At 66.2% G+C, this 41,807-nt stretch carries 56 protein-coding genes and 2 pseudogenes; 43 read left to right on the plus strand and 15 right to left on the minus strand.

Going from position 1 to position 41,807, the window contains the following annotated elements; all coding sequences use genetic code 11:
- A partial coding sequence (locus tag MTBLM5_RS09345) for a YcjX family protein (RefSeq protein ID WP_173975846.1) occupies positions 1-1,361 on the minus strand: 1,361 nt, incomplete at its 3' end.
- Positions 1,362-1,444: 83 nt separating this feature from the next.
- Positions 1,445-2,137 carry a LexA family transcriptional regulator gene (locus tag MTBLM5_RS09350; protein WP_173975848.1) on the minus strand — a complete coding sequence of 231 codons (693 nt, stop codon included), beginning with the start codon at positions 2,135-2,137 and terminating at the stop codon, positions 1,445-1,447.
- Between the two features lie 89 nt (positions 2,138-2,226).
- Here MTBLM5_RS09350 and MTBLM5_RS09355 point away from each other — a divergent pair, with 89 nt between their 5' ends.
- The 18 genes and pseudogenes from MTBLM5_RS09355 to MTBLM5_RS09450 all read left to right on the plus strand — a co-directional run bounded on the left by MTBLM5_RS09355 (position 2,227) and on the right by MTBLM5_RS09450 (position 15,106).
- Positions 2,227-2,457: a hypothetical protein gene (locus tag MTBLM5_RS09355; protein ID WP_173975850.1), complete on the plus strand. Its 231-nt coding sequence runs from the start codon at positions 2,227-2,229 to the stop codon at positions 2,455-2,457.
- Positions 2,447-2,677, plus strand: a complete 231-nt coding sequence (locus tag MTBLM5_RS09360; protein ID WP_173975852.1) for an AlpA family transcriptional regulator — start codon at positions 2,447-2,449, stop codon at positions 2,675-2,677. The genes MTBLM5_RS09355 and MTBLM5_RS09360 overlap by 11 nt, the downstream gene beginning before the upstream one ends.
- Complete coding sequence (locus MTBLM5_RS09365; protein ID WP_173975854.1) at positions 2,674-2,988, plus strand: hypothetical protein; 315 nt, start codon at positions 2,674-2,676, stop codon at positions 2,986-2,988. Before MTBLM5_RS09360 ends, MTBLM5_RS09365 begins: the two co-directional genes overlap by 4 nt.
- A gap of 14 nt (positions 2,989-3,002) precedes the next feature.
- The gene (locus tag MTBLM5_RS09370; RefSeq protein WP_173975856.1) at positions 3,003-3,827 is read left to right on the plus strand and encodes an ATP-binding protein; all 825 of its coding nucleotides are present in this window, start codon (positions 3,003-3,005) and stop codon (positions 3,825-3,827) included.
- A 13-nt stretch (positions 3,828-3,840) separates the two neighbouring features.
- Complete coding sequence (locus tag MTBLM5_RS09375; protein ID WP_173975858.1) at positions 3,841-4,575, plus strand: hypothetical protein; 735 nt, start codon at positions 3,841-3,843, stop codon at positions 4,573-4,575.
- Positions 4,575-4,802 (plus strand): hypothetical protein, encoded by a 228-nt coding sequence (locus tag MTBLM5_RS09380; RefSeq protein ID WP_173975860.1) that lies wholly within the window; start codon positions 4,575-4,577, stop codon positions 4,800-4,802. The genes MTBLM5_RS09375 and MTBLM5_RS09380 overlap by 1 nt, the downstream gene beginning before the upstream one ends.
- 140 nt (positions 4,803-4,942) lie before the next feature.
- Positions 4,943-5,170 carry a DUF6511 domain-containing protein gene (locus tag MTBLM5_RS18900; protein ID WP_254430973.1) on the plus strand — a complete coding sequence of 76 codons (228 nt, stop codon included), beginning with the start codon at positions 4,943-4,945 and terminating at the stop codon, positions 5,168-5,170.
- A gap of 8 nt (positions 5,171-5,178) precedes the next feature.
- Positions 5,179-5,943, plus strand: a complete 765-nt coding sequence (locus tag MTBLM5_RS09390) for a hypothetical protein (protein ID WP_173975863.1) — start codon at positions 5,179-5,181, stop codon at positions 5,941-5,943.
- The gene (locus tag MTBLM5_RS09395; protein WP_173975865.1) at positions 5,940-7,253 is read left to right on the plus strand and encodes an ATP-dependent RecD-like DNA helicase; all 1,314 of its coding nucleotides are present in this window, start codon (positions 5,940-5,942) and stop codon (positions 7,251-7,253) included. Before MTBLM5_RS09390 ends, MTBLM5_RS09395 begins: the two co-directional genes overlap by 4 nt.
- Positions 7,162-10,293 carry a toprim domain-containing protein gene (locus tag MTBLM5_RS09400; protein ID WP_254430974.1) on the plus strand — a complete coding sequence of 1,044 codons (3,132 nt, stop codon included), beginning with the start codon at positions 7,162-7,164 and terminating at the stop codon, positions 10,291-10,293. Before MTBLM5_RS09395 ends, MTBLM5_RS09400 begins: the two co-directional genes overlap by 92 nt.
- Positions 10,290-10,601 (plus strand): hypothetical protein, encoded by a 312-nt coding sequence (locus tag MTBLM5_RS09405; protein WP_173975866.1) that lies wholly within the window; start codon positions 10,290-10,292, stop codon positions 10,599-10,601. Before MTBLM5_RS09400 ends, MTBLM5_RS09405 begins: the two co-directional genes overlap by 4 nt.
- A 231-nt stretch (positions 10,602-10,832) precedes the next feature.
- Positions 10,833-11,251: pseudogene (locus tag MTBLM5_RS09410) on the plus strand (hypothetical protein).
- Positions 11,248-11,445 (plus strand): hypothetical protein, encoded by a 198-nt coding sequence (locus MTBLM5_RS09415; RefSeq protein ID WP_173975867.1) that lies wholly within the window; start codon positions 11,248-11,250, stop codon positions 11,443-11,445. The pseudogene MTBLM5_RS09410 and the gene MTBLM5_RS09415 overlap by 4 nt, the downstream one beginning before the upstream one ends.
- Positions 11,438-11,932: a DUF6362 family protein gene (locus tag MTBLM5_RS09420; RefSeq protein WP_173975868.1), complete on the plus strand. Its 495-nt coding sequence runs from the start codon at positions 11,438-11,440 to the stop codon at positions 11,930-11,932. The genes MTBLM5_RS09415 and MTBLM5_RS09420 overlap by 8 nt, the downstream gene beginning before the upstream one ends.
- 323 nt (positions 11,933-12,255) lie before the next feature.
- Positions 12,256-14,373, plus strand: coding sequence for a site-specific DNA-methyltransferase (locus MTBLM5_RS18905; protein WP_254430975.1), 2,118 nt, complete (start codon positions 12,256-12,258; stop codon positions 14,371-14,373).
- On the plus strand, positions 14,370-14,579 hold the full coding sequence (locus tag MTBLM5_RS09440; RefSeq protein ID WP_173975869.1) for a hypothetical protein: 210 nt from the start codon (positions 14,370-14,372) through the stop codon (positions 14,577-14,579). Before MTBLM5_RS18905 ends, MTBLM5_RS09440 begins: the two co-directional genes overlap by 4 nt.
- A gap of 66 nt (positions 14,580-14,645) precedes the next feature.
- Positions 14,646-14,915, plus strand: a complete 270-nt coding sequence (locus tag MTBLM5_RS09445; RefSeq protein WP_173975870.1) for an HU family DNA-binding protein — start codon at positions 14,646-14,648, stop codon at positions 14,913-14,915.
- Positions 14,915-15,106 (plus strand): hypothetical protein, encoded by a 192-nt coding sequence (locus MTBLM5_RS09450; RefSeq protein WP_173975871.1) that lies wholly within the window; start codon positions 14,915-14,917, stop codon positions 15,104-15,106. The genes MTBLM5_RS09445 and MTBLM5_RS09450 overlap by 1 nt, the downstream gene beginning before the upstream one ends.
- Here the strand turns inward: MTBLM5_RS09450 and MTBLM5_RS09455 are convergent.
- Positions 15,082-15,669 carry a DUF3489 domain-containing protein gene (locus tag MTBLM5_RS09455; RefSeq protein WP_173975872.1) on the minus strand — a complete coding sequence of 196 codons (588 nt, stop codon included), beginning with the start codon at positions 15,667-15,669 and terminating at the stop codon, positions 15,082-15,084. The two genes, MTBLM5_RS09450 and MTBLM5_RS09455, sit on opposite strands and share 25 nt — an antisense overlap.
- Before the next feature lie 100 nt (positions 15,670-15,769).
- A complete protein-coding gene (locus tag MTBLM5_RS09460) occupies positions 15,770-15,991 on the minus strand; it encodes a hypothetical protein (RefSeq protein ID WP_173975873.1) in 222 nt (73 codons plus the stop codon).
- A 101-nt stretch (positions 15,992-16,092) separates the two neighbouring features.
- Between MTBLM5_RS09460 and MTBLM5_RS09465 the strand changes: the two genes are divergently transcribed.
- From MTBLM5_RS09465 to MTBLM5_RS09475, 3 genes are all read left to right on the plus strand, one after another.
- Entirely contained in the window at positions 16,093-16,641 is a 549-nt protein-coding gene (locus MTBLM5_RS09465; RefSeq protein ID WP_173975874.1) for an elements of external origin, read from the plus strand.
- Positions 16,622-18,583 carry a phage terminase large subunit family protein gene (locus MTBLM5_RS09470; protein WP_371814007.1) on the plus strand — a complete coding sequence of 654 codons (1,962 nt, stop codon included), beginning with the start codon at positions 16,622-16,624 and terminating at the stop codon, positions 18,581-18,583. The genes MTBLM5_RS09465 and MTBLM5_RS09470 overlap by 20 nt, the downstream gene beginning before the upstream one ends.
- A 154-nt stretch (positions 18,584-18,737) precedes the next feature.
- Positions 18,738-19,097 (plus strand): DMT family protein, encoded by a 360-nt coding sequence (locus tag MTBLM5_RS09475; RefSeq protein ID WP_173975875.1) that lies wholly within the window; start codon positions 18,738-18,740, stop codon positions 19,095-19,097.
- Positions 19,098-19,152: 55 nt separating this feature from the next.
- Here MTBLM5_RS09475 and MTBLM5_RS09480 read toward each other — a convergent pair whose 3' ends face one another.
- A complete protein-coding gene (locus MTBLM5_RS09480) occupies positions 19,153-19,770 on the minus strand; it encodes a plasmid pRiA4b ORF-3 family protein (protein WP_173975876.1) in 618 nt (205 codons plus the stop codon).
- 118 nt (positions 19,771-19,888) lie between these two features.
- Here MTBLM5_RS09480 and MTBLM5_RS09485 point away from each other — a divergent pair, with 118 nt between their 5' ends.
- Positions 19,889-20,098 carry a phage head-tail joining protein gene (locus MTBLM5_RS09485; RefSeq protein ID WP_173975877.1) on the plus strand — a complete coding sequence of 70 codons (210 nt, stop codon included), beginning with the start codon at positions 19,889-19,891 and terminating at the stop codon, positions 20,096-20,098.
- A 3-nt stretch (positions 20,099-20,101) separates the two neighbouring features.
- Positions 20,102-21,541, plus strand: a complete 1,440-nt coding sequence (locus MTBLM5_RS09490; protein ID WP_173975878.1) for a phage portal protein — start codon at positions 20,102-20,104, stop codon at positions 21,539-21,541.
- Here MTBLM5_RS09490 and MTBLM5_RS09495 read toward each other — a convergent pair.
- Complete coding sequence (locus tag MTBLM5_RS09495) at positions 21,522-21,926, minus strand: type II toxin-antitoxin system VapC family toxin (RefSeq protein WP_173975879.1); 405 nt, start codon at positions 21,924-21,926, stop codon at positions 21,522-21,524. The genes MTBLM5_RS09490 and MTBLM5_RS09495 overlap by 20 nt on opposite strands.
- Positions 21,926-22,186, minus strand: a complete 261-nt coding sequence (locus MTBLM5_RS09500) for a type II toxin-antitoxin system Phd/YefM family antitoxin (protein WP_173975880.1) — start codon at positions 22,184-22,186, stop codon at positions 21,926-21,928. The genes MTBLM5_RS09495 and MTBLM5_RS09500 overlap by 1 nt, the downstream gene beginning before the upstream one ends.
- Positions 22,187-22,261: 75 nt before the next feature.
- On the opposite strand from MTBLM5_RS09500, the gene MTBLM5_RS09505 reads away from it, so the two are divergent.
- Genes MTBLM5_RS09505 through MTBLM5_RS09535 form a run of 7 tightly spaced genes read left to right on the plus strand, consistent with a single transcriptional unit; the run spans position 22,262 to position 27,243 of the window.
- On the plus strand, positions 22,262-23,470 hold the full coding sequence (locus MTBLM5_RS09505; protein ID WP_173975881.1) for a S49 family peptidase: 1,209 nt from the start codon (positions 22,262-22,264) through the stop codon (positions 23,468-23,470).
- 12 nt (positions 23,471-23,482) lie between these two features.
- On the plus strand, positions 23,483-23,872 hold the full coding sequence (locus tag MTBLM5_RS09510) for a head decoration protein (protein WP_173975882.1): 390 nt from the start codon (positions 23,483-23,485) through the stop codon (positions 23,870-23,872).
- A 14-nt stretch (positions 23,873-23,886) separates the two neighbouring features.
- Positions 23,887-24,909 (plus strand): major capsid protein, encoded by a 1,023-nt coding sequence (locus tag MTBLM5_RS09515; protein ID WP_173975883.1) that lies wholly within the window; start codon positions 23,887-23,889, stop codon positions 24,907-24,909.
- On the plus strand, positions 24,909-25,205 hold the full coding sequence (locus MTBLM5_RS09520; protein WP_173975884.1) for a hypothetical protein: 297 nt from the start codon (positions 24,909-24,911) through the stop codon (positions 25,203-25,205). Before MTBLM5_RS09515 ends, MTBLM5_RS09520 begins: the two co-directional genes overlap by 1 nt.
- On the plus strand, positions 25,202-25,834 hold the full coding sequence (locus MTBLM5_RS09525; RefSeq protein WP_173975885.1) for a DUF6441 family protein: 633 nt from the start codon (positions 25,202-25,204) through the stop codon (positions 25,832-25,834). The genes MTBLM5_RS09520 and MTBLM5_RS09525 overlap by 4 nt, the downstream gene beginning before the upstream one ends.
- Positions 25,827-26,261 (plus strand): acyl-CoA transferase, encoded by a 435-nt coding sequence (locus MTBLM5_RS09530; RefSeq protein WP_217425006.1) that lies wholly within the window; start codon positions 25,827-25,829, stop codon positions 26,259-26,261. The genes MTBLM5_RS09525 and MTBLM5_RS09530 overlap by 8 nt, the downstream gene beginning before the upstream one ends.
- Positions 26,262-26,283: 22 nt before the next feature.
- The gene (locus MTBLM5_RS09535; RefSeq protein ID WP_173975887.1) at positions 26,284-27,243 is read left to right on the plus strand and encodes a phage tail tube protein; all 960 of its coding nucleotides are present in this window, start codon (positions 26,284-26,286) and stop codon (positions 27,241-27,243) included.
- Here the strand turns inward: MTBLM5_RS09535 and MTBLM5_RS09540 are convergent.
- Complete coding sequence (locus tag MTBLM5_RS09540; protein ID WP_173975888.1) at positions 27,237-27,512, minus strand: BrnA antitoxin family protein; 276 nt, start codon at positions 27,510-27,512, stop codon at positions 27,237-27,239. The two genes, MTBLM5_RS09535 and MTBLM5_RS09540, sit on opposite strands and share 7 nt — an antisense overlap.
- Positions 27,472-27,741, minus strand: coding sequence for a BrnT family toxin (locus MTBLM5_RS09545; protein ID WP_173975889.1), 270 nt, complete (start codon positions 27,739-27,741; stop codon positions 27,472-27,474). The genes MTBLM5_RS09540 and MTBLM5_RS09545 overlap by 41 nt, the downstream gene beginning before the upstream one ends.
- A 69-nt stretch (positions 27,742-27,810) precedes the next feature.
- Between MTBLM5_RS09545 and MTBLM5_RS09550 the strand changes: the two genes are divergently transcribed.
- The 3 genes from MTBLM5_RS09550 to MTBLM5_RS09560 all read left to right on the plus strand — a co-directional run bounded on the left by MTBLM5_RS09550 (position 27,811) and on the right by MTBLM5_RS09560 (position 31,186).
- Positions 27,811-28,335 carry a hypothetical protein gene (locus MTBLM5_RS09550; protein ID WP_173975890.1) on the plus strand — a complete coding sequence of 175 codons (525 nt, stop codon included), beginning with the start codon at positions 27,811-27,813 and terminating at the stop codon, positions 28,333-28,335.
- Positions 28,336-28,379: 44 nt separating this feature from the next.
- Positions 28,380-28,526, plus strand: a complete 147-nt coding sequence (locus MTBLM5_RS09555; protein ID WP_173975891.1) for a hypothetical protein — start codon at positions 28,380-28,382, stop codon at positions 28,524-28,526.
- Positions 28,527-28,624: 98 nt separating this feature from the next.
- Positions 28,625-31,186 (plus strand): phage tail tape measure C-terminal domain-containing protein, encoded by a 2,562-nt coding sequence (locus MTBLM5_RS09560; protein WP_173975892.1) that lies wholly within the window; start codon positions 28,625-28,627, stop codon positions 31,184-31,186.
- 4 nt (positions 31,187-31,190) lie between these two features.
- Here MTBLM5_RS09560 and MTBLM5_RS09565 read toward each other — a convergent pair whose 3' ends face one another.
- Both MTBLM5_RS09565 and MTBLM5_RS09570 read right to left on the minus strand, forming a co-directional pair.
- A complete protein-coding gene (locus tag MTBLM5_RS09565; RefSeq protein ID WP_173975893.1) occupies positions 31,191-31,487 on the minus strand; it encodes a type II toxin-antitoxin system RelE/ParE family toxin in 297 nt (98 codons plus the stop codon).
- On the minus strand, positions 31,480-31,713 hold the full coding sequence (locus MTBLM5_RS09570; protein ID WP_173975894.1) for a type II toxin-antitoxin system ParD family antitoxin: 234 nt from the start codon (positions 31,711-31,713) through the stop codon (positions 31,480-31,482). Before MTBLM5_RS09570 ends, MTBLM5_RS09565 begins: the two co-directional genes overlap by 8 nt.
- Positions 31,714-31,779: 66 nt before the next feature.
- Here MTBLM5_RS09570 and MTBLM5_RS09575 point away from each other — a divergent pair, with 66 nt between their 5' ends.
- The 10 genes from MTBLM5_RS09575 (at position 31,780) to MTBLM5_RS09620 (ending at position 38,892) form a co-directional block, all read left to right on the plus strand.
- On the plus strand, positions 31,780-32,277 hold the full coding sequence (locus MTBLM5_RS09575; RefSeq protein ID WP_173975895.1) for a hypothetical protein: 498 nt from the start codon (positions 31,780-31,782) through the stop codon (positions 32,275-32,277).
- Positions 32,278-32,282: 5 nt separating this feature from the next.
- On the plus strand, positions 32,283-32,699 hold the full coding sequence (locus MTBLM5_RS09580; protein ID WP_173975896.1) for a hypothetical protein: 417 nt from the start codon (positions 32,283-32,285) through the stop codon (positions 32,697-32,699).
- 11 nt (positions 32,700-32,710) lie between these two features.
- Positions 32,711-33,607, plus strand: coding sequence for a hypothetical protein (locus MTBLM5_RS09585; RefSeq protein WP_173975897.1), 897 nt, complete (start codon positions 32,711-32,713; stop codon positions 33,605-33,607).
- Between the two features lie 11 nt (positions 33,608-33,618).
- Positions 33,619-34,059, plus strand: coding sequence for a hypothetical protein (locus MTBLM5_RS09590; RefSeq protein WP_173975898.1), 441 nt, complete (start codon positions 33,619-33,621; stop codon positions 34,057-34,059).
- Positions 34,052-34,387, plus strand: a complete 336-nt coding sequence (locus tag MTBLM5_RS09595) for a hypothetical protein (RefSeq protein ID WP_173975899.1) — start codon at positions 34,052-34,054, stop codon at positions 34,385-34,387. Before MTBLM5_RS09590 ends, MTBLM5_RS09595 begins: the two co-directional genes overlap by 8 nt.
- On the plus strand, positions 34,380-34,904 hold the full coding sequence (locus tag MTBLM5_RS09600) for a DUF1833 family protein (RefSeq protein ID WP_173975900.1): 525 nt from the start codon (positions 34,380-34,382) through the stop codon (positions 34,902-34,904). The genes MTBLM5_RS09595 and MTBLM5_RS09600 overlap by 8 nt, the downstream gene beginning before the upstream one ends.
- A 68-nt stretch (positions 34,905-34,972) precedes the next feature.
- Positions 34,973-35,368 (plus strand): NlpC/P60 family protein, encoded by a 396-nt coding sequence (locus MTBLM5_RS09605; protein ID WP_173975901.1) that lies wholly within the window; start codon positions 34,973-34,975, stop codon positions 35,366-35,368.
- Positions 35,365-37,665, plus strand: coding sequence for a host specificity factor TipJ family phage tail protein (locus tag MTBLM5_RS09610; RefSeq protein WP_173975902.1), 2,301 nt, complete (start codon positions 35,365-35,367; stop codon positions 37,663-37,665). The genes MTBLM5_RS09605 and MTBLM5_RS09610 overlap by 4 nt, the downstream gene beginning before the upstream one ends.
- An 8-nt stretch (positions 37,666-37,673) precedes the next feature.
- The gene (locus tag MTBLM5_RS09615) at positions 37,674-38,303 is read left to right on the plus strand and encodes a glycoside hydrolase family 19 protein (protein WP_173975903.1); all 630 of its coding nucleotides are present in this window, start codon (positions 37,674-37,676) and stop codon (positions 38,301-38,303) included.
- A complete protein-coding gene (locus MTBLM5_RS09620; RefSeq protein WP_173975904.1) occupies positions 38,290-38,892 on the plus strand; it encodes a hypothetical protein in 603 nt (200 codons plus the stop codon). Before MTBLM5_RS09615 ends, MTBLM5_RS09620 begins: the two co-directional genes overlap by 14 nt.
- A 209-nt stretch (positions 38,893-39,101) precedes the next feature.
- On the opposite strand, the gene MTBLM5_RS09625 is transcribed toward MTBLM5_RS09620, so the two are convergent.
- The 4 genes and pseudogenes from MTBLM5_RS09625 to MTBLM5_RS09640 all read right to left on the minus strand — a co-directional run.
- Positions 39,102-39,689, minus strand: a complete 588-nt coding sequence (locus MTBLM5_RS09625; RefSeq protein ID WP_254430976.1) for a plasmid partitioning protein RepB C-terminal domain-containing protein — start codon at positions 39,687-39,689, stop codon at positions 39,102-39,104.
- Positions 39,690-39,723: 34 nt separating this feature from the next.
- Positions 39,724-40,191: a ParB/RepB/Spo0J family partition protein gene (locus MTBLM5_RS09630; protein ID WP_254430977.1), complete on the minus strand. Its 468-nt coding sequence runs from the start codon at positions 40,189-40,191 to the stop codon at positions 39,724-39,726.
- Positions 40,188-41,078: a ParB/RepB/Spo0J family partition protein gene (locus tag MTBLM5_RS09635; protein WP_173975905.1), complete on the minus strand. Its 891-nt coding sequence runs from the start codon at positions 41,076-41,078 to the stop codon at positions 40,188-40,190. The genes MTBLM5_RS09630 and MTBLM5_RS09635 overlap by 4 nt, the downstream gene beginning before the upstream one ends.
- Positions 41,078-41,807: pseudogene (locus tag MTBLM5_RS09640) on the minus strand (recombinase family protein); the annotation flags it as partial. The pseudogene MTBLM5_RS09640 and the gene MTBLM5_RS09635, both read right to left, overlap by 1 nt.

A 41,807-nucleotide genomic window follows, 5' to 3' on the forward strand; every position in this document is an offset into this window, starting at 1 on the left:
CAGTTGGGTATGCCTCCGAACGCACCTCCGTCGAGCTGTGGGGGGCAAAAGACTGGGTAGCGGATGGCAGTACGGGACCAATAATCCGGACGCGGACGGTCGGTTGGAATGACGCCTGGGTAGATTTTCAAACCCTTGTCGCTGTCGATGGGTTTTCCAACCACGACATCGATCTCTCCAACATCAACCAGCACCTTGTCATCCTTGGTGCACAGAACGGAAGCCAGCGCCATCGTTTGTACGTGAGAGCCGTCAGCAAGATCGTGTGAGCTCCGGTTGCCGATGATATTCTCCAGCAGGCGTTCAAGAGCATGGCGCTGACTTTTCGGCACATGATCCGCCTTGGTAACCGCGAAAAGCACTCGATCGAATTTACGCTGCTGCATCCATGGCAACTTCCACCACCGTGACCTGCCAAATCCAAGTGCATCAAGGGCCGTGCTGAGGGCTTCGCAGGCATCGTCGAAAACAACTTGTCCACCGTTAAGTGCCGTTAGCAAATCGACAAGAACAATCTGTTGATTGCATCGATCGAAGGTTTCACGAAGGAAGCCGGTTACGATCTTGTCGCAGTACGCCTGGTAGCGCTGTGCGAGGGTGTCCCATAGTGTGCCTTTCCCTGCGTTGCCCCCCTCAGGTGGGGGCTCCATTGGAAAGAACCACAGGAGAGGCTTGTCGCCTCCCCCGTCGGGCATGATGAACCGCCCCGGTTGCAGAAACGACAAGCCGAGTTCATCGCGCATCTTGAACAATACGTCTTTGTAAAGTTCATGGCCTCGCCGGGAGAGCGGGTCGATGTCGGTTCGACTGTTACCGTTGACGGTGGACAGGAAGCCCAGGAAATGCGTGGCGACGCTTGAGATTTCTCCTGTTCGCAACCGGGATAGCGTTTGTCGCGACCATTCCTCAAAACTCAGGTGGAGCAGTTGGACGTCATTTAGCCATTCCCCTGGGTAATCGATGATGCCTAGCGTCAGGATGCCATCCTTGCCCAACGGGTTCGTAATGCTTCTCTCGCGCTTGTAGCGAATTTTCAGCTCGGTTCGTGAGATCGAGTCTGTGGCTTTCGGCCAGCGCGGCGGATCTGCCTGCAAATCCCGGAAGTATTTTTCAGTTTGAAATGGGGGCAAATCAGCGATGCCCGCCGGTTCCTCTTTGACACCGACGATCACGGGGCTGAAGCCGGGAAGTACATCAGGGTTCCGACTTCTCGCCAGCATGTTACGGATCAAAGATGCGACAAAGACAGTTTTCCCAGCTCGCCGCAGCCCGGTGACCGCGATATCAGCACGGCGGCCCATGGCATGGTCTGCGCTATCCATGATTCTCGTGATAGCGTTTTTGCCATAGTTCTTAATCATCTAATTACCCCTGTAGCAATGCCTGCTCAGCATAAACTTCAATCAAAGAGTCAGCAGAGAAACAGCTTGGCGAGCTGTTTCCATTAAAACCGCTTTGCCGCCCAAATAACGCGCCCGATGATGTTGACCTCGTCGGCGGTGCGCTCGTAGGTCTGGTACTCCGGGTTGATTGACCGGATGACAACAGTGGGTGGATCTGAGTGAGGAATATGCTCGATCCGCTTGGTCACCAGCCCCATGCCATCCCAGATGACAAAGATCCCCGGCGGCACCGGCACCTTCTGACTGGTGTCGATGATGATGCGATCCCCACTGGACAGTAACGGTTCCATGGAATCGCCGGTGATGGTGATCATGCGAAGGTCGCTGGGCTGAGCCCGGAATTCATGGCGGACCACCGCATCGGGAAATAGCCAGGTCGCCTTGGTTTCTTCCAAGCCGTCATGGACAGCCCCGTATCCCGCTGAAGCACGAACATCGATCTCGGACACTGGCAGGAACCCATCCGGGAGAGCAGGCCCGGCATCATCACGTTGGCTCGGCGACCGGGGCTTGCGGGCTGGAACCTGCGAGTGGCGCAGTTCGTCCTCATCGACGGCCAATTGCTCCGCCAACGCCTGGCGGACGTCTTCAGCCAGAATTTTCGGCGTTCCCCGAAATACAAACTGGTGCAGATAGGCGGCATTGCGCCCGATCGCGAGCGAGAGATTTTTCAGATCGGTCTTCTGCTCTTGCACCAGTTGGAGCAGGCGGAGGCGAACAGGGTCGAGGTCCATGCGGGTATCCCATTGATTCGGCTGTGTAGGAAATTAACAATCTTTTCCGTTTGACGCAAGAGGCGCATGCGGATTTTATATTTCCTATCATGAGCACATTAAGCGAACAGTTCCGCGCCACCGTCGAGGCCTTCCTCGCCAATAGCGGCTTCAAGCCCACCGAGTTTGGGCGTCAAGCCGTTGGCGATCCTTCGTTTGTGCTCGGCTTGCGACGCGGCCGCTCACCGACATTGGCGACCGCCGACAAGGTGATGACCTTCATTCGGATGATCGAAACGACCGTCCCGCGAACGGCAAGGAATAGGAAGAATGACGACTGATCGTCCTATCTCTCACATCAATCAGGTCCAGCTATCACGCCGGTGGGGCGTGAGCCCTCGCACGTTGGAGAAGTGGCGCTGGCGCGGCAAAGGCCCTCGCTTTCTGAAGCTGGGGGGCAAGGTCGCCTATCGGATCGCCGATGTGATCGCCTACGAGACCGAACGGCTCCGCAGCTCCACTCCCGCCATGATGCTTGAGAACAAGGACTGCCGGCGATGAATGGCTTCTTCCCACCGGCGCCGACGCCAGGATCTCGCCCCATCGACGAGAACGCTCTCTGCGACTGGTTGGCCGACGCTCAGCCGGGCGCCACGCTCGAATACTACCGTGGCCATCTCGGCCATGACCGGATGCCCAGCACCAAGGTGCTGCCCGAGCAGTTGCGCCGCCAGGTCACCGAAGTCGCTTCCCGCGTGCGCAAGGCGGCCGAGGACGGCGGGGTCCTCCTGATCCAGCTCCGTCACGGCGACAACGACTACAGCTACTTAGCGAAGAAGCCGATTGGGCCTCGCAAAGCAAAATCCTACTGACATCGGAGCATCCCATGACTCTTCGCATCGTCACCGCCGACCAGCGCCTCACCGAGGCCCAGGGCAAGACCACCATCGCCCTGTTCGGCCCGAGCGGCAGCGGCAAGACCAGCCAGTTGCTGACTTTGCCGCCCGAGGAAACCCTGTGCCTCGACCTGGAAGCCGGGCTGAAGTCCGTCCAGGCATGGCATGGCGACAGCATCGGCATCCGCACCTTCCCCGACGCGCTGGACATCGCCTGTCTGATCGGCGGCGTCGATCCCTCGGTGCCGGCCGACGGCTTCTTTTCCGAAGGGCACCATCAGCACCTGCTGGCCCGCTATCCCGACCTCGCCCGCAGCATCGCGACCAAGCGGATCATCTTCGTCGACAGCATTACCGATCTGACGCGCCAAGCCATGGCTTGGGCCAAGACCCGCCCCGAGGCCATCAGCGAGAAGACCGGCAAACCGGATACCAGAGGGGCCTACGGCCTGCTCGCCCGCGAGGTGATCGCGCTGCTGAAGCATCTGCAACATGCGCCGGGCCGCACCGTGATCTTCGTCGGGATACTGGAAAAGGTGACCGACGACTTCAACCGCGTCGCTTGGCAGCCGCAGATGGAAGGCGGCAAGGCTGCGCGCGAACTGCCCGGCATCGTCGATCAGGTGCTGACGCTGTCGCTGTTCGACCGCGACGGTGACGGCTGGCGCCATGCCCCCGACACCGGTGCGGAACGCCGCTTCGTCTGCCGCGCCGGCAATCCCTTCAGCCTGCCCGCCAAGGACCACTCGGGCCGGCTCGACATGACCGAGCCGCCCGACCTCGGCGCGCTGCTCGCCAAGATCAACCGCATCTGATCGGAGACCAACCATGTACGATCTGAACGACGCCGAACCGCTGCGCAGCGGCGAGATCATCCCCGACGGCACCTTCGCCAAGGTGGCCATGACCATCCGCCCCGGTGGTGTCGATGGCCCGTTCGACATCGACAAGGGGCTGTTGAAACACTCCGGCTCGGCCGAGAGCGACGTGCTGTCGCTGGACTGCGAATTCACGGTGGTGGACGGCCTGCACGCGCGGCGCAAGTTCTGGCACAGCTTCACGGTGTCGGGCGGCAAGGTCGATGAGAAGGGCGCCTCGGTCGGCTGGAACATCTCCAAGCGCATGTTCCGCGGCATGATCGACAGCGCTCTCGGCCTCGACCCCACCGACATGAGCGATGCCGCCAAGGCCAAACGGCAGTTGCGCGGATTGGCCGACCTCGGCGGCATCACCTTCATCGCCAAGATCATGGTCGAGGCCAGCGATCGCTACGCCGACAAGAACCGCCTGGAGCGGCCGGTGCTGCCCAACGAGAAGGAATGGCCGCTGGTAATGGAAGGCAAGGATGTGCCGCCCAGCCCCAGTCCCCGCAAGAAGGACAGCAAGCCCGCCCAGGCCCAGGCTGCCGGCCAGCCGGCCTGGCAGCAATCGGCGAATGCCCCGGCCCCGGCGGCGGCTGCCGCGCCCGCCACCACCGCTGCCCCGGCATCGCGCCAATTGGCGGCACCGGCCAGCGCTCCCGCCGCCGCTCAAACCACCGGCCCGGCTTGGCTGAACGGCTGATGACCGACGCTGAGTGGCAGGCCCATGTGACGCGCGAAGCGGCGAAGGCGATTGGCGAATGGCTCGAAGGAAGAGGAAGGCTGCACCAGCCCATAAGGTGCCTGACCCTGCCCGACCTGGAGTCCATGGCAACCAACGCCATCAGCCGCTTCGTGGTCCTGGCCTCGGAACGGATCCAGGCGGAGCCGGGCGAGCACCCGGACCTGACCCTGCTCTTGCTGGGGTGAGCCTCTGCGCGGTGTGCGGTCGGGAGGGACGCGGTTTCGGCTATGTCCACCGGCTGCGGCACGACCTTCACCCCCATTACCGCTTCTGCTCGATGCGCTGCCTGAATGCCGGCGCCGAGATCGCGAGAAGGACGAACGGCATGATCGACAAGACCGCCCGCGAATCCCAGGCCATCAAGGACGCCCGGCCCCTCTTCGCCGAGGCGCTGACCGCGTTGGGGCTGATGGAGCCCTTCTTTCACCGAACCGCCGAGGATATCGACCGGCTCATCGAGGCCGCCGTCACCGGCTATGTCGAGTCCATGCAGCGCCAGGCCGGGGTCAAGGAGCGCACCGGCACCGCCTTCGACGACCCGATTCCGTTTTGAGGCCAATCATGATCGACCTCAACCACGGATCGGGCGCGGTGTATGGCGGGACCGGCATCGGCAGCGTCGCCGAACGGGTCAACCTGCTGCTCGACGATGCCCTCCTGGCCGAGCGCCGCACTCAGACACCCCGCATCTATCTGGGTGCCAGCCGCATCGGCGAACCCTGTGCCCGCAGGCTGGCCTTCGAGATCAACGCCACCCCACCCGACGAAGGCCGGGGCTTCGACGGCAAGGTGCTGCGCATTTTCGACGCCGGCCATGTGTTCGAGACGCTGTCGATCCGCTGGCTGCGCGCCGCCGGCTTCGATCTACGGACCGAACGCCGTGACGGCGGCCAGTTCGGCTTCTCCGTGGCCGGGGGCCGCATCCGCGGCCACATCGATGGCGTCATCGTCGCCGGGCCGGATGTCGGCCTCCCCTGGCCGGCGCTATGGGAGCACAAGGCGCTCAACGCCCGCTCCTGGGAGCATCTGGTCAAGAAGGGACTGAAGGAGTCGAAGCCGCTATATTGGGCGCAGGTGCAGATCTACATGGCCTATCTGGATGTGCCGGTGACGCTGTTCTCTGCCCTCAACAAAAACACCCAGGAACTGTTCCACGAGGCCGTCCGGTTCGATCCCACCGACGCCCAGGCCCTGTCCGACCGCGCCGTTGCCATCCTGCGCGCCGTCGATGCCGGCGAATTACCACCCCGCATCGCCGCCAATTCCGATCACTGGCTGTGCCGCTTCTGCGACTACGCCCAACGCTGCTGGGAGCAGACACCATGAGCTTCACCCCCTCCGCCCTTCAGGCCCAGGCAATCGAGGACGTCAAGGACTGGTTCGCCAACCGCACCGCGGACCAGCAAGTGTTCCGGGTGTTCGGCTATGCCGGTGCCGGCAAGACCACCATCGTCCGCCACGCCATCGCCGAACTCGGTCTCGACACAATGGAACGCGACACCGACGGCTCGGTCTCCGCCACCGGTGGCGTGCTTTATGCTGCCTTCACCGGCAAGGCGGCGCTGGTGATGAGCCGCAAGGGCACGCCGGCCTCCACAATCCATTCGCTGATCTACCGCGTCTCCGAGGCGACGCCGGCCGAGATCGAGAAGATCAAGAGCGACATCGCCGACATTAGGGCGCAGTTGCCGTCGCTGCCGCCGGCCTCCCGGATGATGGAGGAAACCCGCCTGCGCAGCCTGGAACTGCGCCTCACCGAAATCCACAAGCCCCGCTTCGTGCTGAATGAGCAGTCCATCGTCAAGGACGCCAAGCTGCTGGTGCTGGACGAGGTCTCCATGGTCGGCGAGGAAATGGCCACCGACCTGTTGGCCTTTGGCAAGCCCATCCTGGTGCTGGGCGATCCCGGCCAGTTGCCGCCGGTGAAGGGCGAAGGTGCCTTCACCCAGCAAACGCCGGACGTGATGTTGACCGAGATCCACCGTCAGGCCGGCGAAAGCGCCATCATCCGGCTGGCCACCCTGGCCCGCCAGGGTCTGCCCATCCCCTATGGCGAACACGACGATTTCGCCTGGAAGATGCGCCGCGATCAGATCGGGCCGGAGCAGATGCTGCGCGGCGGCCAAGTCATCTGTGGCCGCAATTCCACCCGGCTGCAATTGAATCTCGCCATGAAACGGGCAGCCGGTTTCCCCGGCACCTATCCCAACGGCCGAGGTGAGAAAATCATCTGCCTCAAGAACCGCAACGATCTCGGCCTAGTCAACGGCATGTTCGTCGATCTCGCCGACATCCAGGACGAGGACGACATCTCGTTCACCGCCACCGTGGTCACCGAGGACGGCCAGCGGATCGGGGCTGGCGGCGACAAGGCCGAGCGCTTCCGCATCTACAAGGGGCATTTCGACGAGCACGTCACCCCCGACCCCGAGCGTGATCGCCGCGACCATTGGGCCAAGAAGAAGACCATCGAGGCGGTCTGGGGCTGGGCCATCACCTGCCACAAAAGCCAGGGCAGCCAGTGGGAGAACATCGTGGTGTTCGATGATGGTCTGGGGCGCACCGCCGAGGACCGCGCCCGCTGGCTCTATACCGCCATCACCCGGGCGGAGAAAGGGCTGGTGCTGCTTTATTGATTTCAACGACACCGCGCCGCTCCGCCCCGACCGCATCGATCTCGACGCGGTGGTGGCCCGCCTGCGGGACGACGCCCTTGCCTGGGTACCCCGGCTGTTTCCATCCGGGCGGCGCGAGGACGACGTCTGGAGACTGGCCAATATCCGCGGCGATGCCCCGCGCAAGCAAGGCTCCTGCGTCATCACCATGAAGGGTGATCGGGCTGGCGACTGGTTCGATTTCGATGGCAACCAGGGCGGTGGTGTGTTGAGCACCATCGAGCACGCATCCGGCCTCGCCGGGCGGGAATTGTTCGAATATGCCGCCGACCTTGCCGGCAGTTCCCCAATGACAGCGGCGCCCCGGCCCGCTCCGGCGAAGCCCCGCGACGATAGCCGCGAGATCGAATTCATCCTGTCGCGCGCCGAACCGGCTCGGGGCACTCTGGTCGACACCTATCTCGCTGCGCGCGGGCTCGGCCCGGTTGGTTCCGCCGACCTGCTGTTCCATCCCGATCTCACCCATTGGGACACCAAGAGCGGCTGGCCGGCGATGGTGGCGATGATCCGCGATGGTGTTGGCACGCCCCTCGGCCTGCACCGCACCTGGTTGGCCGCCGACGGCACGGTCAAAGCGTCGATCCCCAAGAACCGCAAGATGCTGGGCAAGGTAGCCGGCGGCGCCGTCCGGCTGGCCGAGCCCGCCGACGGTCTGCTCGGTCTGGCGGAAGGTATCGAGACCACGCTGGCGGTGATGCGCGCCTGTCCCGCCCTGCCGGCCTGGGCAACACTGTCGGCGGGCAATTTGGAGGCCGTGGCGCTGCCGCCCGAGGTCCGCCGCGTGGTGATCCTGGCCGACCACGACGTCTCCGGCACCGGCCTGCGCGCCGCCGAAACCGCCGCCGCCCGCTTTCATCGCGAGGGCCGTCGGGTGTGGATTGCCCTGCCACCGACCGAGGGCGAAGACTTCAACGACTTGCTGGTGCGCGAAGGGGAGGCAGCCGTGCGATCCGCCGTCGAGGCGGCGGTCGAATGGACGCCGTTGCCCGATCTATTGGCTGCCAACAACCCGGCTCAACACCGCCGCCGGGATCCCCGTCTGCCGCTCGGCTTCGTCGCCCCCACCAGCCTGCTGCCGCGCATGCGCGCCGACAACGGCGATCTGGCCGACGCCACCAACCGCTGCTGGGATATCGTCGAAGACGCCAACAATCCGCCGTGGCTATTCCGGGTCGGCGGCCATCCCGGCTGGGTCGAATGCGATGACCAAGGCCAGCCCCAGCCCATCGCCCTGACCGAGAACCGTCTGCGCCACGTCCTCGCGCTGGTGGCCGACTGGAGCAAGCTGGATGCCCGCAACCAGTTGGCACCCGCCCATCCGCCCATCGCCGTGGTCAAGAACCTGTTGGCCACCCCCAATCCGGGCTTGCCGGTGCTGGCCGGCGTGGTCACCGCGCCGGTCTTCGGCCGCGACGGCACATTGGTGACGGTGCCCGGCTACCATCCTTCCACCCGGTTGCTATTCGAACCGCCCGAGGACTTCGTCCCGCCGGTGGTGCCGTCCCAGCCGACCGCCGCCCATGTTGCCGACGCCCGCACCATGCTGCTCGACGACCTGCTGGGGGATTTCCCGTTCACCTGCGAGGCCGAACGGGCCCATGCGCTCGCCCTGTTGCTGCTGCCGTTCATGCGGGAGTTGATCGACGGGCCGACGCCGCTGCACATGATCGAGAAGCCGACGCCCGGCACCGGTGCCAGCCTGATGGTCGAGGTGATCGCCGAAGTCGCGCTGGGCGCCACGCCCTCCTTCATGGCCGAGGGCCGCGACGACGACGAATGGCGCAAGCGCCTCACCGCCAAGCTGCGGTCGATGCCGGCCATGGTGGTGATCGACAACCTCAACCTGAAGCTCGATTCGGGCGCCCTGTCGGCGGCACTGACCATGCCCGCTTGGGAAGACCGGGTGCTGGGCGTCTCGGAGATGACCCGCTTTCCCATCCGCTGCGTCTGGGTCGCCACCGGCAACAACCCGCAATTCTCCCACGAGATGGCCCGGCGCATCGTTCGCATCCGCCTCGACGCCCATGTCGATCAACCCTGGCGACGCAAGTCCGGCGACTTCCGCCATGCGGATCTGCGCGGCTGGACCAAGGCCAATCGTTCCCACCTCATCGCGGCGTGTCTGACGCTCGGCCAGGCATGGATCGCGGCCGGCCGCCCCCGCCAGGGCGAACGCAGCCTGGGCAGCTTCGACAATTGGGCGGCGATCATGGGCGGCCTCCTGGATGTGGCCGGCGTTCCCGGTTTCCTGGCCAACCTGGACGAGACCTACGAGACCGCCGATGCCGAGGGGGCCACCTGGCGGGCCTTCATCGGCGCCTGGTGGGATCGCCACGGCACGGCGGATGTGGCCACCGCCGACCTGCATCAAGTGGCGCTCACCAGTGAGCCGCCGCTGCCACTGGGCGACGGCGGGGACCGCTCCCAGCGCACCCGCCTGGGCAAGGCCCTCGGACGGATGCGGGATCGCATCTTCGCCGTCGGCAGCATGAAGCTGCGGGTGCGCGCCGGCCGCGTTTCGCACCAAGCCCAGCGGTGGCATCTCGCCATCGAACAGGCGGCGCCCGACCAGGGGGAACGTGGGGAACGTTTTCCAGGCCCGGATTTCGGGGAAGGTGGGGAACGTCATCCAGGGGGAGATTTCGAGACCGGGGAACGTGGGGAAGGTTGCGACCACCCCGAAATCAACGAGGGTGGGGAACGTTGTGACGGCGAGAGCCAACGTTCCCCCCAACGTTCCCCCGATTTTCGTGAGGAAAATCAATGCTCCGGGGAAGGTGGGGAACGTGGGGAACGTTTTTCCATACCCCGCGTACATGCGGGCGCACGCGCACACGCGCACATGAGTGGGGATGCGGAAAAACGTTCCCCATGTTCCCCATGTCCACTACCTGACGGAAATCATTACGATTTTGCCGGGGAACGTGGTGGGGAACGTGCCCCTGGACCGGGGAGAAACGTTCCCCCCGCGCCGGAACGCTGGTGGGAGGAGGTCATATGACCGCCGCCGCCCGCCAACTCCTCCAGGAGGTCGCCGATCACGGCGGTATGGTCCGTCTCGAAGACGGCAACCTGCGTCTCGCCGCACCCCAGCCGCTGCCCGAATCCTTGCGCACCCGGTTGTGGCAGCACAAGGCCGAGATCGTCCGTCTGCTCGGAACGCCGGTCGCCCCGCAGCCTGCCCACCCGCCGCCGCCCAGTTTCGACGCCATCTTCGACGAATTCGGCCTCGACCCGCTGCTGGACCAGGACCGGGCGCAAGCGGTGCGGATCTGGTTGGGACTGCCGGCCCGCGGCCCTCCACACTGACCCTCTCCCTCACAGGCGGGCGACGGTGGCCTGTCCCGCCAAGAACACGAACCACCGTCGCCCTGACCACGACCATCCCCCTTCACGGAGGCCACCATGGCTGTCTCGACTCTGCCCCCTCCGGGCGACATTGCAAGTCCGCCGACGGCATTGCTGCCGCTGACCATTGACGGCACCGAACGCGGTGCAAGCATCCTCGCTCTCGATCTCGGCACCACCACCGGCTGGGCCATGTGGCTTGCCGACGGCGTCATCGTCTCCGGCACCATGGCGTTCCGTCCCGGCCGATACGAAGGCGGTGGCATGCGCTATCTGCGTTTCCGCTCCTGGCTCGACCACCTGCATGACGGCGCCAAGGACATCGGCACGGTGTACTTCGAGGAGGTCCGCCGCCACGCAGGCACCGACGCAGCCCACCTCTATGGCGGCTTCCTCGCCCATCTCGCCGCGTGGTGTGAACTTAGCCACATCCCCTACCGGGGCGTCCCCGTCGGCACCATCAGCGCCACGCCACGGGGAAGGGCAATGCCGGCAAGGACGCGGTGATCGCCGCCATGCGGGCGCGCGGGTTCAATCCTGAGGACGACAATGAGGCCGATGCCCTGGCCATCCTGTCCTGGGCCATCGACACCCACGGGGGTGTGCGATGAGGTGGCATCCCCCCGGCTACGGCGGCAGCCGCCGTGATCCCGAGCAGGTCAAGCGCGATGGCTGGCGGGAACGCGGCGTTCTGGTCATCGCCGAGGACGACCAGCGCCTGACCTGGCCCGAACGCGAACTGATCCGCCAGTTGGGCGCCAAGCTGTACGGCAACCGTCCCGCCAAGGAGGCGTCCCATGGCTGACATCAAGCTGACGCCGACCGAAGTCGAAGACCGCATGGCCGAGGCCGCCGACGTGCTGCGGCGGTTGCCCAACGTCACGGTCCAGGGCTACGCCAGCACCTGGCCGCCGTTCGTGCGGGAATACTGGGAATCCTACGGCGTGGCCGAGGTGACGCTGCGGCGCCCGCCCCCCTCGGCGGCGGCCATCGACCGCATGGATCAGGCGCTCGAATGGCTGCGCTGGCTCGACGCCACCGATGCCCGTATCGTCTGGTTTCGCGCCAACGGCAACCGGTGGAAGGCCATCTGCGGCAAGGTCGGCTTGGCCCGTGCCACTGTCCACCGGCACTGGATGTACGCGCTCTGCGTCATCGCCTGGCGGCTGGGCGGACGCACCGTGCCGACCAAGCGCTCCCGCGACCACCTCGTCGATCAGGTCTTGGGCCAGCGGCGGAAAAGTGAAAGTGAGACATTTTCCGGCAGGACCGAAAGGGGCCGGACAGGGTAGTCTTCCCGTCATGCTCGCGAGAGGCGCGGGCGGCGGGGATTATCAAATGATCCGCCGCCCGGAGCGGGCGAAACAATAGAACCCGTACCGTGGAGAATTGGTTCCTCCCTGGCACCTTTCCCTATGCGGGAGGGCTCAGCGCCGGATATCGGTAGCGACAGCCGAAAAATCTAGGTTTCCACTTCGGTTTCCAGTTTCCACATGAGAGGCGCGGCGCCCAGGCGTTCCGCGCCTTTCGCGTCTTTGCCAAGTGGAAACCTGGGTGGAAACCGGCCCCTGGAAGCCCGCCCGGGTTTCCACCCCGTTTCCAGGTTTCCACCACCATGCCCCATCCGCTTCCCGACACGGTCGAGCATTGGCCGCTCGACCGGCTGCGCCCCTATGACCGCAACGCGCGGACCCATTCGGACGGCCAGGTCGCCCAGATTGCCGCCAGCGTCATCGAGTTTGGCTTCACCAATCCCATCCTCGCCGATGGCCAGGGCAACATCATTGCCGGCCACGGCCGGCTGGCTGCCGCCAAATCCCTCGGCCTGGACACGGTGCCGGTGGTGATCCTCGACCATCTGACCGAGGCCCAGCGGCGGGCCTATATCCTGGCCGACAATAAGCTGGCGCTCAATGCAGGCTGGGACGAGGAGACCCTGGCGGCCGAATTGCACGCGCTGAACGGCGACGGCTACGATCTCGGCGTCATCGGCTTCTCCGACGAGGAGTTGGACGCCCTGATGGCTCCCCTTGATGACGAAGGCGACGGCCAGGGAGAAGGTGACGAAGACGAAATCCCGGAACCGCCCGCCGATCCGGTGACGCGGCCCGGCGACCTGTGGATCTTGGGCAAGCATCGCCTGCTATGCGGCGACAGCACCAGCGCCACCGACGTGGAGCGCCTGCTGGGCGGGGCAAAACCGCATCTGATGGCCACAGATCCACCTTACGGGGTGCAATACGATCCCACCTGGCGGAACGAAGCCGGGGTGTCGTCATCGGCCCGCACCGGCAAGGTCGCCAACGACGACCGTGCCGACTGGCGCGAGGCCTGGGCGCTGTTTCCCGGCGAGGTCGCCTATGTCTGGCACGCGGCGATCTTCGCCAAGATCGTGGCCGACAGCCTGGAGGCGAATGACTTCAAGATCCGCGCCCAGATCATCTGGTCGAAAAATCGCTTCGTTTTGGGCCGAGGCGATTACCACTGGCAGCATGAGCCCTGCCAGCCCGCCGGTACGATGGTCCAGAAGGTCATTGAGCGCGGCTCCGGCTCCCAGCCGGCCCGGATCGCGGAGGTGCCGATCGAGACTCTGCGCGCCGGTGACTACGTGGTGTCTTACAATTCATACGAGAGCGTTGTTCGTCGCCGTGGTCGGCAGATCACTCGGTTTGGCGATCGCCAGTTTGAAGGGTTCATGCACACGATCTCGGCTGGTGGGCGGGTGACGCGGGCCACCCCTGAGCACCGTTTCACGGCGCGCCTAAACCCAGATGCTTCCGACAAACAGGTGGTCTACCTCATGCGCCGTGGCGATTGGTGGCGGGTCGGCCGGGTGGCGCTGTTCAACTCCCGTGGCTTTGGGCTCGCCACACGCTTGGCGGACAACAAGGCCGAGGAAGCATGGATCGTCTCCGTGCATGACAGTGCCGTCGAAGCACAATGCATGGAACAGATTCTGTCGTGCCGATACGGTATCCCGACAACGCATTGGGAGGTTGATAGCTGGGCACCCGAGCGTACAAGGTCCCCGGAGATGATTGCCAGCATCTACGCGAGCCTGAATCTCAGTGCTCTTACCGCGCGTGCGACGCTTCTGCTGCGCGATCATCGCCTTGAGCGGGATCATCCGTTCATTGCCGCTGATGACCAGTTGATGTTCTCCCGGAAGGCAACGCGACTGGTGCGGGCCTGTAACTTGCACGCAAAGATCATGCAGATTCCGAGGCCAACCACGGGCGATGACTTCGAATGGCTTGCTGTTACCGGTAATGATGCCACACCATTCAGTGGTCTGGTCTACTCAATGGACGTGGACAAAGACCTGCATTACGTCGCGGATGGCCTTATCACTCATAATTGCTGGTACGCCGTGCGCAAGACCGGCACCGGCCATTGGCAGGGAGCGCGGGATCAGGCCACGGTGTGGGCCATCGGCAACAATGGTGACGAGGACGAAGCCACGGTTCACGGCACTCAGAAGCCGGTGGAATGCATGCGCCGCCCCATCCTCAACAACAGCGCAGAGGGTGACGGGGTGTACGAGCCGTTCGCCGGCAGCGGCACCACGGTGATCGCCGCCGAAACCACAGGGCGCATCTGCTTTGCCATGGAGCTGAACCCGGCCTATGCCGACGTGATTGTCGGTCGCTGGCAGAAGCTGACTGCGCAGAAAGCCGTTCTGGATGGCGATGGCCGGAACTTTGACGATCTGTCCGCAGAGCGGAAGCCGTGAGACAGTCCCGCCGCATGTCGTTGACCGAGGCCGCCGCCAACGTGGTGATCGGCTACGCCATCGCGGTCGCTACCCAGGTGGCGGTGTTCCCGCTGTTCGGTATCCGCATCGCCATCTCGGACGATTTGGCCATCGGCGGGATCTTCGCCCTGGTGTCCCTGCTGCGCGGTTTCGTCCTGCGGCGGGTCTTCGAGCGGTTGCGGTGAGGACTTGGATTCGGGGGCGCTCGAATCTACTGTTCGAAATCGCGTCCAAGAAAGGTCTCGTTAGCCATGTCCAAGTCCGTCCTGTCGAAGTCCGTCCGCGAGGCCACCGGTTGCACCGCCGCCCAGGCCGATGCCGCCGTCGAAGCCATGCTGTCCACCATCATCGACGGTGTGAAGACCGACGGCAGCTTCCGCCTGATCGGCTTCGGCACTTTCGCCAAGGCCGAGCGCCCCGCGCGTCAGGGCCGCAATCCGAAGACCGGCGAGGCCATCGACATTGCCGCCTCCGCGAGCATCAAGTTCAGCACGGCGGCGGCGCTGAAGAAGAGCCTGTAATGCCTGTCGACGCTGACATCGTATCGCGCAGGGCGACCGGCCTGCTCCAGCGACATGGCAGCAAGGCAGTGGTGATGGCAGCAGAGGAAGCCGAAAGCGCGTCGAGGGCCGGGGATCTGCCGGCCCTCGATCTGGCTCTGATGGTGCTGACCGAGGTCGAGCGCCATCAGGCGGCAACGTCCAACTTGTAGACCCGGCCGCGCCCCTCGACCTTCTCGCTGGTGACGGCGAGACCCAGCTTCTTCTTCAAGGCCCCGGCGATGGCGCCCCGCACCGTATGGTGCGCCCACCCGAATTCGGAGCTGATCTCCTCGATGCTGGCCCCCTCGGGACGCTTCAGCAGGGCGATCAGCGCCTCCTGCTTGGTGCCCTCGCGGGTCTTGCGGGCGGGTTTGGCGTCGGGCGCGCCGAGGGCCTCCGTGGGAGGGGTTTGAGGGGCGTCGGCCGTGTCCGTCGCCGGTTCCTCTTCCGGCGCCGTGTCGATGCCCGTGGGCGCGGTGTCGGACTCGATGCCCAGCGCCACATAGGCGGCGGCGGTGGCGCGGAGCGTCAGCGGGGTCCCGTCCTCGTCCTCGCGCCAGATTGGGGCGCCCGGTTCGGCGGGGATTTCCTCGGCCAGTTCCTTCTTGATCAGGCTGTTCAGGACCATGTTGACGGCGCCGCCCTTCAGGGACGCGGTGACGGGCAGCAGGCAACCGCCCTCGCGGGCGCAGGCGACGGACAGGATGACGGCTTGGGTATCGGACAGCGACATGGTGATTCCCTCCGGGGTGCAGTGCGGGCCAGTCCCGCGCCTGTACCACCCCGAGCCCCGCCAGCGTGAAGCCGGTCGGGGCGGTGCGGAGCCTGATCGGCTACTCGGCGAATTCGCCCTCGTGGAAGGCGCTGTCGGTGATCCGCTTCAGCATCTCGGCGTAATGCCCGAGGGTGCCGACATGGCCCCAGTTGATCTCATCCGGGGACCAGTTGAAGTGGTCGGCGATCAAGGTTTGCAGCCGGGCCAGCATGGCGTCGAATTCGACCTTCTTGGCAATGAAGGCGTCGATGGCCTGGGTGTTGTCGCCGCGCTTGCTCATGGTGTCCTCCGTTGTTCGTGGGACCATCAATCACTCTGCGGGCGACACACATCAACCGGATAAGTGTCTTCTTTCATTGCTTTATCGAGCGACCTCCAGCCATGGGATTATCCGTCCGCGAATACGCCCGCAGGCGCGGCGTCAGCCATACCGCCGTGCGCAAGGCTGTGCAGACGGGGCGCATTCCCCAGGAACCGGACGGCACCATCGACCCGGCCAAGGCCGACGCCGCCTGGGATGCCCGGACCGATCCGGCCAGGAAAATGCCGTCGGCCCCGGTGCCGACGGCAGCAATCGCCCCGCCGCTGGCCGCCCCTGGTCCGAAGCCGACAGCATCGCCACCGCCACCCGCACCCTCCGGCGCCACCTTCGCCCAGGCGCGGACCATGCACGAGGTGGCCAAGGCGCAGAAAGCCCGTCTCCAGGTGGATCGCCTCAAGGAGGAGGTGGTCGACCGGGCGCGGGCCTCGGCGCTGGTGTTCAAGCTAGCCCGCCAGGAACGCGATGCCTGGATCACCTGGCCAGCCCGGGTCGCGGCGCAGATGGCGCTGGAGGCCGGGATCGACGCCCACACCATGCAGACCCTGCTGGAAACCTATGTGAGGGATCACCTTGGGGAACTCGCCGCCCTTGAGCCGAATTTCCGATGACACCCTGGGCTTCCGGGGATCGGACATCCTGCTCCAGGCATGGCGTGACGGATTGCGGCCCGATCCTCTGCTGACCGTGTCGGAATGGGCCGACCGCCACCGGGTGCTGTCCAGCCGCGCCTCCGCCGAGCCGGGCCGTTACCGCACATCGCGCACGCCGTATTTGCGCGAAATCATGGACTGCCTGTCGCCGTCACATCCCTGCCGGCGGGTGGTGTTCATGAAGGGCGCCCAGGTCGGGGCGACCGAGGCTGGCAACAACTTTCTCGGCTTCATCATCCACCATGCCCCCGGCCCGGTGCTGGCGGTGCAGCCCACCGTCGAGATGGCCAAGCGCAACTCGCGCCAGCGCATCGACACCCTGATCGACGAAAGCCCCATCCTGCGGGAACGGGTCAAGCCGGCCCGCTCGCGCGACGCCGGCAACACCATGCTGTCGAAGGACTTCCCCGGTGGCACCCTGGTGATGACCGGGGCCAACAGCGCCGTCGGCCTGCGATCCATGCCGGCGCGCTACCTGTTCCTGGACGAGGTGGACGCCTATCCCGCGTCGGCCGACGAGGAGGGCGACCCGGTGGCGCTGGCCTGCGCCCGCATGGCCACCTTCGCCCACCGCGCCAAGGCGTTCCTGGTCTCAACGCCCACGATTCGCGGGTTGTCGCGGATCGAGCGGGAATTTGAGGCATCGGACCAGCGCCGTTTTTTCGTGCCGTGCCCCCATTGCGGCGAAATGCAATGGCTGAAGTTCGAGCGGCTGAAATGGGACAAGGGCCAGCCGGCCTCCGTCCATTACCTGTGCGAGTCCTGCGACCAGCCGATCACCGAATCGGCCAAGGCATCCATGCTGGCGGCAGGCGTTTGGCGGGCCACGGCGGTAGCCGAGGATCCCGGCACCGTCGGCTTTCACATCTCGGCGCTGTACTCGCCGCCGGGCTGGCAGTCGTGGGAGAGCATCGCGCGGCTGTGGGAAGCGGCTCAAGGCTCCGACGACGCGCTCCGGGTGTTCCGCAACACCGTGCTGGGCGAAACCTGGGTCGAGAGCGGCGAGGCTCCCGATTGGCAGCGCCTCTACGACCGCCGCGAAACCTGGACCAACGGCACCGTGCCCGCTGGCGGGCTGTTCCTCACCGCCGGGGCCGACGTCCAGAAGGACCGCGTCGAGATCGACGTCTGGGCCTGGGGCCGAAACCTCGAAAGCTGGCTGGTCGACCATGTCGTCATCGACGGCGGGCCGGAACATGCCGAAACCTGGGCGGCGCTGGAGCGGGTGCTGGGCCAGACCTGGACCCATGCCAGCGGCGCGGCCCTGAAGATCGCCCGTCTGGCCATCGACAGCGGTTACGAATCCTCGGCGGTCTATACCTGGGGCCGCCGGATGGGCGTCGGCCAGGTCTCGCCGATCAAGGGCGTCGAGGGCTTCAACCGTTCCAGCCCGGTGTCCGGCCCGACCCTGGTCGATGCCACCGAGGGCGGCAAGAAGGTGCGCCGTGGTGCCCGCCTCTGGACGGTGGCGGTGTCCACTTTCAAGACCGAAACCTACCGGTTCCTCCGCCTCGAGCGTCCCACCGACGAGGAACTGGCCGAGGGCGTCCGTTTCCCGGCCGGAACGGTGCATCTGCCATCGTGGGCGGACTCGGAGTGGTGCAAGCAGTTTGTCGCTGAGCAGCTGGTGACGGTCAAGAACCGCCGCGGCTTCTCCAAGCTGGAATGGCAGAAGCTGCGCGAGCGCAACGAGGCGCTGGATTGCCGGGTCTATGCCCGCGCCGCCGCCTGGATTGCCGGTTCCGACCGCTGGCCCGAAGCCAAGTGGCGGGATCTGGAGGCTCAGATCGAAGCCGCGGCAAACCCTGACGCCATGGCTCCTGAAGAGGCTGAAGCTGGTCAGATCCGGCGGGCCAATAGGCGCCCGCGGCGGGTGTTCCAATCCAGCTACATGGGCTGATCTCGGATTTCACGGATGCCAGCTTGGCTTCATGATATGGCGCGCCGAGCCAGGATCTCGCTTGGGAGGATCTTGTTGCGACGGAAGCTATCGTCGCGCTATACCGCCTTTCGGCAGGCCTGAAGTCTCGTTCCCAATTGAGGAATGTCGATTAATGTTTGGATCCGCCTCTGGCAGTATCGTCCCCATCGTACTCTTGCTAATCTCCAACGTCTTCATGACGTTTGCCTGGTACGGCCACTTAAAATTTACCAGCAAGCCTCTGTGGATGGTGGTGCTTGTAAGCTGGGGTATCGCCCTAATTGAATACTGCTTTGCTGTGCCGGCCAACCGCATCGGCCATGGCACCTATTCCGCGGCCGAATTGAAGACCATACAAGAGGTCATCACCCTCATGGTCTTCGCCCTTTTTTCTGTGCTCTACCTTGGCGAGCGGCTCACCATTAACCACGGCATAGGTTTTCTGCTCATCTGTCTGGGTGCCTTTTTCGTCTTCAAGGCGCCGATCCCATAATGTGCCCCACAGCAGGGGCCTCTCCTAAGGCTACCTCTTAAGTGGATTCTCTACCTTAATTGATCGCCTTCTTGCGGCGACCATTGCGATGGCTGGCCAATGGTCCGCGCCGACGGTCGGCAAACCAGGACAGAACCCGCCGCACATGGGCGTCGTTGATGTCCTGGGGATCAAACGGCTTCCCGTACCATTTGAGCATCTGATGATGTTCTTCGTGGGTAGGATTGAGCATCGCTTCGAGAAAATCCATGAAGCCGGAAGACCCTCCAACATCATCGGGGGGACACCGCCTGGCGCCATCGACGAACACGGGGTAGTCGATCTCGGCATCGCCGTCCCGCACGGATTCAATGACGATGTCGTGCTGCCAGTTGTCACCGAAATCGTAAGTGTAGAGGAATCGCCCGACACCTCGCTCGACCAGCGTCTTGAGGCGGATGCTTTTGGCGTTGTAGGTCTTGCGCGCGTACATGTCATCGTCGGGATAGGGCTCGCTGTAAATCTTGTCCCCAACCCGGAATTCAAACAGGTGCTCGCATTGCCAGCCCATGGCCACCTGGATGATGTCGTGCACCCCCATCAAGCTGGTCGATAAAGGGACATCAACCCGTCGCCAGATCTTGGGCTCGATGTCTTGAAGTTCGATCCGGATCCGGGCGATCGGTTCGATCATGCGCCACCTTTTTGAATTCTTTCGTTGCCATACGGTATCCGGCGACCCGTGCCCGCATCAATCGCGCACATCAAATTTTCTCTGCCATGCGCAGCCTTGCTGCTGTCGGGGATGATCCATGACCATCGACGAACTGAAGGCCGAGCGTGAGAGAGTGCTGGCCCGGCGCAATGCGCTGGTCAGCCGGGTCACTGTCGGCGACCGCACCGTCCAATACGATCTGGCCCAGGCCGCCAAGGTGCTGGCCGATCTCGACCGCCGTATTGCCCAGGCCGAGGGCACGGGCCGGCGTCGCCACATCCTGACCGTCGCCAGCAAGGGCCTGTAGACCATGCTCGGCAGTATCCGCCGCAAGGTGGGCGCCTGGCTGGGCGGGTTTGAGGCCGGCATGGGCAACCGCCGGCTGAAGGGCTTCCAGCCCACCCGCGCCCATCTAAACACCCTGATCGCCGCAGCCGGGCCGGACATCACGGCGCGTGCCCGGCATCTGGTCCGTAACAACGGCTATGCCGCCAACGCCATCGAAAGCTGGGCCGGCAACGTGGTCGGCGCCGGGATCAAGCCGTCCTCGCTGATCGCCGATCCCGCCCTGAAGGCCGAGGTGCAGAAGCTGTGGCTGACCTGGACCGACGAGGCCGACGCTGAGGGCCTGACCGATTTCTACGGCTTGCAGCGCCGTGCCGCCCGCGAAGTATTCATCACCGGAGAGGTGTTCTTCCGCTTTCGTCCCCGCCGGCCCGAGGATGGGCTGGCGGTGCCGCTGCAATTGCAGATGCTGCCCTCAGAAATGCTGCCGCTGACTAGGAACGAGACCCTGCCCGGCGGCAATGTCGTTCGCCAGGGCATCGAGTTCGACCGCATCGGCCGCCGCGTCGCCTATCACTTCCTGCGCCGCCATCCCGGCGACGTCACCGATCCCGGCATGGCCGGCGAGGTGGTGCGGGTGCCGGCCAGCGAGATCATCCATGTGATGGATCCGGTGGATGCCGGCCAGTTGCGCGGTGTCTCCCGGTTCGCGCCGGCCATCGTCAAGATGTTCCTCCTCGACCAGTACGACGACGCAGAACTCGACCGCAAGAAGGTGGCGGCGATGTACGCCCTGTTCGTCACCACGCCGTCGCCGGGAGAGCCGTTCGACATTGCCGAAGACGCCGGCACCGGTGACCGGGTGATGGACGTTCAGCCCGGCCAGGTGGTGATGCTGGAACCAGGTGAGCAGATCCAGACCTCGGCCCCCGCCGATGTGGGCGGCTCCTACGAGGCGTTCCAGTACCGGACGCTGCTGCAGATCGCCGCCGCCCTGGGCGTGCCCTACGCTTACCTGTCCAACGACATGCTGAAGGCCAATTACTCCAACTCGCGGCTGGCGCTGCTGGAGTTCCGCCGCCGCATCGACGCCTGGCAGCATGCAGTCATGGTATTCCAGCTTTGCCGGGCCGTCTGGCAGCGGTGGATGGATATCGCCGTGATGTCCGGGGCGCTGTCCATCAAGGGCTATGAGCCGAACCGAGCCGGCTTCATCGCCTGTTCCTGGCTGCCGCCCAAATGGGACTGGGTCGATCCGCTGAAGGACGCCAAGGCCGAGATCGAGCAGATCAATGCCGGCTTGAAAAGTCGCACCCAGGCCCTGGCCGAGCGTGGTTTCGACGCCGAGCAGGTGGATGCCGAGATCGCCGCCGACCGGGAACGGGAACAGCGGTTGGGGCTGGTGTTTTGCGCAACGCCGTCACCGCTTCCCGGCGGCGACGCTCCTATTCAAACGGGTCCATGAGCGCAACTCCGGTGGGTTCGAAGTGCCGCACATTGCGGGTGACCACGGTCAGCCCATGTTCCAGAGCGGTGGCGGCGATCAGCAGATCGGCCCCATCGTTGCCGATGCGGGCGCTGAGGTTGCCCCATCGGCGGGCGATCCGGGTATCCACCGGCAGAATGCGATCCCCATAGATCTGAATGGTGCGGTCGAGCCAGCTTTCCAGCGCTTCGGCGAAGGCGGGATCTTTCCCCCTCTGGCGGACAATGCCCCGCTCGATCTCGCCGATGGTCACCGCACTCAGGAAGATGTCATCTGCTGCCTTGCCGGTGAGCCAGCGAACCACGTTGGGGTTCCGATCCCGCTTGCGCAGTTCAGACAGCACCACGGTGTCGAGCAGGAACATCAGAATTCGACCTCACGCAGCGTGATCGGCTGACGCTCGAACTCCACATCACCCTGCGGCATGGCCAGCAGATGGTCGACGAACGACGGAGTGCCGGAATCGTGCCGGTGATGCAGCCGTTCGTATTCCTGAACCGACAGTACGACGACGGCGGGCTTGCCTCGCTTGGTGACGGTCTGCGGACGCCCGTGCAGGGCCGCATCGACCACGGCGCTGAAGCTGTTCTTGGCATCCTGAAGGGACCAACGCGGTTCCGGCATTGCTTTCATCCTGGCCAGCTAAACTAGCCAGATAGTGGGGCTGCGGTCCCGTCCTGTCAAGGTAACGCCCTCACCATGCACGATTTGCCACACCTTGCGGCCCGTCTCTACGGGACGCCGCTGCTGGTCGCCCGCGCCAAGCTGGATGCGATCCTGGGCGCCCTTGCCCCTCGGCTGGCCGGGCAGGCGATTTCGTTCGACGGGGATGCGGCCTCGGCCACCGATGTGGCGGTGACGCCCGACGGTATCGCGATTATCCCGGTGATCGGCACCCTGGTGGCGCGGTCGGGATACCTCGGCGCGGCCAGTGGCCTGGCCGCCTATTCCGACATCGCCGATGCCATCGAGGCGGCAGCGACCGATCCCGGCATCCGCGCCATCCTGCTGGACGTGGATTCCTCTGGCGGCGAGGTTGGCGGGCTGTTCGATCTGGTCGACCACATCCAGGCCATCCGTGCCCAATGCGGCAAGCCCATCTGGGCGGTGGCCGACGAGGCGGTCCTGTCGGCGGCCTACGCCATCGCCTGCACCGCCGACCGCCTCTACGTCACCCAGACCGGCGAGGTCGGCTCCATCGGCGTGGTGGCGGTCCACCGCGACGAATCCGGGGCCGACGCTCAGGCGGGGTTGGCCTGGACCTTCGTCCATGCCGGGGCGGCGAAGGTCGATGGCAACCCGCATCAGCCGCTGTCCGATTCGGCCCGCGCCACGCTCCAGGCCGACGTGGACGCCCTCTACGGGAAGTTCACCACCCTGGTGGCCGAGCGGCGGCGGCTGTCTCCCGACGCAGTGCGGGCCACCGAGGCTGCGGTCTATCGCGGTGACCAGGCGGTGGCCGCCGGGCTGGCCGACAAGGTCGGCACCCTGCGCGTTGCCCTGGCTGATCTCGGCGCCGCGCTGGCCCGACCCACCGTTTCCCGTCCCATCGCCGCCCGAAAGGAAGTTCCGATGTCCGAACCCCAGGGGGAAGTCCCCATCACCGCTGCTGCACCCCAGCCGCAGCAGGTTCCCTCTGCCGATCTGGAGCAGCGCCTGCGCGCCGAATATTCCGAGATCAGCGCCATCGCCGCCCAGGCCGCCCGCCTCGGCGTCACCATCGATCCCGCCGAGGCCATGGCCAAGGGCATTCGTCCCGAGGCGCTGCGCCGCACCGTGCTGGATCAACTGGCCGAGCGGTCCGACGCCACCGACGTGGTGGCAGCCGCTCTACCAGTCGCAGCCCCCAAAGCGGACATCGAAAGCCCCATCGTCCGGCGTGCCCGCGAAGCCGCCGCCCGCAAGTAAGGAACCGCCACCATGCCTGTGCTGACCGCTCCGCCCACCCTGGGCGACCTGCTGAAATTCGAGTGCAATCCCAGCTATGGCCGCGAGACCGTGACGCTGAAGGCCGGCATTGCCTATCCTTTGGGCGCGGTACTGGGCCGCATCACCGCCAGCGGCGAATACCGCCTGTCGCCCGCCGCCGAGGTGGCCGGGGACGAGGGGGCCGAAACCGCCATTGCCGTGCTGCTGGACGCGGTGGATGCCAGCGGCGGCGCCGTCACCGGCCTGATCGCCGCCCGTGGCCCGGTCATCCTGGCCGAAGCCGCCCTGGCGTTCGACGCCTCGGTCGACCAGCCCGCCGAACGCACCGCCAAGATTGTCCAGCTTGCCACTGTGGGTCTGGTTGCCCGCGCCACCGTCTGATCGGAGCCTTTCCCATGAACGCCATCATCAACCCCTTCGACGCGGGCGGCTATTCGCTCGCCGAGATGACCCAGGCCATCAACATCCTGCCCAACCTCTACACCCGGCTGGGCCAGATGGGGCTGTTCCGCTTCGAGGGTGTCACCCAGCGCAGCGTCATCATCGAGCAGGCCGAGGGTGTCCTCAACCTGCTGCCCACCGTGCCGCTGGGTGGCCCGGCCACGGTCGCCAACCGCGACACCCGCTCCATGCGGTCCTTCACTGTGCCGTGGATTCCCCACGACGATTCCATCACCCCCCAGGACGTCCAGGGCGTGCGCGGCTTCGGCGTCGCCGATGCCGCCGATCCCCTGGCCACCGTCATGGAGCGCAAGCTGACCCGCATGCGGAGCAAGCATGCCCAGACCCGCGAGTTCATGGAGGTCAACGCCCTGAAGGGCATCGTCCGTGATGGCGGCGGGTCCACCCTGTACGACTACTTCAGCGAGTTCGGCCTGAGCCGCCAGCAGGTGGATTTCGCTCTCGGCACCGCCACCACCAATGTCCAGGCCAAGATCCGCGAGGTGCTGCGTAAGGTCGAGACCGAGTTGAAGGGCGAGACCATGACCAGCGTGCTGGCCCTGGTCTCCCCGGAATTCTTCGACAAGCTGATCGGCCATGCCAAGGTCGAGACGGCCTACCAGTTCTTCTCGTCGGCCGGCGCCCAGCCGCTGCGAGAGGACGTGCGCCGCCGCTTCCCCTTCGCCGGCATGGTGTTCGAGGAATACAACGCCACCGTCACCCTTTCCACCGGCCAGACCGAAACCCTGATCCCGGCCGGCGAGGGTATCGCCTTTCCGCTCGGCACCATGGACACCTTCGTCACCTATGGCGCCCCGGCCAACCTGATCGAGACGGTCAACACCCTGGGCGTGCCCATGTACGCCCGCCAGTTGGCCCGCCAGGACGGCAGCGCCATCGACGTCAAGACCGAGGCCTCCATCCTGCCGGTCAACAAGCGCCCGCGTCTGGCGGTTCGCCTGCTCTCGGGCAATTGATGACCGCCTTCGCCGATGCTATCGACGACCTGTTCTCTGATCCGAACATGGCCGTCACCGTCAGCTACCAGGGCAGCCCCGTGCGTGCCCTGGTGCGGCGGCCCGACCGCGAGGTCGAATTCGCCGATATTGCCGTGCATACGGCGACGGCGGTGTTCGAGATCCGGCGGCGGGACGTTCCCGAACCCCAGGCGGGAGATGTGATCATCCATGACGGCGACAGCTTCGTCGTCCAGGGCGAACCCCGCCTGGATGCCGAGCGGCTGGTGTGGACCATCACCGTGAGGCCGACATGAGGGTGCTTGCCGCCATCCGGGGCGATCTCACCCGCGTCATGGCCGACGAGGTGAAAGCGACCGAACGGGCCGCCAGTTCGGCCATGCGCGATGCCACCAACGGGCTGAAGCTGGACCTGCGTGCCCAAGTCACCGGTGCCGGCCTTGGCCAGCGGCTGGCCAATAGCTGGCGGTCGCAGACCTATCCGGCTTCCGGCGAGTCCCTGTGCCCCGCCGGGCTGGTGTGGAGCAAGGCGCCCCATATCATCCGGGCCTTTGACGAGGGCGCCACCATCCGCTCGGCCGACGGCTTCTGGCTGGCGGTGCCCGGTCCCGGCTGCCCGGCCCGCATCGGCAAGAAACGCCCGACGCCCCGGCTGGTCGAGGAGCGGCTCGGCATTCCGCTCCGCTTCGTCTACCGCAGGGGCGGCCCGTCGCTGCTAGTGGCCGACGACATGCGGGCGCGGACGGGCAAGCGTGGCGGCTTCGCCAGGTCCAGGACCGGGCGCAATGCCGCCACCGCCATCATGTTCCTGCTCTATCCGCAGGTGACCTTGCGCAAACGTCTCGACATCAACAGGGCCAAGGGGGCGGCCGAGCGGCGGCTGGTCACCACACTGGTCTCGGCGCTGGGGAAGAACGATGGCTGACTCTCCCCGCGAGACCGCCATGAAGGCGCTGGCGGCGCTGCTGACCGGCATTCCCGATGCGACCGTTCGCCGCAACGAGCCGCTGGCGGCCAAGATTCCGGCGGGCGGGCTGATCACCCTGTTCGACGGCAGCGGCGCCGAGCCGGACATGCTGCTGTCGCCGCCCGCCTACATCCACAGCCGCCGCGCCGAGATCGAGGTGGTGGTGCAGGGAGCCACCCCGGAAGACCGCGACGGGATGCTGGACGGCATCCTCACCCTCATCGGCGACCGGCTGGCGGCCGATCCTACCCTCGGCGGCTCGGTGGATCTGACAATGCCGGAGCCGCCGGAATTCATCACCGAGGCGATCGACGGCGCCGCTGGCCTCAAGGGGGCCAAGGTCATCGTCGTCCTCGAATACACCGCCGACTCGCCGCTCGGCTGATCCAGACAAAGGAACCGGTCCCATGTCGAAGACGCGCGCCTACGGCGCCGACTGCATCCTGCTGGCCGCCTTCGAGGCGGCCTATGGCACCATGCCGGCCGACGGCTACACCAGGCTGTCCTTCAAGGAAACCAGCCTGGGCGCCGAGCGGCCGCTGGGTTACGACCCGCTGCTGGGCCAGGGCCGCGACGCCCAGGACCCGTTCTACGAGGCGGTCAAGGACGAGGGCGAATTCGGTGTGCCGCTCGATCTGCGCAGCCTCGGCTTCTGGCTGAAGGGACTGCTCGGCGCCCCCGCCACCAGTGGCGATGCCGGCACCGGCTTCACCCACGCCTTCACCTCGGGCGGCGCGCTGCCGAGCCTGGCCCTCGAAATCGGCCATCCGACCCTGGCCACGCCCAAGTTCTTCCGCCACTCGGGCGCCAAGCTGGGCAGCCTCGCCGTCGACATGGCCCGCTCCGGACCCGCCAACGCCACCATCGCGGTGATCGCCCAAGGCGAGAGCGAGTCCGCCACCACCATCGATGCCGCACCGGCCGGCTTCGCCCTGCGCCGCTTCAGCCAGGGCAGCGGCAGCATCCTGGTGGGCGGCCAACCGCTGGCCAATGTGGTCGGCGGGCGCCTGTCGTTCTCCAACAATCTCGAGCCGGTCGAGACCATCCGCTCCGACGGCCTGATCGACGGTGTCGATGAGACCGAGGCCACCGCCGAGGGCTCGGTCGAGGTGCGCTTCGGCACCGATGCCACGCTGACCAGTGCCATTGCCGCGGAAAGCCCGGTCGAGATGCAATACGGCTTCACCATCCCCGGCACCGATTATGCCCTGCGCTTCCATCTTCCCCGCGTCTTTCTGCCCAAAAAGAAGCAGGAGATCAAAGGCCCCGGCGGCATCCAGGCGGCCTACGACTGGCGTGCCGCCCGTGATCCGGTGGCGGGGTATCTGCTGCGCGTGACCCTGGTCAACGACGTCCCCGCCTATTGATGCGGGCGATGGGATTGGACGTATTCGCGCAGGGCCGCGTCGATGCGCGACTGCCATCCCGGCCCAGTCGCCCGGAAATATTCCAGCACACCGGGATCAAGGCGCAGGCTGACCATCTGCTTCGGGTTGGGAGACTTCGGCCGCCCACCCTTCCGGACCAGCTTCTCGCCCTGGTACAGGTCGGCGGAGGCAAACCATTCCTCGGTCAGCTCGGGGGCGTCGTCGGGGTCAACCCAGGTGCTTTCGCCAGATGGCTTCTTCGGCTGCATGGCCATGCCTCATTGAAATGATGCGCCGCGCCCCATCGCGCGGTGTCCAGACTACCACCACGAAACGACCGTCGAGATAGCCGGCGGTGATCAGGCGCACTTCGCCGTATTCCGCCCTGTCGTCTGGCCGTGTGTAGTGCGTTCCCGCGAATACCTGTTCAGCGTCGGCGAAATCGAGCCCCCGCTCCGCGAGGGTCTTGATCCGCTTGGTCTCGTCCCAGGTATCCATGGGGTTAATGTAGGGACGGAAACCCGTCCTGTCAAAGATTTAGTATCTACAGAAACGGGGTGCCGCCCCATGATCCGTCTGTGCCTGCCCAAGGAGCCCTATTGGCTCGATCTTCCGTTCGGCGTGCGGCTCCACGTCCGCCCGCTGACCACCGCCACCTATGAGGCCGCCCGCATCAAGGGCTGGCGCAAGGCCCGTGCGATTGCCCGCGAGTTCGCCGATCTCAAGGCGGTCGGCGGCGACGTCTCCGGCCTGCCCGATCTGCGCGACGACGATGCCGTGGCGGGGTTCTCGCAACTGCTGTTCGCGCAGGCGCTGGCCCGCACAGCCATCCTGGATTGGGAGGGGGTGCTGGAGGCCGAAGGCGCTCCGGCTGCGGTGTCCGACACCCATGTCGCCGATCTGATGCTGATCCAGGGCGTGGCCGAGGCCTTCGTCGGCCTCTACACCGCGCCCCATGAGGCGGTGCTCGCCGAGGGAAACGCCTCCAGGCCCGCAGCCGATGGCACTTCGGCGGCGGGCCGGGATACTGCCGCCAGTGCCACGACGACGGTGCCCCCTGCGCCGGTGACGGAAGCTGCCCCACCGACCTGAACGAACCCCGCACCGAACAGGGCTGGCAGGCCTGGGAGATGCTGATGCGCGCCGACCCGGCCCACTTCGACATCGCCGGCCTGCTCGCCCATGGCCGTGCGCTGGGCTTCGACGAGTGGGCGCTGGCCCTGCTGCTGCCGTTCGCGGAAGCGGGAATGCGCGAGGCCCTGGCCGAAAGAGATCGTGAATGAGCGAGGCGAAGTCCGAGCGCGGGCGCATTGAGCGCCCCGGAGCGTAGCGGAGGAGCCAAGCGCGCGGAGGCGCGCGCCCGGCGATTGAGGGACAACGAATGACTGCCGCCCGCACCGTCTCCATCCGCCTTGCCCTCGAAGACGGCGAGGTGTTCCGCCGCGCCCTGATGCAATTGGGCGAGGACGGCCGCCGGGCGCTGGAGCGGATCGAGCGGGCGGCACAGCCGGCGTCGAAGGCGCTGCTGGCGATCAACGAGGTCGGCCAGGGCGTGCGCGGCGTGGTCGAGGGCATGGCCGGGCGGATGGGCCTGTTCGGCGATGCGCTGATGGCCACCGGGCGCACCGGTCTGATCGCCGCGGCAGCGGTGGGCGCCGTCGGCGCCGCCCTGGTGCAGGGCGTGCGCGAGATGGAATCCGCCGACCAGTCGCTGCGCCGGCTGGAGGCGGTGCTGAAGGCGACCGGCGCCGCCTCGGGGCTGACCGCCGGCCAACTGGCCGCGCTGGCCGACGAGATGGAAACCGGCACGCTGGCCACCGCCGAGGGGGTGATGGATGCGTCCGCCGTCATGGCGACCTTCCGTTCGGTCTCGGGCGACACCTTCACCCGCGCCATCCGGCTGGCCCAGGACCTGTCGGCAGTGTTCCGCCAGGATCTGTCGTCCTCGGCCACCCAGTTGGGCAAGGCGCTGGAGGACCCCATCGAGGGCATCTCTGCGCTGAAGCGGGTCGGGGTGTCGTTCTCGGCCACCCAGAAGGAGGTGATCCGCACGCTGGTCGAAACCGGCGATGTCGCCGGTGCCCAAAGGATCGTGCTCGACGCCCTGGAGCAACAGGTCGGCGGCGCGGGGGCGGCGGAAGCGGCGGGTCTGACCGGGGCCGCCCACCATCTCGCCGCCGCCTGGGGCAACCTGCTCGAAGAAATCGCCCGCACCAGCACGGTGGGAAGGGGCGCGCAAGGCGTGCTGCACGACCTGACCGGCATGGTCGACGGGATCCGCGACCTGCTGAAGGGCCCCGACATCGCAGCAGGGGTGGCGGCCAAGAGCCGGCAACTGGTCGAGGTCGAGGGCCGGATCGCCGAATACCAGGGCATCGGCGTCACCGGCCGCCGCATGGCGGAGTTGCGCCGGCAGGCCGACTTGCTCCGCCGCGACATCGACACCCTGGTCGAGAAGGGCCGCACAGAGGTGGCGGCGTTCGAAGCCGAGCGTGACCAGGCCGAATCAGGTCGCCAGGCGGCCGAGCGCGATCGCAATGCCGAGGCCATGTCGGTGCGGCTGAAGGCGCTGGAGGAGGAGAAGGTCAAGGCGGCCACCGATGCCGCTGGCAAGATCGCAGCCATCGAGACCCAACTGGCCCGCGACATAGAGGGTGCGCGCAAGAAGGCACCGCTGCCGGGGGTCGACGCGGGCGATGTCGACCGCGAAATCGCCCTGCTGCGGCAGGTGGCGGCACGCAAGGTCGAGGCCATCGAGAAGCCGCTGGCCGAGGCCCGCCTCCGGGCCGCCGAGCAGACGGCCAAGGTGCTCGACGATCTCCAGCGGGAATTGTCCGCCCCATGGCAGCCCCGGCAGGCCGCCATTGACCCGTCGGTGTCGCGACTGCCCAAGGAGGCCTCCGCCACCGACCGCGCCGAGGCTGCCCGACTGGCCGGGGATCTGTTCGACCAGAAACAGGCGCTCGACGAATTGCAGCGGGCGCTGAAGGAGGAAGCCGACGCCCGGGCGCGGGGCAAGGAACTGGTCCGTCAGCACCGCACCGCCGAGCAGGAATACGCCGACACATTGCGTGATCTGAACGACCTGCTGGCCCAAGGCGCGCTCGATGCCGACAGCCATGCCCGCGCCATCGAGGCGGCCGAGAAGCGCAAGCTGGCCGCGTCCAGGGAATGGTCGGACGGCGCCAAGCGCGCCTTGGCGGCCTATGTCGAGGATTCGTCCGATGCCGCCCGTGGTGCCAAGCGCGCCGTCACCGGCATGCTGAAATCCAGCGAGGATGCCTTCGTCAAATGGGCCACCACCGGCAAGCTGGCGGCGGGCGACCTGTTCAACACCCTGGCCGAGGAGGCCTTGCGCGCCGCCTGGCGCATGGCGGTGGTGGCGCCCTTGTTCGGCGGGGCCAGCGGCGGGCTGTTCGGCGGCCTGATCGCCGGCATCGGCAGCTTCTTCTCCGGCACCGGTTCAGCCGGGCCCAGCGGCGGTGGCTCCGTTCCGGTCCCCAGCACCGGCAACTTCGCCATCGCCCATACCGGCGGACTGATCGGGCTTGACCGGCTCGACACTCGCGCGTTCAGCCCCTCGGTCTTCGCCAACGCGCCGAAATTCCACGGCGGTGGTCTGGTGGCCGGAGAGCGCCCCATCGTTGCCCGCGTCGGCGAGGGCGTCTTCACGCCCCGGCAGATGGACAATGCCGACCGTATCCTGAATACCGCCTTGTCGCAGCCGGCGGCGGTGGGCGTGGTGGTCACGGTCAACAACAACGCCTCGGGCACCCAGGCCCGCGCCGAGCAATCCCAGGGGCCGGACGGCCGCATCCATCTCGACATCATCGTCGAGGAGATCGAAGGCCGCATGAGCCGCCGCATCGGCCGCGGCGAAGGCATGGCCCCGGTGCTGGAGCATCGCTACGGGCTGAACCCGGCGGCGGGGGCTTATCGGTGAGCGGTCAGGATTCGATGTGGCGTTCGCTGTCCATAGAATGGTGCAGCACGCGCACGACGAAGATGCCGGGATCCTCGACCAGATAGTAGATCACATGCGCGGCATGGGCGTGGCGCAGCAATCCTTGCCGGGAAAGGCCGGACGGCCGTCCCAGCCGGGGATTGTCGGCCAGCATCCGCAGGCAGCCGGATAGATCGAGGTAATAGGCGTCTGCCTGGGCTTCGCCGAAGCTGCGGTAGGAATAGACGTAGATCTCGGCCAGATCGCCGTCGGCGGCATTGGAAAGGACGTAGTCAGCCATTCCGCAGGCGGGCCTTGGCCTCGGCCATGATGTCCTCGGCCTTGCGTGGGCTGCGCCCGCTCTCCAGCCCCTCGGCGATGGCGGCCTCCAGCGCCTGGGCGCGCCGCTGGTCGTGGCGGATCAGGTCGCGGATGTAGTCGCTGGCATTGGCGTACTCGCCGCCTTTGATCTGGGATTCCACCCAGTCCCGCATGGGATCGGGCAGGGAAACGTTCATGGTCGCCATGGGCACCTCCTGTCGGGGCCAATATGGCATTGTTTGCCAAAGAATGCCATTAACCGGATGGGCCTGATGACCACGCTCGTTTCCTGGCCCGCCCGGCTGCCGCTGCCCACCTTCGACGGCTACGCCCTCGAACCCCAGGACGCCACGTCGCGCACCGACATGGAGGCGGGGCCGGCGCGCCAGCGCCGCCGCTTCACCGGCACGCCCACCCGTATCCCGGTGCGCTGGCGCTTTCGGGATGTGGACTTCGCCACCTTCGAGGCATGGTTCCGCCTGAAGCTGGCCGATGGCGCCGATTGGTTCGCCATCTCCCTGCTGGGCGGAATCGGCATCGCCGCCCACGAGGCCCGTTTCGTCGGCCAGGGCAACGCCCCCTACAAGGCGGTGCCCGGCCGGGGCGGGGTCTGGATCGTCACCTCGGTGCTAGAAATCCGTGAGCGCCCCATGCTCGATGAGGGGGCGCTGGACATCCTGCTGGCCGAGGACGTGAGCGGCCTGCTGGCCGCCATCGACGCCCTGCATTCCACCGTCCATGCCGGCCTCCCCGGCGCGAACCCCTGGTAGGCACCATGACCCTGCAATCGGATTTGAATGCCGCCGTCGCCAAGGTGACGGCGGACGGCAGCCTGCTGCACCGCATCGTCCACGGTCCCGCCGACGGGGGCGACAGCTTGGTGATCACCGAGGGCGGGCCGGTCAAGACGCTGGCCCGGGTGGTGGCCGATGCCGAAGCCCTGATCGCCAACCAGGCCGGCGACCTGACCGAGGCGGTGGTTTCGGCACAGGCCGCCGATCAGGCGGCTCGCATCAGCGCCGAGACCGCCGATGCTCAGGCGACCTTGGCGGCGCTATCGGCCGAGGCGGCAGCGGCTCAGGCCGTCAGCAATGCGGCCGCGCAAGCGGTGGAAGCGGCGGTCTCGGTGATCAGCGATGCCGCCAATCCCCGCAAGGTCTTCTTTCGACAACGCATTCTTGGACTCTGGTGAAGGAGCACCCCATGGCCACCTTGCGCAATGCCGCCGATGCCATCATCAACCGCGCCGAAGCTGCCGCTGCCGGAGCTTCGGCGGAAGACCTCGTCTACCTCGCCAAGGCCACCGAGGCGGTGGGCGTCAGCTCGGTGGTCGGCTTCATCAACGCCACCTCGGAAATGCAGAACGCCCGTATCCTCGCCACCGGCGACGAGCAGAACGGCCGCGTCATCGCCACCGGTGATTCCGAAGTCGCCCGGGTGGTGCAGACCATGGGCGACGCTGTCGGTGTGATATCTACAAAGGGCGACCTTCTCTGGCACAGCGGCAGCGGCGCCGCGCGGCTGCCGGTGGGATCGAGCGGCCAGGTGCTGCAGGTGGGAACGGGCGGCCAGCTCCAGTGGGGCGCCTCCAAGGTCATCAACACCTATCACCACTTCTTCGCCGATATCACCCGAACGACCTGGGGCTCCAAGGGCAATCTGCTGACCGGCTCGACCTTCACCTACACGCCGGTGCGCCCCGGCTCGTGGTTCTGGGTCGATCACCGCATCCATTTCTCGACCAACCAGAGCTATACCGCCACCGAGATCATGGTCAACGTGGCCGGCGGCGGCTGGCAGGTGACGACCTCCATGCCGCTGAAGCGGGGCGCCGAGAACTGGACCAATCTGGGTGGCAGCCACTATTACGGCGGGTCCGGCAGCGGCTATCACGGCGACGGCAACAGCCCCTACAAGGTGGTCGGCTCGGTGCTGATCGCCCCCGCCTATGCCGCCGGCCAATCCATGGTGTTCGGCGTCACCGCCTGGTGTCAGGGCAGTTCCTGGTTCTCGGTAAACGAATCCTACAACCAGAACACCTATGTCGCCCGCTACGGCTGGTCGGAAGTCCACGTCTTCGAACTGCAGGCCCCGGCATAAGGAGCACCGCTATGCCCGAGATCGACATCGCCGCACTGGCCGCGACCATCCCCACCTGGAAGGTCTGCCAGCGCTTCTATTCCGACGTGCCCGTCACCAGCACCCAGGACCATCCCGACGCGCCCGAACAGATCCACTGGCCCAACGGCTTCGACGCCCCCACCGAGGAGCAGATCCTCGCCCACAAGGTGGCGCTGGCCGAGGAACTGGTGGCGACACAATACCGCCAGGATCGCGCCGCCGCATTCGCCCAGCGCCCCCTCGGCGACCAGTTGGACGCCATCATCAAGGGGCTGAAGGCCGCCCAGGCGGCCGGCGTCGAACTGCCTGCCGACACCGCCCATCTGATCGCCTGGAGCGACGGCATCAAGGCGGCCCATCCCAAGCCCCCGACGGCGGAGCCGTCTTCGAGCGAACTGCCGGCAAAGCCGGCGGAGACGGCCAATGGCTGAGGTGCAAGCTCCCGACATCTGGGCCGGCGTTGCCACCCAGTATGTCGGCGCCTGGGGGCAAGCGGCTCCCGTGGTCCAGGTCGCCGCCATCGCCGCCACAGTGATCATCGTCGGCATCGTCGCCTGGGCGTGGTCGCGAAAGAGGGGGGCGCCGGATACGTCCGGCGTGCCCGTCGAGGCCTTCGCCCATGTGGTCGAGGAGCAGGCCCGTCAGACCGAGGCCCTGCGCTCGGCGGTCGAGGGCCTGTCCGAGATCGTCCACCAGATCCGCCTGCTGCTGGAAGCCCGCACCCTGTGTCCCTATGGCGAGGACCGGCGGGATGCCTGATCCGGCTCTCAGCCAAGCGCTGAAGGAGGCGTTCGCCTCCGCCCCCAGCGGTACGGTAATCCTGGATACGCTGGAAATCTGGCATCCCAGCTTCACCGAGCCGATCCGGGTGGTCCGCGACCATGCCGATCTCACCGCCCGGTTGGAGGCCGGTGCGCCCCGCGACGGCGGCAAGCAGGTGACCTTCGCCGCACTGGCTTTCGAATTCTCGCCGCCGCCTGTGGATACCGCTCCGGTGCCGGAAATCACCGTCACCCTCGACAATGTCGGCAGCGACATCACCGATGCCCTTGAGGGCGCAGCCATCAGCCAGCAGGTGATTGAGATCACCTGGCGGCCCTATCTCTCCACCGATCTCGACGGCCCCCATATGGACCCGCCCATCACCATGACCCTGACCGATGTCGAAGCCGACACGATGAGGGTCACGGGGCGTGCCCGCATGCTGGACGCCGGCAACAAGTCCTTCCCCTCCATCACCTATACCGCCCAGCGCTTTCCCGGACTGGCGCGGTAATCGTTGCAGGGCGCTGCCCTGTACCCGCCAGGGACTCGGTCCCTGGACCCCATTCCTTCGAGGGCATCATGCATTGGGCTGCCGCCACTATCGGCTTGCCGTGGTCCAGCCACGGCAGCGGGCCGGACTCGTTCAATTGCTGGGAATTCGTCCGCATGGTGCAGGCCCGACATTTCGGCCGCCTGCTGCCCGAGATCTGTAATCCCAAAGACATGCTGGTCATGGGCCGGACCTTCCGCGACCACCCCGAGCGGCGGCGGTGGCCCAAGGTGCCCGATCCCATGGAAGGCGACTGCGTCCTGCTGCGCCGCTCCCGCCATCCCATCCATGTGGGCATCTGGTTGGAGGTCGATGGTGGCGGCGTCCTGCATTGCGCCGAGGGTGCCGGGGTCGTGTTCCAGCGTTCGGACGCGCTCAGCCTCAACGGCTGGGCGATCGAGGGCTTCTATCGGTTTTCGCCATGACCGCCTCCATCGTCATCGTCACCAATCCGTTCGAGCCGGTGGCCAGCCGCTCGGTTCATGCGGTGGAGTCTGGCTCCACTGTAGGCGCCCTGCTGCTGGATTGCGGCATCGCCGAGGATTGCTGGCCCGACGGGCCGGAAATCCTGATCGGCGGCATGACGGTGCCGGTCGGCATCTATGCCGTCCGGGCCATCGTGGACGGCGAGGTCGTCACCGTCATTCGCTGGCCCCGGGGCGGCGGGGGCGGTGGTGGGGGCGGCAAGAACCCCATGCGGATCGTACTGACCATCGCGGTGATGGTGGCCGCCATCTATCTGGGCCCCATGGCGGCGGTGGCCATGGGCTACACCGCCACCGGCACCGCCGCGGCGATGGCCACCGCCGGCATCGCCATGGTCGGCTCGGTGCTGATCAACACCGTGATTCCGGCGCCCAAGCCGTCGATGCCGTCGCTCAACTGGGGCGGCAGCGGCAGCGCGCCGGCCCCCAGTCCGACCTATTCGCTCCAGGCTCAGGGCAACCAGGGTCGATTGGGCCAGCCGATTCCGGTGATCTATGGCCGCCACCTGATCTATCCCGACCTCGCCGCCGAGCCCTACCAGGATTACGTCGGCGGCGAGCAGTACCTCTACCAGCTTCACGTCATCGGCCAGGGCGAGTATGCGGTCGAGCAGATCCGCATCGAGGACACGCCCATATCGTCCTTCGAGGAGGTGCAGACCGAGATCGTCCCGCCCGGTTCCCCGGTGACGCTGTTCGAGCCGGACGTGGTCACCGCCGCCGAAATTGCCGGCCAGGAACTGATTGCTCCCAATCTGGTGGCCTCCGGCGACGATGGCTTCGTCGGCCCGTTCACCGCCAACCCGGTGGACACTTCGGCGGGTGCGTTGGGCATCGACGTGGTGATGCCCCGTGGCCTCTATTACGCCAATGACGGCGGCAGCCTCGATAGCCGCACCGTCCAGTGGCAGGTCGAAGCGCGCGCCATCGATGCCGACGGCGAGGCTCTTGCGGGCTGGTCGGTGCTGGCGACCGAAAGCTACTCCGCCGCCAGCAATACCGCCATCCGTTTGTCCTTCCGCTATGCGGTGGCGCCGGGCCGCTATGAGGTCCGTCTCAAGCGACTGGACACCAAGGACACCGCCGAACGCGCCGGCCATGAAATCCGCTGGGGCGCCCTGCGCTCATATCTCACCGGTCAGCCTGATTTCGGCGCCGTCACCTTACTGGCGGTCAAGATGCGCGCCACCGACAATCTATCTCAGCGCTCCAGCCGCATGATCAATGTCATCGCCACCCGCAAGCTGCCGGTGTGGTCGGAAGCGGGCGGTTGGTCGGCCCCGCAGCCGACCCGTTCCATCGCCTGGGCCTTCGCCGATGCCTGCAAGGCCGATTATGGCGCCAAGCTGGCCGACAGCCGCATCGACCTCAAGACGCTCGCCACCCTGGATGCCGTTTGGGCTGCCCGTGGCGATTTCTTCGACGCGGTGTTCGACACCAGCATGACGGTTTGGGAGGCGCTGACCCGCATCGCCCGCTGCGGCCGCGCCGTGCCCATCCAGCAAGGCGGCATCGTCCGAATTATCCGTGATGCGCCCCAGACCATGCCGGTGGCCATGTTCGGGCCGCGCAACATCGTCAAGCGCTCGTTCAAGATCAAATACGTCATGCCCGGCGAGGACACTGCCGACGCGGTGACGGTGGAGTATTTCTCCTCCCGGACCTGGAAGCCCGACGAGACGACGGCGAAGCTGGCGGATTCCCGCGGCGATAACCCGGCCAAGGTGAATCTGTTCGGCTGCACCGCCAAGGACCACGCTTGCCGAGAAGGTCTCTATATCGCCGCCAACAACCGCTACCGCCGCCGCCTGGTCACCTTCCGCACCGAACTGGAGGGCATGATCCCCACCTATGGCGACCTGATCGCCGTTACCCACGACATGCCCCGCTGGGGCCAGGGCGGCGAGGTGATCGACCACCAGGGCGACGTGCTGGCCCTGTCCGAGCCTTTGGTCTGGACCGAGGGCGCCAGCCATTACCTGGCGCTGCGTCGCCGCGACGGTGGACTGGCCGGGCCGTTCCGGGTACAGGCGGTGACCGGCGATGCAGCCAAAGTCCGCGTCCTCGATCCCCTGACCGTCACCCCCTATACCGGCGGCTCGGAGGAGCGGACGTATTTCTCCTTCGGCCCTGGCCAGGCCTGGGCGCAGACCGCCCGCATTCTGGCCATCCGCCCCCGCGCCGAGCAGGTCGAGATCGTCGCCGTCGCCGAGGATTCCCGCGTCCACGTAAATTAGAGGTTCTCATGCTGTCCGCAGACATCCTGCGTGCCGCCCTCCCGGCGGCGCGGCCCACCGATATTGCCCGCTTCGCCACCCCGCTGACCGAGGCCTGCGCCGAATGGAGCATCGACACGCCCCTGCGGCTGGCGGCCTTCCTGGCCCAGATCGCCCACGAAAGCGGCCAGTTGCGCGCCCTGGTCGAAAACCTGAACTACTCCGCCGAAGCCCTGCTGCTGGTGTTCCCCCGCCACTTCGATGCGAGCCAGGCCACCGCCTATGCCCGCCAGCCGGAACGCATCGGTTCCAAAGTCTATGCCAACCGCATGGGCAATGGCTACGAGACCTCCGGCGATGGCTGGCGCTATCGCGGGCGTGGCCTGATCCAGGTCACCGGCAAGGCGAACTATGCCGCCTGCGGCACCGCCCTCGGCCTCGACCTGATCGCCCAGCCCGAGCTGCTGGAACAGCCCGCTCCCGCCGCCCGCTCGGCCGGATGGTTCTGGCACAGCAACCGCCTCAACGGACCAGCCGATGCCCGCGACATCGAAACCATCACACGGCGCATCAACGGCGGCCTCACCGGACTCGACGACCGCAAGGCCCACTACGCCCGCGCCTGTGCCGCCCTGGAGGTGTCCCATGAACTTGCTTGATCTCCTCGGCGATGCCGCCGCCATCGCCGTCAATCCGGTCGCCGGTCTCGCCAAGGTAGCGCTGGATGTGATCCCCGATATCGCCAGCCTGTTCGGCGACGATGCCGAGACGGCGGTGGACAAGCTGGCCGACACCGTCCGCGCCATCACCGGCACCGACGATCCCGGCAAGGCCCGCGAGGCTCTGGCCGATCCCACTCTGGTGTTTCAGCTTCGCTCCCAGGCCCAGGCGTTTGCCCACGAGGAGCGGATGCAGCAGATGGCCGGCGCGCTCACCACCCTGACCGCGACCCTGGCCGACCGTCAGAACGCCCGTGCCAGGGACAGTGAGTTCATCAAGGCCGGCCGCAGCAACACCCGCGCCAACGTCCTGCTGGTCACCGCCGGTATGGGCATCATCGGCGGAATCGCCTTCATGGTGTTCGGCCAGGTCGATGGCAACACCGCCGTCGGCGGCTGCATCATTTCGGTGGTGACGTTGCTGGCAGGTAAGTTCGCTACCGCGTTCGACTTCGAGTTCGGCGGATCGGCGGATTCAGAGCAAACCCGCACCCTGCTGGCGCAGGCACCGCCGATCATCGGGAAATAGAGCGCATCGTTTCAAGTACTGCGGCCGGCCGGGAGGCTTTCTCCCGGTCGGCCGCTATTTTGTGTTTTCCGGCCTGCGTATGTGGCAGGCCGCTGATGGGCTCCGGACGGGGCCGCCGTCATCCCCACCGCCACCATTGATCCGTCCCGTACGACGGCGTCTCCGGTGGTCCCCGCGCTTATCGGGTCCGGGTCCCCGTATCGAGAATTCTACCGGTCCAGAGTCCGGGCATCGCTGCTGACCGCCTCCAGGATACCGCGCATCTCCATGGCCAGTTCGGCGTGATGACGGTCGATATAATCGGCCACCGCCTCGTTGCGGAACAGCTTGGCGACATATCCCTTGGTCACCACCAGACTGAGCATGATGTCGCCCAGGCTGTCCTCGACCGAGCGATAGTCGCGCCGCAGGCGTTCCATTTCGTGTTCCATGCGGGCGATATCGGTGGCCGACATCCCCTCCAGCTTCTTGGGCTTCGCCGGATCGGCCAGCTGCTCGGGCCGGGTTGCGGCCAGCAGCACCTTGGCATAGGAGAGGGTGAAGCGGTTGGCCGAGATCATCATTTCCACCGCATCGATCTGGCGAAATGGCTTCATCTTGCGCAGGACGGGAAAAATCGCTGGCACCACCATGCGATCCTTCAGCAGATCGACCACTTCGGGGGCGATGCCATCCAGCATGCTGCGCCGCTCCTGAATCCGCTTCACGTCCACCGCCAATCCCTCGGCGATGTCCTTGGCCGACACTCCCTTCTCGATGGCCTGCAACAGCATCCGGTGTTCCTGGATCGCTGTCATCCGCGCGATCCGCCGGTTATAGGTAAATCCCTCGTCATCGGTGGAGACCAGGCAGCGTGCTTCGGCTGCCCCGATCTCCCGCAGGGCCGCCAGGCGAAGATGGCCNCAATCCCTCGGCGATGTCCTTGGCCGACACTCCCTTCTCGATGGCCTGCAACAGCATCCGGTGTTCCTGGATCGCTGTCATCCGCGCGATCCGCCGGTTATAGGTAAATCCCTCGTCATCGGTGGAGACCAGGCAGCGTGCTTCGGCTGCCCCGATCTCCCGCAGGGCCGCCAGGCGAAGATGGCCGTCCAACAGGATGTAAGGGCCGGACCGCTCCTTCGCCTTCTCGGGATACACAGCCAAGGGCTCGACCAGCCCGACCTGGCGAATGGACGCCAGGATGCTGCGGAATTTCGGGGTCTTAAGGACTTCCTTGCCCACCGCCTTGGTCGGCAGGATGCGCTCCAGCGGCAATGTAATGGTTTTGCCCTCGAAGCCAAGCCGGATACCGGTCATGACGCCTCTCCTTTCAGGCGATCCGCCAGCGGCTTGGGCATGTCAATCAGTCCTTCCGCCCGCAGCAGGGTGCGGAAATGCTCGTCGGCCAGCAGGCGGCGCAGCGCCGAGGTCAGCAGGATCAGTCGTTGCTCGCCGATGTCGGTCTTGCGGATCAGCATCTGCTGGCGGTGGACCTCTTCCTGGTAGACCTGGGCAAGCCGTCGCGGGGAAGGAGGCTGGTCCTTGCCCGGCAATTTGTGGCCATAGGCCTTCCCCATCAGCTTGCGGCGCTCGATCAGGCGCCGGACCTTGAGAAGCTGAGGGCCTTTCAAGGTTCCGTCCTGGTAGGCATCCATCAGGCTGTGCTGCAGGGCGGAATCGTCGCTGTGGGCGATCTGGCTGGCCAGATAGATGGGCATCCAGCCCCTTTCCACCGCGGCGATCAACCGGTCCTCGCCTTCGCGCAGCAGAAGCAGGATTTCCGAGATATAGGTCGGATCGAGCCCGGTCTTGGCGCCGATCTCGGGGGAAGTGTAGCCGCGATCCTCCATGATGCGGATGGCGGTCAGCAGGTCGCGGTTGGTGTGCTTGCGCCGCGCCATGTTCTCGATCAGGCCGCGCAAGTACGCCTCGACCTCGGAGGTGTTCTCGATCAGGGCGGGGATCGTCGTCTCCCCCAGCGCCATGACGGCTTCCAGGCGCCCCTGGCCGCAAATCAGATCGTATTTCGGACCATTTTCATCGGTCCCCGTCCGCCGGACCGTGATTGGCCGCTTCAGCCCCACCGAGGCGATGCTGTCCACCAGGGCGGCGAACATCTCTCGGTTGCGGCTGCGGGGATTGGCGACACGGATTCGATCGACCGGAATCATGTGGATCAGCGCCGGATCCGCTTCCTCCGTCATCACGCCACCTCGCGCAGGGCGATACGCCGGGTCAGATCGAAGAGGCGCTCCAGGGAGGTGAAGCGATAGGCGTCGAGGCCGATGCCGTTGTCCTCGGCCAGACGCAGCCGCGTCACGGTCATGTCGATGGACGGCAGCAGGTAATAGTCCAAGATGTCGCGGTTGCCGGGTGCCATCCGCACCGCCACGGTGATGTCAGGCAGCAGGCCGGTCTCCAGCCGGATGGTCCAGCGATGAGCGCCGGCCTTGGTGGTCTCGCAGCGGGCAATGACCAGCGAGAGGGAGAACTCCTCGTTCACCACCACGAGATCGTTTTCCAGCTCGCGGCGGACCGAGCCGCCCAGGTCCCGGATGCGGCGCAGACTGTCCTCGACCACGGTCGGAAACATCCGGCGGAGATGGCGGTTGTCCTCGATATAGGCGTAGTCGCGGCCGGGATCGTAGCCGACCAGGGCATAGGCCCGCAGCAGGCTGCCGAAGCGGTGGCGGATGGCGCCGCTGGAAGGTCCATCGCGGGCCTCGTCGATGACGATGGCCGACAGCAGCCCGTGCCGCGCATGCAGGGCTTTCAGGTGGTCCAGGATCTCCTCATCGGAAAACCGCCGCGACCGCTCGACGATGATCGCCTGCGCTGCCCGGTAGTCCTGGAGTTCGACGATGGGGGTGAATACACCTTCGGCCCGGATCCACTCTTCCGGCGGATTTCTGACCCGCTGAGCCTTCAGGGCA

Origin of the sequence: Magnetospirillum sp. LM-5 (assembly GCF_902729445.1) — a bacterium.
Classification (GTDB): Bacteria; Pseudomonadota; Alphaproteobacteria; order Rhodospirillales; family Magnetospirillaceae; genus Magnetospirillum.

Excerpts from the sequence above, each read along its gene's own strand:
- MTBLM5_RS09465 (WP_173975874.1), top strand. The coding sequence starts at position 16,093 with ATGGGATTATCCGTCCGCGAATACGCCCGCAGGCGCGGCGTCAGCCAT.
- MTBLM5_RS09420 (WP_173975868.1), top strand. The coding sequence starts at position 11,438 with ATGGCTGACATCAAGCTGACGCCGACCGAAGTCGAAGACCGCATGGCC.
- MTBLM5_RS09560 (WP_173975892.1), top strand. The coding sequence starts at position 28,625 with ATGACTGCCGCCCGCACCGTCTCCATCCGCCTTGCCCTCGAAGACGGC.
- MTBLM5_RS09625 (WP_254430976.1), bottom strand. The coding sequence starts at position 39,689 with ATGACAGCGATCCAGGAACACCGGATGCTGTTGCAGGCCATCGAGAAG.
- MTBLM5_RS09520 (WP_173975884.1), top strand. The coding sequence starts at position 24,909 with ATGACCGCCTTCGCCGATGCTATCGACGACCTGTTCTCTGATCCGAAC.
- MTBLM5_RS09365 (WP_173975854.1), top strand. The coding sequence starts at position 2,674 with ATGAATGGCTTCTTCCCACCGGCGCCGACGCCAGGATCTCGCCCCATC.
- MTBLM5_RS09515 (WP_173975883.1), top strand. The coding sequence starts at position 23,887 with ATGAACGCCATCATCAACCCCTTCGACGCGGGCGGCTATTCGCTCGCC.
- MTBLM5_RS09460 (WP_173975873.1), bottom strand. The coding sequence starts at position 15,991 with ATGAGCAAGCGCGGCGACAACACCCAGGCCATCGACGCCTTCATTGCC.
- MTBLM5_RS09620 (WP_173975904.1), top strand. The coding sequence starts at position 38,290 with ATGAACTTGCTTGATCTCCTCGGCGATGCCGCCGCCATCGCCGTCAAT.
- MTBLM5_RS09360 (WP_173975852.1), top strand. The coding sequence starts at position 2,447 with ATGACGACTGATCGTCCTATCTCTCACATCAATCAGGTCCAGCTATCA.
- MTBLM5_RS09635 (WP_173975905.1), bottom strand. The coding sequence starts at position 41,078 with ATGACGGAGGAAGCGGATCCGGCGCTGATCCACATGATTCCGGTCGAT.
- MTBLM5_RS09530 (WP_217425006.1), top strand. The coding sequence starts at position 25,827 with ATGGCTGACTCTCCCCGCGAGACCGCCATGAAGGCGCTGGCGGCGCTG.
- MTBLM5_RS09355 (WP_173975850.1), top strand. The coding sequence starts at position 2,227 with ATGAGCACATTAAGCGAACAGTTCCGCGCCACCGTCGAGGCCTTCCTC.
- MTBLM5_RS09485 (WP_173975877.1), top strand. The coding sequence starts at position 19,889 with ATGACCATCGACGAACTGAAGGCCGAGCGTGAGAGAGTGCTGGCCCGG.
- MTBLM5_RS09495 (WP_173975879.1), bottom strand. The coding sequence starts at position 21,926 with ATGTTCCTGCTCGACACCGTGGTGCTGTCTGAACTGCGCAAGCGGGAT.
- MTBLM5_RS09615 (WP_173975903.1), top strand. The coding sequence starts at position 37,674 with ATGCTGTCCGCAGACATCCTGCGTGCCGCCCTCCCGGCGGCGCGGCCC.
- MTBLM5_RS09585 (WP_173975897.1), top strand. The coding sequence starts at position 32,711 with ATGGCCACCTTGCGCAATGCCGCCGATGCCATCATCAACCGCGCCGAA.
- MTBLM5_RS09490 (WP_173975878.1), top strand. The coding sequence starts at position 20,102 with ATGCTCGGCAGTATCCGCCGCAAGGTGGGCGCCTGGCTGGGCGGGTTT.
- MTBLM5_RS09380 (WP_173975860.1), top strand. The coding sequence starts at position 4,575 with ATGACCGACGCTGAGTGGCAGGCCCATGTGACGCGCGAAGCGGCGAAG.
- MTBLM5_RS09605 (WP_173975901.1), top strand. The coding sequence starts at position 34,973 with ATGCATTGGGCTGCCGCCACTATCGGCTTGCCGTGGTCCAGCCACGGC.
- MTBLM5_RS09350 (WP_173975848.1), bottom strand. The coding sequence starts at position 2,137 with ATGGACCTCGACCCTGTTCGCCTCCGCCTGCTCCAACTGGTGCAAGAG.
- MTBLM5_RS09590 (WP_173975898.1), top strand. The coding sequence starts at position 33,619 with ATGCCCGAGATCGACATCGCCGCACTGGCCGCGACCATCCCCACCTGG.
- MTBLM5_RS09510 (WP_173975882.1), top strand. The coding sequence starts at position 23,483 with ATGCCTGTGCTGACCGCTCCGCCCACCCTGGGCGACCTGCTGAAATTC.
- MTBLM5_RS09415 (WP_173975867.1), top strand. The coding sequence starts at position 11,248 with ATGAGGTGGCATCCCCCCGGCTACGGCGGCAGCCGCCGTGATCCCGAG.
- MTBLM5_RS09500 (WP_173975880.1), bottom strand. The coding sequence starts at position 22,186 with ATGCCGGAACCGCGTTGGTCCCTTCAGGATGCCAAGAACAGCTTCAGC.
- MTBLM5_RS09405 (WP_173975866.1), top strand. The coding sequence starts at position 10,290 with ATGACCGCCGCCGCCCGCCAACTCCTCCAGGAGGTCGCCGATCACGGC.
- MTBLM5_RS09475 (WP_173975875.1), top strand. The coding sequence starts at position 18,738 with ATGTTTGGATCCGCCTCTGGCAGTATCGTCCCCATCGTACTCTTGCTA.
- MTBLM5_RS09450 (WP_173975871.1), top strand. The coding sequence starts at position 14,915 with ATGCCTGTCGACGCTGACATCGTATCGCGCAGGGCGACCGGCCTGCTC.
- MTBLM5_RS09575 (WP_173975895.1), top strand. The coding sequence starts at position 31,780 with ATGACCACGCTCGTTTCCTGGCCCGCCCGGCTGCCGCTGCCCACCTTC.
- MTBLM5_RS18905 (WP_254430975.1), top strand. The coding sequence starts at position 12,256 with ATGCCCCATCCGCTTCCCGACACGGTCGAGCATTGGCCGCTCGACCGG.
- MTBLM5_RS09535 (WP_173975887.1), top strand. The coding sequence starts at position 26,284 with ATGTCGAAGACGCGCGCCTACGGCGCCGACTGCATCCTGCTGGCCGCC.
- MTBLM5_RS09550 (WP_173975890.1), top strand. The coding sequence starts at position 27,811 with ATGATCCGTCTGTGCCTGCCCAAGGAGCCCTATTGGCTCGATCTTCCG.
- MTBLM5_RS09480 (WP_173975876.1), bottom strand. The coding sequence starts at position 19,770 with ATGATCGAACCGATCGCCCGGATCCGGATCGAACTTCAAGACATCGAG.
- MTBLM5_RS09370 (WP_173975856.1), top strand. The coding sequence starts at position 3,003 with ATGACTCTTCGCATCGTCACCGCCGACCAGCGCCTCACCGAGGCCCAG.
- MTBLM5_RS18900 (WP_254430973.1), top strand. The coding sequence starts at position 4,943 with ATGATCGACAAGACCGCCCGCGAATCCCAGGCCATCAAGGACGCCCGG.
- MTBLM5_RS09570 (WP_173975894.1), bottom strand. The coding sequence starts at position 31,713 with ATGGCGACCATGAACGTTTCCCTGCCCGATCCCATGCGGGACTGGGTG.
- MTBLM5_RS09395 (WP_173975865.1), top strand. The coding sequence starts at position 5,940 with ATGAGCTTCACCCCCTCCGCCCTTCAGGCCCAGGCAATCGAGGACGTC.
- MTBLM5_RS09555 (WP_173975891.1), top strand. The coding sequence starts at position 28,380 with ATGCGCGCCGACCCGGCCCACTTCGACATCGCCGGCCTGCTCGCCCAT.
- MTBLM5_RS09565 (WP_173975893.1), bottom strand. The coding sequence starts at position 31,487 with ATGGCTGACTACGTCCTTTCCAATGCCGCCGACGGCGATCTGGCCGAG.
- MTBLM5_RS09390 (WP_173975863.1), top strand. The coding sequence starts at position 5,179 with ATGATCGACCTCAACCACGGATCGGGCGCGGTGTATGGCGGGACCGGC.
- MTBLM5_RS09580 (WP_173975896.1), top strand. The coding sequence starts at position 32,283 with ATGACCCTGCAATCGGATTTGAATGCCGCCGTCGCCAAGGTGACGGCG.
- MTBLM5_RS09525 (WP_173975885.1), top strand. The coding sequence starts at position 25,202 with ATGAGGGTGCTTGCCGCCATCCGGGGCGATCTCACCCGCGTCATGGCC.
- MTBLM5_RS09600 (WP_173975900.1), top strand. The coding sequence starts at position 34,380 with ATGCCTGATCCGGCTCTCAGCCAAGCGCTGAAGGAGGCGTTCGCCTCC.
- MTBLM5_RS09545 (WP_173975889.1), bottom strand. The coding sequence starts at position 27,741 with ATGGATACCTGGGACGAGACCAAGCGGATCAAGACCCTCGCGGAGCGG.
- MTBLM5_RS09455 (WP_173975872.1), bottom strand. The coding sequence starts at position 15,669 with ATGTCGCTGTCCGATACCCAAGCCGTCATCCTGTCCGTCGCCTGCGCC.
- MTBLM5_RS09400 (WP_254430974.1), top strand. The coding sequence starts at position 7,162 with ATGATGGTCTGGGGCGCACCGCCGAGGACCGCGCCCGCTGGCTCTATA.
- MTBLM5_RS09375 (WP_173975858.1), top strand. The coding sequence starts at position 3,841 with ATGTACGATCTGAACGACGCCGAACCGCTGCGCAGCGGCGAGATCATC.
- MTBLM5_RS09540 (WP_173975888.1), bottom strand. The coding sequence starts at position 27,512 with ATGCAGCCGAAGAAGCCATCTGGCGAAAGCACCTGGGTTGACCCCGAC.
- MTBLM5_RS09595 (WP_173975899.1), top strand. The coding sequence starts at position 34,052 with ATGGCTGAGGTGCAAGCTCCCGACATCTGGGCCGGCGTTGCCACCCAG.
- MTBLM5_RS09505 (WP_173975881.1), top strand. The coding sequence starts at position 22,262 with ATGCACGATTTGCCACACCTTGCGGCCCGTCTCTACGGGACGCCGCTG.
- MTBLM5_RS09610 (WP_173975902.1), top strand. The coding sequence starts at position 35,365 with ATGACCGCCTCCATCGTCATCGTCACCAATCCGTTCGAGCCGGTGGCC.
- MTBLM5_RS09445 (WP_173975870.1), top strand. The coding sequence starts at position 14,646 with ATGTCCAAGTCCGTCCTGTCGAAGTCCGTCCGCGAGGCCACCGGTTGC.